This window comes from Streptomyces curacoi (genome assembly GCF_001513975.1).
Taxonomy (GTDB): Bacteria; Actinomycetota; Actinomycetes; order Streptomycetales; family Streptomycetaceae; genus Streptomyces; species Streptomyces curacoi.
The window spans coordinates 1-57,671 of record NZ_KQ947987.1; the positions used below are offsets into that span (position 1 = coordinate 1).

45 protein-coding genes, 1 tRNA gene and 2 pseudogenes (1 of these 48 running past the window's edge) are annotated in these 57,671 nt (G+C 70.4%); 29 read left to right on the forward strand and 19 right to left on the reverse strand.

The genetic code is table 11. The features are described 5' to 3' along the window. Positions 1 to 113: 113 nt before the first annotated feature. Positions 114 to 776 carry a DegT/DnrJ/EryC1/StrS family aminotransferase gene (locus tag AQI70_RS13630; protein WP_062148389.1) on the forward strand — a complete coding sequence of 221 codons (663 nt, stop codon included), beginning with the start codon at positions 114 to 116 and terminating at the stop codon, positions 774 to 776. 76 nt (positions 777 to 852) lie between these two features. Next, positions 853 to 928: transfer RNA gene (locus AQI70_RS13635), tRNA-Thr, on the forward strand. A 58-nt stretch (positions 929 to 986) separates the two neighbouring features. Here AQI70_RS13635 and AQI70_RS13640 read toward each other — a convergent pair. Continuing rightward, the gene (locus AQI70_RS13640; protein ID WP_062148392.1) at positions 987 to 3,737 is read right to left on the reverse strand and encodes a SpoIIE family protein phosphatase; all 2,751 of its coding nucleotides are present in this window, start codon (positions 3,735 to 3,737) and stop codon (positions 987 to 989) included. 374 nt (positions 3,738 to 4,111) lie between these two features. Here AQI70_RS13640 and AQI70_RS13645 point away from each other — a divergent pair, with 374 nt between their 5' ends. The 9 genes from AQI70_RS13645 to AQI70_RS40160 all read left to right on the forward strand — a co-directional run bounded on the left by AQI70_RS13645 (position 4,112) and on the right by AQI70_RS40160 (position 18,475). Next, positions 4,112 to 9,586: a HAMP domain-containing protein gene (locus tag AQI70_RS13645; RefSeq protein ID WP_107116983.1), complete on the forward strand. Its 5,475-nt coding sequence runs from the start codon at positions 4,112 to 4,114 to the stop codon at positions 9,584 to 9,586. Positions 9,587 to 9,830: 244 nt separating this feature from the next. Further along, a complete protein-coding gene (locus AQI70_RS13650; protein WP_062148398.1) occupies positions 9,831 to 10,511 on the forward strand; it encodes a response regulator in 681 nt (226 codons plus the stop codon). Positions 10,512 to 10,671: 160 nt separating this feature from the next. Further along, positions 10,672 to 13,434: a DNA translocase FtsK gene (locus AQI70_RS13655; RefSeq protein WP_244181626.1), complete on the forward strand. Its 2,763-nt coding sequence runs from the start codon at positions 10,672 to 10,674 to the stop codon at positions 13,432 to 13,434. Between the two features lie 280 nt (positions 13,435 to 13,714). After that, a complete protein-coding gene (locus tag AQI70_RS13660; protein ID WP_062148401.1) occupies positions 13,715 to 14,551 on the forward strand; it encodes a helix-turn-helix domain-containing protein in 837 nt (278 codons plus the stop codon). Between the two features lie 94 nt (positions 14,552 to 14,645). Beyond that, positions 14,646 to 16,127 carry a 30S ribosomal protein S12 methylthiotransferase RimO gene (gene rimO / locus AQI70_RS13665; protein WP_062148404.1) on the forward strand — a complete coding sequence of 494 codons (1,482 nt, stop codon included), beginning with the start codon at positions 14,646 to 14,648 and terminating at the stop codon, positions 16,125 to 16,127. Continuing rightward, a complete protein-coding gene (gene pgsA, locus AQI70_RS13670) occupies positions 16,124 to 16,888 on the forward strand; it encodes a CDP-diacylglycerol--glycerol-3-phosphate 3-phosphatidyltransferase (RefSeq protein WP_062148407.1) in 765 nt (254 codons plus the stop codon). Before rimO ends, pgsA begins: the two co-directional genes overlap by 4 nt. Beyond that, on the forward strand, positions 16,885 to 17,430 hold the full coding sequence (locus AQI70_RS13675) for a CinA family protein (protein WP_003997402.1): 546 nt from the start codon (positions 16,885 to 16,887) through the stop codon (positions 17,428 to 17,430). The genes pgsA and AQI70_RS13675 overlap by 4 nt, the downstream gene beginning before the upstream one ends. Before the next feature lie 109 nt (positions 17,431 to 17,539). Beyond that, positions 17,540 to 17,920: a helix-turn-helix domain-containing protein gene (locus tag AQI70_RS13680; RefSeq protein WP_019756312.1), complete on the forward strand. Its 381-nt coding sequence runs from the start codon at positions 17,540 to 17,542 to the stop codon at positions 17,918 to 17,920. Between the two features lie 276 nt (positions 17,921 to 18,196). Continuing rightward, positions 18,197 to 18,475, forward strand: coding sequence for a hypothetical protein (locus tag AQI70_RS40160; protein ID WP_079051286.1), 279 nt, complete (start codon positions 18,197 to 18,199; stop codon positions 18,473 to 18,475). Here the strand turns inward: AQI70_RS40160 and AQI70_RS13685 are convergent. The 3 genes and pseudogenes from AQI70_RS13685 to AQI70_RS13695 form a co-directional block, all read right to left on the reverse strand. Continuing rightward, positions 18,423 to 19,180, reverse strand: a pseudogene (locus tag AQI70_RS13685) (SDR family NAD(P)-dependent oxidoreductase). The gene AQI70_RS40160 and the pseudogene AQI70_RS13685 overlap by 53 nt on opposite strands. A 31-nt stretch (positions 19,181 to 19,211) precedes the next feature. Beyond that, a complete protein-coding gene (locus AQI70_RS13690; RefSeq protein ID WP_062148410.1) occupies positions 19,212 to 20,099 on the reverse strand; it encodes an Fpg/Nei family DNA glycosylase in 888 nt (295 codons plus the stop codon). 42 nt (positions 20,100 to 20,141) lie between these two features. Continuing rightward, on the reverse strand, positions 20,142 to 25,226 hold the full coding sequence (locus tag AQI70_RS13695; protein ID WP_062148413.1) for an ATP-dependent helicase: 5,085 nt from the start codon (positions 25,224 to 25,226) through the stop codon (positions 20,142 to 20,144). A gap of 93 nt (positions 25,227 to 25,319) precedes the next feature. Here AQI70_RS13695 and AQI70_RS13700 point away from each other — a divergent pair. From AQI70_RS13700 to AQI70_RS13710, 3 genes and pseudogenes are all read left to right on the forward strand, one after another. Further along, positions 25,320 to 26,299, forward strand: a pseudogene (locus AQI70_RS13700) (AraC family transcriptional regulator); the annotation flags it as partial. Then, entirely contained in the window at positions 26,182 to 26,913 is a 732-nt protein-coding gene (locus AQI70_RS13705) for an AzlC family ABC transporter permease (RefSeq protein WP_062148418.1), read from the forward strand. The pseudogene AQI70_RS13700 and the gene AQI70_RS13705, both read left to right, overlap by 118 nt. Next, entirely contained in the window at positions 26,910 to 27,218 is a 309-nt protein-coding gene (locus tag AQI70_RS13710) for an AzlD domain-containing protein (protein WP_062148421.1), read from the forward strand. Before AQI70_RS13705 ends, AQI70_RS13710 begins: the two co-directional genes overlap by 4 nt. Positions 27,219 to 27,224: 6 nt before the next feature. Here the strand turns inward: AQI70_RS13710 and AQI70_RS13715 are convergent, their stop codons facing one another. Beyond that, the gene (locus AQI70_RS13715; RefSeq protein WP_062148424.1) at positions 27,225 to 28,169 is read right to left on the reverse strand and encodes a hypothetical protein; all 945 of its coding nucleotides are present in this window, start codon (positions 28,167 to 28,169) and stop codon (positions 27,225 to 27,227) included. Between the two features lie 80 nt (positions 28,170 to 28,249). Between AQI70_RS13715 and AQI70_RS13720 the strand changes: the two genes are divergently transcribed. The 4 genes from AQI70_RS13720 (at position 28,250) to recX (ending at position 32,288) form a co-directional block, all read left to right on the forward strand. Then, positions 28,250 to 28,444, forward strand: a complete 195-nt coding sequence (locus AQI70_RS13720) for a DUF3046 domain-containing protein (RefSeq protein ID WP_003997390.1) — start codon at positions 28,250 to 28,252, stop codon at positions 28,442 to 28,444. Between the two features lie 60 nt (positions 28,445 to 28,504). Next, positions 28,505 to 29,773, forward strand: coding sequence for an AI-2E family transporter (locus AQI70_RS13725; RefSeq protein WP_208607360.1), 1,269 nt, complete (start codon positions 28,505 to 28,507; stop codon positions 29,771 to 29,773). A gap of 414 nt (positions 29,774 to 30,187) precedes the next feature. Beyond that, complete coding sequence (gene recA, locus AQI70_RS13730) at positions 30,188 to 31,312, forward strand: recombinase RecA (protein WP_062148430.1); 1,125 nt, start codon at positions 30,188 to 30,190, stop codon at positions 31,310 to 31,312. 4 nt (positions 31,313 to 31,316) lie between these two features. After that, positions 31,317 to 32,288: a recombination regulator RecX gene (gene recX, locus AQI70_RS37375; protein WP_079051287.1), complete on the forward strand. Its 972-nt coding sequence runs from the start codon at positions 31,317 to 31,319 to the stop codon at positions 32,286 to 32,288. Between the two features lie 358 nt (positions 32,289 to 32,646). Here the strand turns inward: recX and AQI70_RS13740 are convergent, their stop codons facing one another. The 8 genes from AQI70_RS13740 to AQI70_RS13770 all read right to left on the reverse strand — a co-directional run bounded on the left by AQI70_RS13740 (position 32,647) and on the right by AQI70_RS13770 (position 39,205). Next, positions 32,647 to 33,063 carry a rhodanese-like domain-containing protein gene (locus AQI70_RS13740; protein ID WP_062150000.1) on the reverse strand — a complete coding sequence of 139 codons (417 nt, stop codon included), beginning with the start codon at positions 33,061 to 33,063 and terminating at the stop codon, positions 32,647 to 32,649. A 110-nt stretch (positions 33,064 to 33,173) separates the two neighbouring features. Beyond that, entirely contained in the window at positions 33,174 to 33,722 is a 549-nt protein-coding gene (locus AQI70_RS13745) for a cupin domain-containing protein (RefSeq protein ID WP_062148436.1), read from the reverse strand. A gap of 86 nt (positions 33,723 to 33,808) precedes the next feature. Then, entirely contained in the window at positions 33,809 to 33,895 is an 87-nt protein-coding gene (locus AQI70_RS40905) for a putative leader peptide (protein WP_313960178.1), read from the reverse strand. A 111-nt stretch (positions 33,896 to 34,006) separates the two neighbouring features. Continuing rightward, complete coding sequence (locus AQI70_RS13750) at positions 34,007 to 35,650, reverse strand: FAD-dependent monooxygenase (RefSeq protein ID WP_062148439.1); 1,644 nt, start codon at positions 35,648 to 35,650, stop codon at positions 34,007 to 34,009. A gap of 176 nt (positions 35,651 to 35,826) precedes the next feature. Then, positions 35,827 to 36,735, reverse strand: a complete 909-nt coding sequence (locus tag AQI70_RS13755) for an amino acid ABC transporter permease (RefSeq protein WP_062148442.1) — start codon at positions 36,733 to 36,735, stop codon at positions 35,827 to 35,829. Then, positions 36,732 to 37,406: an amino acid ABC transporter permease gene (locus AQI70_RS13760; protein WP_062148445.1), complete on the reverse strand. Its 675-nt coding sequence runs from the start codon at positions 37,404 to 37,406 to the stop codon at positions 36,732 to 36,734. Before AQI70_RS13760 ends, AQI70_RS13755 begins: the two co-directional genes overlap by 4 nt. Before the next feature lie 96 nt (positions 37,407 to 37,502). Continuing rightward, positions 37,503 to 38,348: a glutamate ABC transporter substrate-binding protein gene (locus tag AQI70_RS13765; protein ID WP_063801587.1), complete on the reverse strand. Its 846-nt coding sequence runs from the start codon at positions 38,346 to 38,348 to the stop codon at positions 37,503 to 37,505. Between the two features lie 80 nt (positions 38,349 to 38,428). Then, positions 38,429 to 39,205, reverse strand: a complete 777-nt coding sequence (locus AQI70_RS13770) for an amino acid ABC transporter ATP-binding protein (RefSeq protein ID WP_062148453.1) — start codon at positions 39,203 to 39,205, stop codon at positions 38,429 to 38,431. Positions 39,206 to 39,493: 288 nt separating this feature from the next. On the opposite strand from AQI70_RS13770, the gene AQI70_RS13775 reads away from it, so the two are divergent. Continuing rightward, positions 39,494 to 40,180, forward strand: coding sequence for a response regulator transcription factor (locus AQI70_RS13775; protein WP_062148455.1), 687 nt, complete (start codon positions 39,494 to 39,496; stop codon positions 40,178 to 40,180). Positions 40,181 to 40,189: 9 nt separating this feature from the next. Then, positions 40,190 to 41,581: a sensor histidine kinase gene (locus AQI70_RS13780; RefSeq protein ID WP_062148459.1), complete on the forward strand. Its 1,392-nt coding sequence runs from the start codon at positions 40,190 to 40,192 to the stop codon at positions 41,579 to 41,581. 32 nt (positions 41,582 to 41,613) lie between these two features. On the opposite strand, the gene AQI70_RS13785 is transcribed toward AQI70_RS13780, so the two are convergent. Next, entirely contained in the window at positions 41,614 to 42,609 is a 996-nt protein-coding gene (locus AQI70_RS13785; protein WP_062148462.1) for a TAXI family TRAP transporter solute-binding subunit, read from the reverse strand. Between the two features lie 169 nt (positions 42,610 to 42,778). Here AQI70_RS13785 and AQI70_RS13790 point away from each other — a divergent pair, with 169 nt between their 5' ends. Next, the gene (locus tag AQI70_RS13790) at positions 42,779 to 43,180 is read left to right on the forward strand and encodes a pyrophosphohydrolase domain-containing protein (RefSeq protein WP_003997376.1); all 402 of its coding nucleotides are present in this window, start codon (positions 42,779 to 42,781) and stop codon (positions 43,178 to 43,180) included. A 61-nt stretch (positions 43,181 to 43,241) separates the two neighbouring features. On the opposite strand, the gene AQI70_RS13795 is transcribed toward AQI70_RS13790, so the two are convergent. Beyond that, entirely contained in the window at positions 43,242 to 43,904 is a 663-nt protein-coding gene (locus tag AQI70_RS13795) for a protein-L-isoaspartate O-methyltransferase family protein (RefSeq protein ID WP_062150003.1), read from the reverse strand. A 109-nt stretch (positions 43,905 to 44,013) separates the two neighbouring features. On the opposite strand from AQI70_RS13795, the gene miaB reads away from it, so the two are divergent. Together miaB and AQI70_RS13805 are read left to right on the forward strand one after the other, a co-directional pair. Continuing rightward, on the forward strand, positions 44,014 to 45,531 hold the full coding sequence (miaB, locus tag AQI70_RS13800; RefSeq protein WP_208607361.1) for a tRNA (N6-isopentenyl adenosine(37)-C2)-methylthiotransferase MiaB: 1,518 nt from the start codon (positions 44,014 to 44,016) through the stop codon (positions 45,529 to 45,531). A gap of 162 nt (positions 45,532 to 45,693) precedes the next feature. Continuing rightward, positions 45,694 to 46,407 carry a class III extradiol dioxygenase subunit B-like domain-containing protein gene (locus AQI70_RS13805; RefSeq protein ID WP_079051288.1) on the forward strand — a complete coding sequence of 238 codons (714 nt, stop codon included), beginning with the start codon at positions 45,694 to 45,696 and terminating at the stop codon, positions 46,405 to 46,407. A 142-nt stretch (positions 46,408 to 46,549) separates the two neighbouring features. Here AQI70_RS13805 and AQI70_RS13810 read toward each other — a convergent pair whose 3' ends face one another. Next, positions 46,550 to 46,819: an antitoxin gene (locus AQI70_RS13810; RefSeq protein WP_062148468.1), complete on the reverse strand. Its 270-nt coding sequence runs from the start codon at positions 46,817 to 46,819 to the stop codon at positions 46,550 to 46,552. Positions 46,820 to 46,842: 23 nt separating this feature from the next. Beyond that, positions 46,843 to 47,115, reverse strand: a complete 273-nt coding sequence (locus AQI70_RS13815) for a hypothetical protein (RefSeq protein WP_062148472.1) — start codon at positions 47,113 to 47,115, stop codon at positions 46,843 to 46,845. Between the two features lie 182 nt (positions 47,116 to 47,297). Between AQI70_RS13815 and miaA the strand changes: the two genes are divergently transcribed. The 6 genes from miaA to hflX all read left to right on the forward strand — a co-directional run bounded on the left by miaA (position 47,298) and on the right by hflX (position 56,031). After that, complete coding sequence (gene miaA, locus AQI70_RS13820) at positions 47,298 to 48,236, forward strand: tRNA (adenosine(37)-N6)-dimethylallyltransferase MiaA (protein WP_062148477.1); 939 nt, start codon at positions 47,298 to 47,300, stop codon at positions 48,234 to 48,236. Positions 48,237 to 48,344: 108 nt separating this feature from the next. After that, positions 48,345 to 48,872, forward strand: coding sequence for a hypothetical protein (locus tag AQI70_RS13825; protein ID WP_062148480.1), 528 nt, complete (start codon positions 48,345 to 48,347; stop codon positions 48,870 to 48,872). A 190-nt stretch (positions 48,873 to 49,062) separates the two neighbouring features. Next, positions 49,063 to 49,932 carry a diaminopimelate epimerase gene (gene dapF / locus AQI70_RS13830; RefSeq protein WP_062148483.1) on the forward strand — a complete coding sequence of 290 codons (870 nt, stop codon included), beginning with the start codon at positions 49,063 to 49,065 and terminating at the stop codon, positions 49,930 to 49,932. Positions 49,933 to 50,230: 298 nt separating this feature from the next. Further along, positions 50,231 to 52,507: a RelA/SpoT family protein gene (locus AQI70_RS13835; RefSeq protein ID WP_062150009.1), complete on the forward strand. Its 2,277-nt coding sequence runs from the start codon at positions 50,231 to 50,233 to the stop codon at positions 52,505 to 52,507. A 116-nt stretch (positions 52,508 to 52,623) separates the two neighbouring features. Further along, on the forward strand, positions 52,624 to 54,351 hold the full coding sequence (locus AQI70_RS13840) for a M1 family metallopeptidase (protein WP_244181628.1): 1,728 nt from the start codon (positions 52,624 to 52,626) through the stop codon (positions 54,349 to 54,351). A gap of 186 nt (positions 54,352 to 54,537) precedes the next feature. Further along, positions 54,538 to 56,031: a GTPase HflX gene (hflX, locus tag AQI70_RS13845; protein WP_062148488.1), complete on the forward strand. Its 1,494-nt coding sequence runs from the start codon at positions 54,538 to 54,540 to the stop codon at positions 56,029 to 56,031. A gap of 120 nt (positions 56,032 to 56,151) precedes the next feature. Here the strand turns inward: hflX and AQI70_RS13850 are convergent, their stop codons facing one another. Both AQI70_RS13850 and AQI70_RS13855 read right to left on the reverse strand, forming a co-directional pair. After that, positions 56,152 to 57,369, reverse strand: a complete 1,218-nt coding sequence (locus AQI70_RS13850; RefSeq protein ID WP_062148492.1) for a DcrB/PsbP domain-containing protein — start codon at positions 57,367 to 57,369, stop codon at positions 56,152 to 56,154. A 230-nt stretch (positions 57,370 to 57,599) separates the two neighbouring features. Continuing rightward, positions 57,600 to 57,671: the end of a trypsin-like serine peptidase gene (locus tag AQI70_RS13855; RefSeq protein WP_062148495.1), read on the reverse strand. 1,149 nt of this gene lie beyond the right edge of the window; 72 of the gene's 1,221 nt are visible here — the last part of the coding sequence; its start codon lies off the right edge, out of view — the gene reads right to left on this strand; its stop codon occupies positions 57,600 to 57,602.

Sequence of the window (57,671 nt, forward strand, 5' to 3'; positions counted from 1 at the left end):
TCCTTTTAACGGGTTGGACCCGGAACTTCGGTTCCGGGTCCAACCCTTTTTTGTTGTGCGTCACCTGAAGTTCACGTTGCGCAACCACCATCGCCGACATGGGTACTGCTGCAATGCTCAGGGCCGCCGGCGTCGGAGTCGGTGACGAGGTTGTCGTACCGGCCTTCGGGAACGTCGAAGTCGCCGAGGCCGTGGTCGTGACCGGGGCGCTGCCGGTGTTCGCCGACATAGACCCGGTGACGTACTGCCTGGACGCCGGCGCTGTCGAAGCGGTCGTGACCCCGCGGACGGCCGCCATCGTCGCCGTACATCGTTTTGGCCGGTCGGCCGATATCGCGCGGTTTCATGAGATCGGGCAGCGGCATGGGTTGCTCGTGTTGGAGCAGGGTGAGTCCGAGGCTCCGTACGACGAGATAGCGCAGCGCAGGCAGCGGGCCTCCTATCTGGATGCCAAGTTGAAGGGCGTGCGCACACCCGACGGCGGAGACGGGCACACCTACCAGCAGTACGTGGTGCGCGTGCCGGGGAATGGGCGGCCGGATCGCGATGCCTTCGCTCGGGCCGTGCGCGCCAGGGGAGTTGAGTGCCGGGTGCCGGTGAAGACGCCTGTGCATCGGCTGCCCGAGTTCCGGCGGTGGGTGTCTCTGCCGGAGACCGAGCTGGCCGCTGATGAAACGTTGGCGCTGCCTGTCGACGCCTCCCTGACCAAGCGGGACATGCAGCGAATAGTGTCCGCGTGCAACGCGCTCGGAGGGCTGCTCCAGCCCGCCTTCTGAGCTGTTTTGGAGCACGGGTCGGTTCGGGGTATGATCTATTCCGTTGCCGCGAGGGAAACTTCCCCAAAGGCGACAGGCCCCTATAGCTCAGTCGGCAGAGCGTCTCCATGGTAAGGAGAAGGTCAACGGTTCGATTCCGTTTGGGGGCTCCACACAGAAGGCCCCGCCCATTCGGGCGGGGCCTTTCTCATGCCCTTCTCGGTGGTCTGCTCAGTCCTTGTGGATACCCGGCACACGCATCGCCAGGATCGCCATGTCGTCGGACGGGGCGTCCGAGGCGAAGCGTTCGACCGCGCGCATGATGCGGGCCGCTACCGCGCCCGCCGTGAGGCCCGTGCAGGTGGTGAGGACGTCGGCGAGGCCGTCGTCGCCCAGCATGCGGCTGCCTTCGCGGCGTTCGGTGACGCCGTCCGTGACGCACAGGAGGACGTCGCCCGGATCGAGGGTGACCGTCTGCTCATACAGTTCCAGGTCCTCCATGACGCCGAGGAGCGGCTGGGGTTCGGCGGCCGGCTCGACCGTGCCGTCCTGGCGCAGGCGGAGGGGGAGCGGGTGGCCGGCGCAGACCACCTTCAGCTCGGCGCTGCCGTCGTCCTGGGGCCGCAGCTCGCCGTAGAGGAGCGTCAGGAAGCGGCTGCGGGCGCCTTCGTCGAGGATCGCGGAGTTCAGGCGCTCCAGCACCGCCGGGCCGCTCAGGCCCTCGCGCGCCAGGAGGCGCAGGGCGTGCCGGGCGAGGCCGGTCACCGCCGCCGCGTTCGGGCCCGTACCGCAGACGTCACCGATGGCGAAGCCGTACGCGCCGTCGCTGATCGGGAAGACGTCGTAGAAGTCGCCGCCGACCTCGTTGCCCTCGCCGGCCGCGCGGTAGATGACCTCGACCTCGACGCCGTCGATCTCGGGGAGCTCGGGCGGCAGGAGGCTGCGCTGGAGGGACTGGCTGATGGCCGTGCGCTCGGAGTAGAGGCGGGCGTTGTCCAGGGCGAGGGCGGCTCGGCGGCTCAAGTCCTCGGCGAGTTCCAGGATTTCCTGGCGGAAGTGTTCGTCCGTGGGCTTGCCGAGGGTCAGCATGCCGATGACGCGGTTGCGGGCGACCAGCGGGAGGACCACGGTCTCGCCGCCGACCGCGGACGCCGTGGCGAGGGTCGGGCCGATGCCCGCGCTGATGCGGCCGACGGGCTCGCCCAGGCCCAGGCTGCGCATGGAGGTGCGCAGGGCGGCCTGGTGGGCGGACTCGGCGGGGGCGGACCAGACGCGGGCGCCGGGGGTCGCGATCGGCTCCGGCGGGGGGATCTTCGAGAGCAACGACTTGATGCCGTCGATGAGTTCCTCGTCCTCGTGCAGGACGTATGACAGGTACGGCTCCGAGGCCTGGTCGGCGATCGTGTAGACGGCGCACCAGGTGGCGAGGGTCGGGACCGTCATCTGGGCCATCAGGGCCAAGGTCTGGTCGCGGTCCAGGGTGCCGGCGAGCAGGTCGGAGGCCTCGACGAGGAAGCTGAGCGAGCCGCGGCGCAGGCGTTCGAGTTCGCCGAGGCGGGCGGACTCCACCGCCAGCGCGATGCGGTCTGCGGCGAACTGCAGGCGCAGCGCCTCTTCGTTGGAGTATCTGCCGGGGGCCTCGGCGGCGACGCCGAGGGAGCCGGTGAGGCGGCCCTCGACCTTCAGGGGGACGGTGACGACCGACCGCATGCCGGTGCCGCGCAGCAGGGGCACGGCGCCCGGGACCATGGTGAGGTCCTCGTGGACCGCCGGCATGCGGGCCGAGCCGTAGCGGCCGGGGCCGGCTTCGACGGGCACGCGCGCGAAGCGCTGGCGGGCGGAGGGCAGGCCGGTCGAGGCGCGGACCTCCAGCTCCGTCTCGTCATCCGTGGCCAGGAGCAGGAACGCGGAGTCGCCGTCGAGCATGTCGCGGGCGCGTTCCACGGTGCGCTGAAGGAGGCCGTCGAGGTCGTCCGGGGCGGGTGAGCCGATGAACACCTCGAAGGGGTCGGTGCTCTGGGCCTCGGTGGTGGTGGAGGTGTCGGAGGCCGGGATGCGCGACGGGGTCTGCAGGACGGCGCGTTCGTGGTCGCGGACCAGGAGGCAGACCGTGGACGGTTCGCCGCCCGTGTCGCGGACGCGGAGGTGGGAGGCGTAGACCGGGGTGACGCGGCCGTTGGCGCCCCTTATGCCGTAGCTGCCCTCCCAGCGGGAGAGTTGGAGGGCCTCCGCGATGCCCGTGCTGGTTCCCGGCGTGTGGGGCCAGGCCGCGAGGTCGGTCAAGGGCTTTCCGACCACCTGCTCGGCCGCGTAGCCGAAGAGGTCCTCCGCGTCCTCGTTCCAGGACGAGATGGCGCCCGTACGGTCGATCTGGACGACCGCGACGCGGACGCGGCCGTCGGCGAGCGGGAGGAGATCGGAGGGGAGGGACGGGCCGGCGGCGCGGGCGCCCACCGGGCGTTCGGGGAGGTCGAGTTGGAACCAGACCTGCTTGTGCGTGGGCGTGTACTCGACGCCCCAGCGGCCGGCCAGGGCCGCGCACAGTTGGAGGCCGCGGCCGCCCTCGCGGTCGGGGCTGCCCATGTTGACGGCCTGACCCTGGAGGGGGATCTCGCGCTCCGGATACCGGTCGGCCACTTCGATCCGTACGCCGTCGTCACTGCGCAGGCACAGCACGTCAGCGGAGGTGCCCGCATGCACGACGGCGTTGGTCACCAACTCGCTGGTGAGGACCACGGCGTCGTCGACGATGTCGGCGAAGCCCCAGCCCTGCAGAGTGTCGCGGACGAAGGAGCGGGCGCTCGCGACCGATCGTCCGACGGGATCGAAGCTGGCGGCCGCGCGCGCGGTGATCACAGAACTCCTCGACCGGTTGTCGACGTGCAGGGCTTCCTGGCCGACCGGCTCGCGCCGCTGGTGCGGCATCTGCGTGCCCGTCGGCCGGTCCGGGGGCTGTCCCCCCGGGATCAGTCCGGTGGTCATGTCCGGCTGTCCCTCCGATGCCCGCTCGTACTCCTGCCACCGCCCAGGCCGGACGGACCGGTGCGGCTGGACAGCCGCATGCAAGGTTACTTACCTTCGCCGTCCGTGCGGATGCCGGTCTGCAGTGTTTCCGTCCGGAGGGTGTGCGGACGATGTGCGAAGCTGCCGAACTGTTATGGCCGGGTTCAGCCAGGGTGAAACACTGGGCAAGCTTCTTGTGAAGGTCCGGACAGGCTGGGTGACATTCGCGTACCGCGGGCAGCAGCGCGTGGAGCGGCCTGGTATATCCGGCAGGAATACGCAGCAGTAACGGGTACGCCGAGCAGTGGAACCCGAGCACAGCAGTAACGGTCGACCCCTGCGGGAGGGACACAGTGGAGTCTGGCGCAGCGACGCGGGGCACTAAGACGCGCGCGAAAGGCGGACAGTCCCTGAGGAACGAGCGCAACACGCGAGGCGGGACGACTGCCGTGGACACGGCGGCCCTGAACCGGCTGCTGGCGGCCCTGGTGTCGATGCGCGACGGGAACTTCCGGAAGCGGCTCACGGTGTCCGGAGACGGCGTGATGTCGGAGATCGCGGCGGTCTTCAACGAGGTGGCCGACCGCAATCTCCATCTGACGGGTGAGCTGTCCCGGGTGCGGCGCATGGTGGGACGTGAGGGAAAGCTCACAGAGCGGCTGGAGACGGGCGCCTGTGAGGGCTCCTGGGCGGCTGCCATCGACAACTCCAACGCCCTGGTGGACGACCTCGTACGGCCCGTCTCCGAGGTCGGCCGGGTGCTGTCCGCGGTGGCCGAGGGTGATCTGTCGCCGCGTATGGAGCTGCGGACGCAGGCGCCGGAAGGGCCCGGGCATCCGCTGCGGGGTGAGTTCCTCAAGGTCGGGCGGACTGTTAACAACCTTGTCGATCAGCTGTCGACGTTCACCGACGAGGTCACGCGGGTGGCCAGCGAGGTGGGCACCGAGGGCAAGCTCGGCGGGCAGGCACGCGTGCGTGGCATGTCGGGTTCGTGGAAGGACCTCACGGACTCCGTGAACACCATGGCGTACCGGTTGACCGCTCAGGTGCGGGACATCGCGCTGGTGACCACGGCGGTCGCCAAGGGTGATCTGTCCCGGAAGGTCACGGTTCACGTGGCCGGCGAGATGCTGGAGCTCAAGAACACCGTCAACACGATGGTGGACCAGCTGTCGTCCTTCTCCTCCGAGGTGACGCGAGTCGCCCGCGAGGTGGGCACCGAGGGTGAGCTCGGCGGACAGGCGCAGGTGCCCGGTGTGGCCGGTGTGTGGAAGGACCTCACCGATTCGGTGAACCTCATGGCCGGCAACCTGACCGCGCAGGTGCGAGGAATCGCACAGGTGACGACCGCGGTGGCCAGCGGTGACCTGTCGCAGAAGGTGACCGTCTCGGCGCGGGGCGAGGTCGCGCAGCTCGCCGACACGATCAACCAGATGACCGAGACGCTGCGGATCTTCGCGGACGAGGTCACGCGCGTGGCCAACGAAGTCGGCGCGGAGGGACGGCTGGGCGGCCAGGCGAATGTGCCGGGCGCGGCGGGGACGTGGAAGGACCTCACGGACTCCGTCAACACGGTGTTCCGGAATCTGACCATTCAGGTGCGGGACATCGCCGCGGTGACGACGGCGGTGGCCAACGGTGACCTGTCGCAGAAGGTCACCGTCGACGTGGCCGGCGAGATGCTCGAGCTGAAGAACACCGTCAACGGCATGGTGGACCAGCTGTCGTCGTTCGGTTCCGAAGTGACCCGTGTGGCTCGTGAGGTCGGTGTCGAGGGTGAGCTCGGCGGGCAGGCGCAGGTGCCGGGGGCCGCGGGGACGTGGAAGGACCTGACGGACTCCGTCAACACGGCGTTCCGGAACCTCACCGGGCAGGTGAGGAACATCGCCCAGGTGACGACCGCGGTGGCCAACGGTGACCTCTCGCAGAAGGTCACCGTGGACGTGTCCGGCGAGATGCTCCAGCTGAAGAACACCGTGAACACGATGGTGGACCAGCTGTCGTCCTTCGCCGACCAGGTCACGCGGATGGCCCGGGACGTGGGTACGGAGGGCCGGCTCGGCGGTCAGGCGGTCGTACCGGGTGTGTCGGGTACGTGGAAGGAGCTCACGGACTCCGTCAACTTCATGGCCGGCAACCTCACCTCGCAGGTGCGGCAGATCGCCCAGGTGACCACCGCGGTGGCCCGGGGTGACCTCTCTCAGAAGATCGACGTCGACGCGCGCGGCGAGATCCTGGAGCTGAAGAACACCATCAACACGATGGTCGACCAGCTGTCCGGCTTCGCCGAGCAGGTGACCCGGGTGGCCCGTGAGGTGGGCACCGAGGGCCGTCTCGGCGGTCAGGCGCAGGTGCCCGGCGTCGCCGGTGTGTGGCGGGACCTGACCGACTCCGTGAACGGAATGGCAGGAAACCTCACCGCCCAGGTGCGCAACATCGCGCAGGTCGCCACGGCGGTGGCCCGCGGTGACCTCTCCCAGAAGATCACCGTGGACGCGCGCGGCGAGATCCTGGAGCTCAAGAACACGCTGAACACGATGGTGGACCAGCTGTCGTCGTTCGCGGAGGAGGTCACCAGGGTCGCCCGTGAGGTGGGTACGGAGGGTCAGCTCGGCGGTCAGGCCGAGGTGCAGGGCGTCTCCGGCACCTGGAAGGACCTCACCCAGTCCGTGAACTTCATGGCGAACAACCTGACCATCCAGGTGCGCCAGATCGCCGAGGTCACCACCGCGGTCGCCAAGGGTGATCTGTCGAAGAAGATCACTGTCGACGCCAAGGGCGAGATCCTTGAGCTCGTCACCACGGTCAACACGATGGTGGACCAGCTGTCCAGCTTCGCCGAGCAGGTGACCCGGGTGGCCCGCGAGGTGGGCACCGAGGGCATCCTGGGCGGACAGGCGCATGTGCCGGGCGTCACGGGCATCTGGAAGGACCTCAGCGGCAACGTCAACCTGATGGCCAAGAACCTGACCATGCAGGTGCGGAACATCTCCCAGGTCGCGGCGGCCGTCGCCAACGGCGACCTGACGCGGACGGTGACGATCGAGGCGCGCGGTGAGGTCGCGCAGCTCGCCGACACCTTCAACACCATGGTGAAGACGCTGAGTTCGTTCGCCGACCAGGTCACCAAGGTGGCCCGCGAGGTGGGCACGGACGGCATCCTCGGCGGGCAGGCGCATGTGCCGGGTGTGGCCGGTACGTGGAAGGACCTCACCGAGTCCGTGAACCAGATGGCGTCCAACCTGACCGGTCAGGTGCGCAACATCGCCATGGTCACGACCGCCATCGCCAAGGGTGACCTGACCAAGAAGATCGACATCGACGCCCGCGGTGAGATCCTCGAACTCAAGACGACGATCAACACCATGGTCGACCAGCTGTCGTCCTTCGCCGAGGAGGTCACCCGGGTCGCCCGTGAGGTGGGCACCGAGGGACAGCTCGGCGGACAGGCACGCGTGCGTGACGTCGACGGCACCTGGCGCGACCTCACCGAGTCCGTGAACGAAATGGCAGGAAACCTTACTCGGCAGGTGCGTGCCATCGCGCGCGTGGCGACCGCGGTGACCCGAGGCGACCTGAATCTGAAGATCGACGTCGACGCGTCCGGCGAGATCCAGGAGCTCCAGGACTACATCAACAAGATGATCGCCAACCTGCGCGACACCACGATCGCCAACAAGGAGCAGGACTGGCTCAAGGGCAACCTCGCCCGGATCTCCGCTCTGATGCAGGGCCGGCGCGACCTGGAGGACGTGGCCTCGCTGATCATGAGCGAGCTGACGCCGGTCGTGTCCGCGCAGCACGGCGCGTTCTTCCTCGCCATGCCGCTCGTCGACGGCAAGGAGCTGAACGCCGAGGGCGAGGACGCGTACGAACTGCGCATGCTGGGGTCGTACGGCTACTCGATGGGCTCCATGCCGACGTCGTTCCGGCCGGGTGAGGCGCTCATCGGTACGGCCGCCCAGGAGAAGCGCACGATTCTCGTCGAGAACGCGCCCAGCGGTTACCTGAAGATCTCCTCGGGCCTGGGAGAGGCGCCGCCCGCGCAAGTGATCGTCCTTCCGGTGCTGTTCGAGGGCAAGGTGCTCGGTGTCATCGAGCTGGCCTCCTTCACCCCCTTCACGCAGATCCAGAAGGACTTCCTCAACCAGATCGCCGAGATGATCGCGACCAGCGTCAACACCATCTCCGTCAACACCAAGACGGAGGTGCTGCTGAAGCAGTCGCAGGAGCTGACCGAGCAACTGCGCGAGCGGTCGGCCGAGTTGGAGAACCGGCAGAAGGCCCTCCAGGCGTCCAACGCCGAACTGGAGGAGAAGGCCGAGCTGCTGGCCCAGCAGAACCGCGACATCGAGGTCAAGAACACCGAGATCGAGGAGGCGCGGCAGGTCCTGGAGGAGCGTGCCGAGCAGCTCGCGGTCTCCATGCGCTACAAGAGCGAGTTCCTCGCCAACATGTCGCACGAGCTGCGTACGCCGCTCAACTCGCTGCTGATCCTGGCGAAGCTGCTCGCCGACAACGCCGAGGGCAACCTCTCGCCGAAGCAGGTCGAGTTCGCGGAGACCATTCACGGCGCCGGCTCCGACCTGCTCCAGCTGATCAACGACATCCTCGACCTGTCGAAGGTCGAGGCGGGCAAGATGGACGTCTCCCCGACGCGTATCGCGCTCGTCCAGCTGGTCGACTACGTGGAGGCCACCTTCCGCCCGCTGACCGCGGAGAAGGGCCTGGACCTGTCCGTGCGGGTCTCGCCGGAGCTGCCCGCCACGCTGCACACCGACGAGCAGCGGCTGCTGCAGGTGCTGCGCAACCTGCTGTCCAACGCGGTGAAGTTCACCGACTCGGGATCGGTGGAGCTGGTCATCCGGCCGGCCGGCATGGATGTGCCGCAGTCGATCCGGGAGCAGCTGCTGGAGGCCGGTTCGCTCACCGAGGCGGACGCGCCGCTGATCGCGTTCTCCGTGACCGACACCGGTATCGGGATCGCGGCCAGCAAGATGCGGGTGATCTTCGAGGCGTTCAAGCAGGCGGACGGGACGACCAGCCGCAAGTACGGCGGCACGGGGCTGGGGCTGTCCATCTCGCGGGAGATCGCCCAGCTGCTCGGCGGGGAGATCCACGCGCAGAGCGAGCCGGGGCGCGGCTCCACGTTCACGCTGTATTTGCCGCTGCACCCGAGCGAACTGCCGCCGCACGGCTATCAGCAGCAGCTGCCGCCCCTCGCCCCCGACGACCTGGTGGCCTCGGCCGCCGATCTGTCGGAGCTGTCCGACGTGGAGATCGAGACTCCGGCCGAGGTGCGGTCGTACCGGGAGACCCAGAACGGCGCCGCCGCGCTCTTCAGGCGCCGCCGCAGGGCCGCCACGGAACTGGAGCAGCGGCCCGGTCAGCAGGAGCAGTGGTCGGCCGCGGAGCAGGACGCGGCGCCGCAGTCGCACCGGGGCATCCGGTTCGGCGGCGAGAAGGTGCTGATCGTCGACGACGACATCCGCAACGTCTTCGCGCTGACCAGTGTCCTGGAGCAGCACGGCCTGTCCGTGCTGTACGCCGAGAACGGCCGTGAGGGCATCGAGGTCCTGGAGCAGCACGACGACGTGGCCGTCGTCCTGATGGACATCATGATGCCCGAGATGGACGGGTACGCGACGACCACGGCGATCCGCAGGATGCCGCAGTTCGCCGGGCTCCCGATCATCGCGCTGACCGCCAAGGCGATGAAGGGCGACCGGGAGAAGGCGATCGAGTCGGGTGCTTCCGATTACGTGACGAAGCCGGTCGATCCCGATCACCTGCTGGCGGTGATGGATCAGTGGATGAGGGAGCAGTGACGGGAACGAACGGTGTTCACGCGGAGTTGCTGACTCAGTGTGCTCGAAGCCGTGTAGAAGTGCGGGATTCGGGGAACCTTCTGGTCTCCCGCTACGTTTCTGCTACGTGCACAGTGACATCGCGGTGACAGGGTGTGGCGACAGGCGGGGTGCGGCTACCATGACCGGCACGAGGGCGGGCGGCGTAAGGGAGTCGTCCCCTGGGGCGGAGCCCGGTGCACTGCCGGGGCGAGGAGGGCGGGCCATGGTGCAGAAGGCCAAGATCCTCCTGGTCGATGACCGGCCGGAGAATCTGCTGGCGCTGGAGGCGATCCTCTCTGCGCTCGATCAGACCCTGGTGCGGGCATCGTCCGGGGAGGAAGCGCTCAAAGCACTGCTGACGGACGACTTCGCGGTCATTCTGCTGGATGTCCAGATGCCGGGAATGGACGGTTTCGAAACCGCCGCGCACATCAAGCGGCGGGAACGGACGCGGGACATCCCGATCATCTTCCTCACGGCGATCAACCACGGCCCGCACCACACCTTCCGCGGCTACGCGGCGGGCGCGGTGGACTACATCTCCAAGCCGTTCGACCCGTGGGTGCTGCGGGCGAAGGTCTCGGTGTTCGTCGAGCTGTACATGAAGAACTGCCAGCTGCGTGAGCAGGCTGCGCTGCTGCGACTCCAGTTGGAGGGCGGCGGCAAGGCGGCGGGCGCCGACGCGAAGGAGCCGGCGGGGCTGCTGGCCGAGCTGTCGGCGCGGCTCGCCGCGGTCGAGGAGCAGGCCGAGGCGCTGTCCAAGCAGTTGGACGACGAGTCGGCGGACGCGGCGGCGGTGGCCACCGCCGCCCATCTCGAACGCAAACTCACCGGACTGCGGCGGGCACTGGACGCGCTGGAGCCGGGCACCGGGAGCACGTCCTCGGTGCCTTCCCAGAACTGAGGTCGCCGCGCCGTGTCTTGGCGCGCGACTGCGCCGAGACCTCCGGCGGGTCACCGACCTGTGAACCGGCGTCAGTTCACCGCCTCCGCAAGGGCGACACGAACGGGTGAAGCAGTGGGCACACGTGTCCACTGCCTTCTCCACCGGTAATCTCACCTCCATGGCCTCACGTCCCTCCGCAGCCAAGAAGCCGCCCGCGAAGAAGGCAGCCGCTTCCGCGAAGGCTCCGGCGAAGAAGGCCGCTGCCAAGAAAGCCCCCGCGAAGAAGGCGCCGGCCAAGAAGGCCGCGGCGAAGAAAGCCGCGCCCCCGAAACCGGCGCCCAGTCCCACCGGGGGCATCTACCGGCTCGTGCGCGCCGTCTGGCTGGGGCTGGCGCACACGGTCGGCGCGGTGTTCCGCGGTATAGGGCAGGGCGCCAAGAACCTCGACCCGGCCCATCGCAAGGACGGCGTCGCGCTGCTGCTCCTCGGCCTCGCGCTGATCGTCGCCGCCGGCACCTGGTCCAATCTGCGCGGTCCCGTCGGCGATCTCGTCGAGATGCTGGTGACCGGCGCCTTCGGCCGGCTCGACCTGCTCGTGCCGATCCTGCTCGCGGTCGTCGCCGTACGCTTCATCCGGCACCCCGAGAAGCCCGAGGCCAACGGCCGTATCGTCATCGGCCTGTCCGCGCTCGTCATCGGCGTCCTCGGCCAGGTCCACATCGCCGTCGGCTCACCCGCCCGCAGCGAGGGCATGCAGGCCATAAGGGACGCGGGCGGGCTGATCGGCTGGGGCGCGGCGACTCCGCTGACGTACACCATGGGCGACGTCCTCGCCGTACCGCTGCTCGTGCTGCTCACGATCTTCGGCCTGCTGGTCGTCACGGCCACCCCGGTCAACGCCGTCCCGCAGCGGCTGCGGCATCTGGGCGTGCGGCTCGGCATCCTGCCCGACCCCACCGAGCGCGACGAGCTCACCGACGACGACCAGCGCTACGACGACCAGTGGCGCGAGGCACTGCCCGCCTCGCGCGGCCGCAGGCGTGGCCCGGCCCCCGAGGCGTACGACCCCGACAGCGTCGAGCAGGAGGCCCTCTCGCGGCGTCGCGGCCGGCCTAGGCGCTCCGCGGTGCCGCAGCCCGAGATGAACCGTCCCATGGACGCTGTGGACGTCGCCGCGGCCGCCGCTGCCGCGCTCGACGGCGCCGTCCTGCACGGGATGCCGCCCTCGCCGATCGTCGCCGACCTCACCCAGGGTGTGAGCGTGGGCGACCGCGCCGAGACCACTCCGGTGCCGACGCCGGTCCCGGCCGCGCGGCCCAAGCAGGAGAAGCTCCCCAAGACCGAGGTCCCGGATCTCACCAAGGCCGCGGTCCCGGATCTCACCAAGTCCGAGGTACCGGACCTCACGAAGTCCGCGCCCGACGAGATCCGCGACCTGCCGCCGCGCGCCGAACAGCTCCAGCTGTCCGGTGACATCACCTACTCGCTGCCGTCGCTCGACCTGCTGGAGCGCGGTGGCCCGGGCAAGACGCGCAGCGCCGCCAACGACGCCATCGTCGAGTCGCTGACCACCGTCTTCACCGAGTTCAAGGTCGACGCCCGGGTCACCGGCTTCACGCGTGGGCCGACGGTCACGCGCTACGAGGTCGAGCTGGGCCCCGCCGTGAAGGTGGAGCGGATCACCGCGCTGACGAAGAACATCGCCTACGCGGTCGCCAGCCCGGACGTGCGGATCATCAGCCCGATCCCGGGCAAGTCCGCGGTCGGCATCGAGATCCCGAACACCGACCGCGAGATGGTCAACCTCGGTGACGTGCTGCGCCTGGCAGCCGCCGCCGAGGACGACCACCCGATGCTGGTCGCGCTCGGCAAGGACGTCGAGGGCGGCTATGTGATGGCCAACATCGCGAAGATGCCGCATGTGCTGGTTGCCGGTGCGACCGGTTCCGGTAAGTCGTCGTGCATTAACTGCTTGATCACTTCAGTGATGATGCGGGCGACCCCGGAGGACGTCCGTATGGTCCTGGTCGACCCCAAGCGCGTCGAGCTGACCGCGTACGAGGGCATCCCGCACCTGATCACGCCGATCATCACCAACCCGAAGCGGGCCGCCGAGGCGCTCCAGTGGGTCGTACGGGAGATGGACCTTCGGTACGACGACCTGGCCGCGTACGGCTACCGGCACATCGACGACTTCAACGAAGCCGTACGCAACGGCAAGGTGAAGGCGCCGGAGGGCAGCGAGCGCGAGCTCCAGCCGTATCCGTACCTGTTGGTGATCGTCGACGAGCTCGCCGACCTGATGATGGTCGCGCCGCGCGACGTCGAGGACGCGATCGTGCGTATCACGCAGCTCGCGCGCGCGGCCGGCATCCACCTGGTGCTCGCCACGCAGCGGCCCTCGGTCGACGTCGTCACCGGCCTCATCAAGGCGAACGTGCCCTCGCGGCTCGCCTTCGCCACGTCGTCGCTCGCGGACTCCCGCGTCATCCTCGACCAGCCCGGTGCCGAGAAGCTGATCGGCAAGGGGGACGGACTGTTCCTGCCGATGGGCGCGAACAAGCCGGTGCGTATGCAGGGCGCGTTCGTGACCGAGGACGAGGTCGCGGCGGTCGTCCAGCACTGCAAGGACCAGATGGCGCCCGTATTCCGGGACGACGTCGTCGTCGGGACCAAGCAGAAGAAGGAGATCGACGAGGACATCGGCGACGACCTCGACCTGCTGTGCCAGGCGGCCGAGCTGGTCGTCTCCACGCAGTTCGGGTCGACGTCCATGCTGCAGCGCAAGCTGCGCGTCGGGTTCGCCAAGGCCGGGCGGCTGATGGACCTCATGGAGTCGCGGGGCATCGTCGGGCCGAGTGAGGGTTCCAAGGCTCGTGATGTTCTTGTGAAACCTGACGAGCTGGACGGCGTGCTCGCCGTGATCCGCGGGGAGGCTTAAAGGGAGTCCGGGGCGGAGAACGGTAGGCAGTGGTCGCCGTGCGGGCGATGTGATGAGCCGATGTTGTTTGATCGTGACTCACCCGTAAGGGATCATTGAGCAACCCTTTCCCTTCGGCGTACGTCAAGTTGAGGGAAGCGTCAAACCCATACCCCGTCGTCGGCGTGTCCGGCCATTCCGATGGCGTACAAAGTCCCACCGCCCGGTTGCCCCACCCTTTCGTACCCCCCCTAGACTGAACCTCCAGCACAGGTGGCTTAAACGCTCGAAAGGCGCCCCCGTGTCCATCGGCAACTCCCCTGAAGACGAGCGTCCGTTCGAAGACGATCGTGAGGAAGCCCGCCCTTCGATCGGCCGTGCCCTGCGTCAGGCGCGCATCGATGCCGGGCTGACCATCGACGACGTCAGCAACGCCACCCGGGTCCGCATCGCCATCGTGCAGGCCATCGAGGCGGACAACTTCGCCCCCTGCGGCGGCGACGTCTACGCCCGAGGCCACATCCGGACCCTGGCCAGGGCCGTCCACCTCGATCCGGCCCCGCTCCTCGCCCAGTACGACGACTCGCACGGCGGACGACCGGAGCCGACCCCGGCCGCCCCCCTGTTCGAGGCGGAGCGCATCCGTCCCGAGCGGCGTGGACCCAACTGGACCGCGGCCATGGTCGCCGCGATCGTCGCGGTGGTCGGCTTCGTCGGGTTCACGGCGTTCAAGGGCGAGGACGGGGGCGGAAAGTCGTCGGTCGCCGATGGCGGCTCGGCGCCCACGGCCGACAAGTCCACGTCCACCCCGAAGACCGACAAGCCCAAAGACCCGAAGCCGGAGCCGTCGGACAGCGCCATCGCGGCCGTCCCGCAGGACAAGGTGACCGTCCAGGTCAGCGCCGCCGACGGCAGGAGCTGGGTCGCGGCCAAGGACCACAACGGCCGGCTGCTCTTCGACGGCCTCCTCAAGCAGGGCGACTCCAAGACCTTCCAGGACAGCGAGAAGATCAACCTCGTCCTCGGTGACGCGGGCGCGATCGACCTGTACGTCAACGGCAAGAAGATCGAGGACGACTGGCAGCCGGGCGCCGTGGAGCGCCTCACGTACACGAAGGGTGACCCGCAGGCCGGATAAGTCCGGTCGAAGGGTTGAGCTGCGGACGGGGTTGGCCAAGATCGGCCAACCCCGTCGACGTGGGCTGTCAGTGAGACAAAGTAGTCTTGAGCCCATGCCTGAACGCCGTACCGTCGCACTCGTCACTCTTGGCTGCGCCCGTAACGAGGTGGACTCGGAGGAGCTCGCAGGCCGCTTGGAGGCGGACGGCTGGGACCTCGTGGAGGACGCCGCGGACGCGGACGTCGCCGTCGTCAACACCTGTGGCTTCGTCGACGCCGCCAAGAAGGACTCCGTCGACGCGCTCCTGGAGGCAAACGACCTCAAGGGGCACGGAAGAACCCAGGCCGTCGTGGCGGTGGGCTGCATGGCCGAGCGGTACGGCAAGGAGCTCGCCGAGGCCCTGCCCGAGGCCGACGGCGTGCTCGGCTTCGACGACTACTCGAACATCTCGGACCGCCTGCAGACCATCCTCAGCGGCGGCGTCCACGCCGCGCACACCCCGCGCGACCGGCGCAAGCTGCTGCCGATCAGCCCGGCCGAGCGGCAGGAGTCCGCAGCCGGCGTCGCGCTGCCGGGACACGCGCCCGCCGATCTTCCGGAGGGGCTCGCTCCGGCGTCCGGCCCCCGTGCGCCCCTGCGCCGCCGCCTCGACGGCGCCCCGGTCGCCTCGGTGAAGCTCGCCTCCGGCTGCGACCGGCGCTGCACGTTCTGCGCGATCCCGTCCTTCCGCGGCTCCTTCATCTCGCGCCGCCCGAGCGACGTGCTGAACGAGACGCGGTGGCTCGCCGAGCAGGGCGTCAAGGAGATCATGCTGGTCTCCGAGAACAACACGTCGTACGGCAAGGACCTGGGCGACATCCGGCTGCTGGAGTCCCTGCTGCCGGAGCTCGCGGAGGTCGACGGCATCGAGCGTGTCCGCGTCAGCTACCTCCAGCCGGCCGAGATGCGTCCCGGCCTGATCGACGTGCTGACCTCGACCCCGAAGGTCGCCCCGTACTTCGACCTGTCCTTCCAGCACTCCGCCCCGGACGTGCTGCGCGCGATGCGCCGCTTCGGTGACACCGACCGCTTCCTGGAGCTGCTCGACACCATCCGCGGCAAGGCCCCCCAGGCCGGCGTGCGCTCCAACTTCATCGTCGGCTTCCCCGGCGAGACCGAGGCCGACCTGGCGGAGCTGGAGCGGTTCCTGAACGGTGCGCGGCTGGACGCCATCGGGGTCTTCGGCTACTCCGACGAGGAGGGCACGGAGGCCGCCACGTACGACAACAAGCTCGACGAGGACGTCGTCGCCGAGCGGCTGGCCCGTGTCTCCCGGCTGGCCGAGGAACTCGTCTCGCAGCGGGCCGAGGAGCGCGTCGGGGAGACCGTGCACGTGCTCGTCGAGTCGCTGGGCTCCGAGGCCTCGGCTGAGGGCGCGTACGGCCGTGGCGCGCACCAGGCGCCGGAGACGGACGGCCAGGTGCTGCTCACGAGCGGCGAGGGGCTGAGCATCGGTCGTATGGTCGAGGCGAAGGTGGTCGGCACGGAAGGTGTCGACCTGGTGGCCGAGCCGCTGCAGGGCACGCTCGCGTGTAGTGAGGAGACGGGCAGATGACCGGAGTTCCGGCGTCCGCTGCGGGTGGCTCCTCCCAGGCGGGTGCGGCGGGCAAGGCGAGTGCGGTGGGTCCGTCCCAGTCCGGCGGCTCGAAGGCGACCGGCGCCGCATCCGGTGCCCCGGGCGGCCCGAAGCCCGCGCGCGGCGGGAAGATCGCGGCCGCGGCCGTCAACCAGGCCAGCGTCTGGAACATCGCCAACCTCCTGACCATGCTCCGGCTGGTCCTCGTGCCCGCCTTCGTCGCGCTGATGCTGGCCGACGGCGGATACGACCCAGCGTGGCGCTCGCTCGCCTGGGCCGCCTTCGCCATCGCCATGATCACGGATCTGTTCGACGGCCATCTGGCACGGACCTACAACCTCGTCACCGACTTCGGAAAGATCGCCGACCCCATCGCCGACAAGGCGATCATGGGGGCGGCGTTGATCTGTCTGTCGGCGCTGGGCGATCTGCCGTGGTGGGTCACGGGTGTCATCCTCGGCCGGGAACTCGGGATCACGCTGCTGCGTTTCATCGTCATCCGGTACGGCGTCATCCCGGCGAGCCGGGGCGGCAAGCTCAAGACGCTCACCCAGGGCGTGGCCGTGGGGATGTACATCCTGGCGTTGACGGGGTGGCTGGCCACCCTGAGGTTCTGGGTGATGGCTGCGGCGGTCGTCCTGACGGTGGTGACGGGGCTCGACTATGTGAGACAGGCCATTGTGCTGCGTCGGCGTGGAATCGCCGAGCGCGAGGCCGCGTTGGAGGAGACGGAAGCGTGAATTCCCCAGCCGCCGACGTGGTGCGACTACTCACAGTGAAGGGTGAGACGCTCGCGGTCGCCGAGTCGCTCACCGGCGGGCTGGTTGCGGCGGAAGTCACAGCGGTCCCTGGGGCATCGAGAGCGTTCCGGGGGTCGGTGACCGCCTACGCCACCGGGCTGAAGCACCAGCTGCTCGGCGTCGACGCCACCTTGCTGGCGCAACACGGAGCGGTGAATCCGCAGGTCGCGGCCCAGATGGCGGTCGGCGTGCGGAAGGCGCTGGGGGCCGACTGGGGCATCGCCACGACCGGCGTCGCGGGACCCGAGGGGCAGGACGGACAGCCCGTGGGGACCGTTTTCGTGGCCGTGGACGGGCCCTTCGGCCCTGGTTCCGGTTCCGCCGGTGGCGGAAAAGTAGAGGCCCTGCGGTTGAACGGCGACCGTGCGGAAATTCGTATGGAGAGTGTACGGAGCGTACTCGCACTGCTCCTGAAGGAGCTTGCGGGCGAACACACTGGGAATGAGCGGGCACAGGATACGGAACAGAACGGGGGGTTTTGATGTTTGCAGCCCTGAGTGAACACGACATCGCTCCCCGCACGGCCGCGGCGCAAGGCGGTACGGTGGGGCGTGAAGGATGCGGCTACGCGGTCCGAGGAGGGAGCCACCGATGATTCTGCTCCGTCGCCTGTTGGGTGACGTGCTGCGTCGGCAGCGCCAACGCCAGGGCCGTACTCTGCGCGAAGTCTCCTCGTCCGCCCGAGTCTCACTCGGCTATCTCTCCGAGGTGGAGCGGGGGCAGAAGGAGGCTTCCTCCGAGCTGCTCGCCGCGATCTGCGACGCGCTGGACGTACGGATGTCCGAGCTCATGCGGGAAGTGAGCGACGAGCTCGCCCTCGCCGAGCTGGCCCAGTCTGCTGCGGCCACCCCCAGCGAGCCTGTACCCACGTCGGTCCGTCCGATGCTGGGTTCCGTGTCGGTGACTGGTGTGCCACCGGAACGGGTGACCATCAAGGCGCCTTCCGAGGCGGTGGACGTGGTCGCCGCCTGACGGTGCCGCCGGTGCGCATGGGCTGACCAAGCGCTGAGGAACTGTGTGAGGCCCCGGCCGGGCCTTCTCCAGGGACCTGGAGGAGTGCGGTCGGGGTTTCGTGCTGTCCGGGCCCTCCGGGGCCCGTTTGCCGGTCCTGGGCGTGGCGGTCATGGTGGAGGGTGTGACGGCGCCTGACGCGCTGTGACGACGTTGGCCCGCGCTGCATCCGTGTGCCGTTGGTGCGCCCTCCCGGCGGGTGAACGGGCGGCCTAGCCTCGGGCTGGAGGTGGGTGGATGGCACGGCCGATAGCGCGCTGGGGGGTGAACTTCGTACTCGGGGCGCTGTGGTGGTGGGCCGCGCTGCGGCTCGCGCTCGTGCCGGAGGCGGGGGTGGTGGAAGGGGCCGTGGCCGCCGGCGGGTGGGGGCTGAGTCTGTTGCCGGTCCACTGTGTGCCCAAGGCGCGGGCGGCGGGAGCCGTCGACCCGCGGCGGTGGGTGGCGGCCTGGCGGGCCGGGCGGGCTACCACGGCATCGCCACACCGCCGTTCGGACGCAGGATCTGACCCGTCGTGAAGGACGAGGCGTCGGACGCCAGGTGCAGCACGGCGTGGGCGACGTCCTCCGGCTCCCCGACCCGGCCCAGCGGCGACATCCGCGCCATGAACGCCTCCGTCTGGGTCTGGGACTCGCCGTGGCGGTCGGTCATCGGTGTGCGGACCCAGCCCGGTGCGACCGCGTTGACCCGGATGCCGTACCGGCCGATCTCGTTCGCCAGCGTCTTCGTCAGCTGCACGACGGCAGCCTTGGCGGCGCCGTAGCAGAGCAGGCCGGGGCCGCCGGTGTCGACGGCGCCCGAGGCCATGGTGATGATGCTGCCCTGAATGCGCTGCGCGAGCATCGCGCGGGCCGCTTCCTGGCAGGCGTACAGCACTCCCTTGAAGTTGACGTTCAGTACGCGGTCGAGGTCCTCGTCGCGGGTCTCCAGGACCGGGCTGCTGTGCATGATCCCGGCCACCGCGGCCATCACGTCGAGACGCTCGCAGGAGGCCACGGCCTGGTGAAGCCGCTCGCGGTCGGTGACGTCGAGATGGTGGGTGTGCGCGGTGCCGCCGCTCGCCTTGACCAGGGTCGCCGTGTCGTGCAGGCCCTGTGCGTCACGGTCGGCGCAGTGCACGGTGGCGCCGGCCTGAGGAGCACGGCCGACGCGCGGCCGATGCCGCTTGCGGCTCCGGTGACGAATGCGGTGCGTCCGGTGAGGTCGTACGCCTTGACGGCCATGAAGGGACGGTACGAGGGGTCTGACGGTTCGTCAATTAGTTGGGGGGTGTTGGGTGGGGGTGTGCTGGGTTGGGTGCTGGGTTCCGCGGGACGAGGCCGCGCTGGGCCGCGTGCTCGGGGCCGGGCCCGCCTGGCAGTTGGGGCACCAGTAGGTGGGGCGCTCGCGGGAGCCGTCGCCCTGGTCGGCCATGCGGATCGGGGTCGTGCAGCGCAGGCAGGGGCGGCTGGCGCGGCCGTACACGAACAGGTCCTGGCCGCGGTGGCCCGTCGTGCTGCGGATCGGGCGGTCGCGGTTGGCTTCCAGGAGCTTCTTGGCGAGTACCGGCAGGTGCGCGGTGTGCTCCGCGGGGAGTGCGCCGACGGGCAGCCAGGGCGTGGCGCGGAGCAGGAAGCAGAGCTCGCTCTTGTAGACATTGCCGATGCCGGCGAGGTTGCGCTGGTCCAGTAGGGCCTCGCCGAGGGGGCGGGTGGGGTCCGCGAGGAGGTTGGCGAGGGCGCGGTCCGGGTCCCAGTCCGGGCCCAGGAGGTCGGGGCCGAGGTGGCCGACGGCGCGGTGTTCCTCGGTGGTGCGCAGGAGATCGAGGACGGGGAGGCGGTAGCCGACGGCCGTGCGGGCGGTACGGGGGTCGGCGGCGGCGAGGACGACGCGGATCTGGTGGGCGGGGCCGCCCGTCCAGCGCTGCTGGTCGGTGTACACCTTCCAGGAGCCCTCCATCCCCAGGTGCGAGTGCACCGTCAGGCCGCCCTCGACGCGGGTGAGGAGGTGTTTGCCGCGCGGCGTGACGTCCAGGACGGTTCGGCCCGTCAGGTCGACCGTGGCGTACTTCGGCACCCGGAAGTCGCTGCGGGTCAGCACCTTGCCCGCGAGGGCGGTGTGCAGCCGTCTCGCGGTCTGCCAGACCGTGTCTCCTTCGGGCATGGGTCAAGGGTGGCACGGGGGCCGGCCGGGTGGCGGTTCGGATCAGGCGCGCAGGCGTAGGCCTCGGGGCGTCGCGATGAAGCCTGCTCCTTCCAGGAGGGTGCCTATGGGGGAGGTCAGGGCCGAGGCGCCGTTCACACGCTCGACCGTGACCGTGCCGAGGGAGCCCGCGCGGGCCGCCGCGGCCAGGGCCTCCGCCGCGGTGTGCAGGCGGGGGTCGTCGGTGGGCTCGGTGTCCGGGGCCGAGGGCCAGGCCAGCAGGGTCTTGCCGCCTCGCTCCATGTAGAGGGTCAGCTCGCCGTCGACGAGCACCACGAGGGAGCCCGCCTTGCGGCCCGGCTTGTGCCCGGCGCCGGTGGGCGGCTCGGGCCAGGCTAGGGCGGCGCCGTACGCGTTCGCCGGGTCGGCGGCGGCGAGGACGACCGCGCGGGTGTCGGCGGCGGAGCGGCTGCGGAGGGAGGCGAAGCCGGGGCCGGATCCGTACGGTGTTCCGCCGTTGCGCCACGTGGGGTTCTGTGGGGTCCGGGGGCTGCCCCGGGGGGCGCGGTCGCGCGGTGAGACGTAGTCGCCCGGTCCGAGGTGGGCGTCCAGGAAGTCGTGGTCGAGGTCGGGGATGTCGTAGGCGGGAGTGCTGCCGAGGACGTCGTGGGACGGGGTGCTGCCCTGGTCCGAGTCGCGGGCGGGGAAGCCCTCGGGGGCGCCGAAGCGGCTGCCCGTGCCGGAGCCGTCAGGGCCGGGGAGGGTGTCGGAGGTGGCCGGGTCGGTGAAGGTTCCGGAGGTGGCCGGGCCGGTGGAGGTTCCGGAGGTGGACGGGCTGGTGAAGGTGCCGGAGGTGGCCGGGTCGGTAAAGGGGCCGGAGGTGTCCGGGCCGGGCAGGCCGTCGCCGCGGTCGCGGGCGTTGGACACCGCGCGGAGGCGGTCCACCGCGCCGTCCATGGCGAACTGGGCGGCGCCGAGCCCCTCGACCACATAGCCGCGCCGCGCCTGGCCGCTCTCCTCGAAGACCGACAGGATGCGGTACGTCGCCGAGAAGCCGCCCTCGACGCCCTCCGCGGTGACCGCTCCCCGGGTCACCACGCCGTGCCGGTCGAGGAGTGTGCGGGCCAGGGCGTGGGCGCGCACGGTGGGGTCGGGTTCGTGTGCCGGGAGCAGGGACCAGCGGCCGGCGACGGTCGGGGGGCCGGTGCGGGAGGCGGGGCGCGCGGTGGACGTGAGTGCGCCGTAGCGTCCGCGTGGGACGGTGCGCTTGGCGCGGTGGGCCGTGGATCCCGCGGTGCGGCCCGAGCCCAGCAGGGAACGCATGGGTGCGAGCGTGTCGTTCGTCAGGCGGCCCGACCAGGCCAGCTCCCAGAGGGCGTCGGCGAGTTGGGGGTCGGTGGCGTCGGGGTGGGTGGTGGCGCGGACCTGGTCGGCGATCTGCCGGAAGAACAGGCCGTAGCCGCCGGACAGGGCGTCCAGGACGGACCGGTGCAGTGCCGTCAGCTCCAAGGGGTGGGGTTGCGGAAGGAGCAGGGGGGCCGCGTCCGCCATGTACAGGGAGACCCAGCCGTCCTTGCCGGGCAGCGAGCCCGCTCCGGCCCAGACGACCTCGCCGGCGGCGGTGAGCTCGTCGAGCATCGCGGGGGTGTAGTTCATGACGCGGGACGGCAGGACGAGCTTCTCCAGGGCGGACGCGGGCACGGACGCCCCCTGCAACTGCTCGATGGCGCGCACCAGCCCGTCGATGCCACGCAGTCCATGGCCCTTGCCGATGTGCTGCCACTGCGGCAGGAACTGCGCGAGCGCGGCCGGCGACACCGGCTCCAGTTCGTGCCGCAGGGCGGCGAGGGAGCGGCGGCGGAGGCGGCGCAGAACCGCCGCGTCACACCACTCCTGGCCGATGCCCGCCGGGTGGAACTCGCCCTGTACGACCCTCCCGCTCGCCGCCAGCCGCTGGAGGGCGCCGTCCGTGATCGCCACGCCGAGGCCGAAGCGGGCCGCCGCCGTCGCCGACGTGAACGGGCCGTGGGTGCGGGCATAGCGCGCGAGGAGGTCGCCGAGCGGGTCCTTGACCGGCTCGGTGAACGCTTCGGGGACGCCGACCGGCAGGGCTGTGCCGAGCGCGTCACGCAGGCGGCCCGCGTCCTCGATCGCCGCCCAGTGGTCGGTGCCGGCGATGCGGACCTTGATGGCGCGGCGGGCGGCGGCCAGCTCCTGGGCCCAGTGCGGCTCGGCGCCCCGCTCGGCCAGCTCGGCGTCCGTGAGCGGGCCGAGGAGGCGCAGGACGTCCGCGACGCCTTCGGTGTCCTTGACGCGGCGGTCCTCGGTGAGCCACTGGAGTTCCTGTTCCAGCTCGGTCAGTACCTCGGCGTCGAGCAGCTCCCGCAGCTCCGCCTGGCCGAGCAGCTCGGCCAGCAGCCGCGAGTCCAGCGACAGGGCGGCGGCGCGGCGCTCGGCGAGCGGTGAGTCTCCCTCGTACAGGAACTGGGCGACGTACCCGAAGAGGAGGGAGCGGGCGAAGGGGGACGGCTCGGGCGTGGTGACCTCGACGAGGCGTACCTTGCGGGCCTCCAGGTCGCCCATGAGCTCGACGAGCCCGGGGACGTCGAACACGTCCTGCAGGCATTCGCGGACCGCTTCCAGGACGATCGGGAACGAGCCGAACTCGCTGGCCACCTGGAGCAGTTGGGCGGCGCGCTGGCGCTGCTGCCACAAGGGGGTGCGCTTGCCGGGGTTGCGGCGCGGCAGCAGCAGCGCGCGGGCGGCGCACTCGCGGAACCGGGACGCGAACAGGGCCGAGCCGCCGACCTGGTCGGTGACGACCTGGTCGACGTCGCCCTTGTCGAAGACGACGTCCGCCGCTCCGACGGGCGCCTGGTCGGCGTCGTACTCCGTGCCGGCCTTCGCCGGTTCCTGGTCCAGGAGGTCCAGGCCCATGAGGTCGGCGTCGGGCAGGCGCAGCACGATGCCGTCGTCGGCGTGCATGACCTGCGCGTCCATGCCGTACCGCTCGGAGAGCTTCGCGCCGAGGGCAAGAGCCCAGGGGGCGTGCACCTGGGCGCCGAAGGGGGAGTGCACGACGACCCGCCAGTCGCCGAGTTCGTCGCGGAAGCGCTCGACGACGATCGTGCGGTCGTCCGGGACATGGCCGCAGGCCTCGCGCTGTTCGTCCAGGTAGGAGAGGACGTTGTCGGCCGCCCAGGCGTCCAGGCCCGCGGCGAGGAGGCGCAGACGGGCGTCCTCCTTGGGCAGGGAGCCGACCTCGCGCAGGAACGCGCCCACCGCCCGGCCGAGTTCGAGGGGGCGGCCGAGCTGGTCGCCCTTCCAGAAGGGCAGGCGGCCGGGGACGCCCGGGGCGGGGGAGACCAGGACGCGGTCGCGGGTGATGTCCTCGATGCGCCAGGAGCTGGTGCCGAGCGTGAAGACGTCCCCGACGCGGGACTCGTAGACCATCTCCTCGTCGAGCTCGCCGACCCTGCCGCCGCCCTTCTTGGGGTCCGCACCGGCGAGGAAGACTCCGAAGAGCCCGCGGTCGGGGATCGTGCCGCCGGAGGTGACGGCCAGGCGCTGTGCGCCGGGGCGGCCGGTGATCGTGCCGGCGACTCGGTCCCAGACCACGCGTGGGCGAAGCTCGGCGAAGGCGTCGGACGGGTAGCGGCCGGCGAGCATGTCGAGGACCGCGGTGAAGGCGGACTCGGGGAGCGAGGCGAAGGGGGCGGCTCGGCGGACGGTGGTGAGGAGGTCGTCGAGCTGCCAGGTGTCCATCGCCGTCATCGCGACGATCTGCTGGGCCAGCACGTCCAAGGGGTTGGCGGGGACCTTGAGGGACTCGATCGCGCCGGTGCGCATGCGCTCGGTGACCACCGCTGCCTGGACGAGGTCGCCACGGTACTTCGGGAAGACCACGCCGGTGGAGACGGCGCCGACCTGGTGTCCCGCGCGGCCGACGCGTTGGAGGCCGGAGGCGACCGAGGGTGGGGACTCGACCTGGACCACCAGGTCCACCGCGCCCATGTCGATGCCCAGTTCGAGGCTGGACGTGGCCACCACCGCGGGCAGGCGGCCCGCCTTGAGGTCCTCCTCGACCAGGGCGCGCTGTTCCTTGGAGACGGAGCCGTGGTGGGCGCGGGCGATGACCGGGGGTGCGCCCTGGGCGGCGCCCGAGCCGCCCATGAGCTGGGCCGGGGCATGATGCTCGTCCAGGGTTTCGCCGGTGGCCCGTTCGTAGGCGATCTCGTTGAGACGGTTGCAGAGGCGCTCCGCGAGGCGGCGGGAGTTGGCGAAGACGATGGTGGAGCGGTGCGCCTGAACGAGGTCGGTGATCCGCTCCTCGACGTGCGGCCAGATCGAGGGACGTTCCGCGCCCTCGCTGCCGTCGGCCACCGGGGAGCCACCGAGCTCGCCGAGGTCTTCGACAGGAACCACGACCGAGAGGTCGAACTCCTTGCCCGACTTCGGCTGGACGATCTCCACCTTGCGGCGGGGGGAGAGATAGCGGGCCACCTCGTCGACCGGGCGGACGGTCGCGGAGAGGCCGATGCGGCGGGCCGGCTTCGGCAGGAGCTCGTCCAGGCGCTCCAGGGAGAGGGCGAGATGGGCGCCGCGCTTGGTGCCCGCCACCGCGTGGACCTCGTCGAGGATCACCGTCTCGATGCCGGTCAGGGCGTCGCGGGTGGCCGACGTCAGCATCAGGAAGAGGGACTCGGGAGTGGTGATCAGGATGTCCGGGGGACGGGTCGACAGGGCGCGGCGCTCGGCGGCGGGGGTGTCGCCCGAGCGGATGCCCACCTTTACTTCTGGTTCGGGCAGGCCGAGGCGTACGGCTTCCTGGCGGATGCCGGTCAGGGGGCTGCGGAGGTTGCGCTCCACGTCGACGGCCAGGGCCTTGAGGGGGGAGACGTAGAGGACGCGGCAGCGCTTCTTGGGGTCGGCCGGGGGTGGTGTGGAGGCGAGCTGGTCCAGGGCGGCGAGGAAGGCGGCCAGGGTTTTGCCGGAGCCGGTCGGGGCGACCACCAGCACGTCCGAGCCCTCGTGGATGGCCTGCCACGCGCCGGCCTGGGCTGCGGTGGGCGCGGAGAACGCGCCCGCGAACCAGCCGCGGGTTGCGGGGGAGAAGCCGTTGAGGGCTCGGTGTGCGTCGCTGACCATGCGTCCATCCTGCACCCGGGGACTGACAATGGGGCTGAGCTGGGCAAACGTCTTCACGGTTGGGGTTGGTTCGGTGTCGCGGAGAATGGGCTCATGGCAGGTTCGGGCGAGCGGGCGCGGCACTGGCGGTACGCCGAGTTGCCCGGAGTTGATCTGCTGCGGGCCCGGTACATACGGAAGACGTTCGTACGCCATACCCATGAGCACTTTGTGATCGCCGCCATCGCTGATGGTGTGGAGGTCTTTCACCACCGGGGTGCTGATCAGTACGCGGGGGCCGGTGCCCTTGCGCTGGTCAATCCGGATACGTCGCACACCGGGCGGGCGGGGGTGCCCGAGGGGTGGCGGTACGGGGCCGTTTATCCGTCGCCGGAGGTGGTGGCCGGGATCGCGGCCGAGACCACGGCGATTCGGGGGACGCCGGGATTCGTGAGTCCCGTACTCGATGATCCGTATGCGGTGGGGCTGGTGCATCAGGTGCTGCGGGCCGCGGACGAGGGCAACGCGCTGGCTGCCGACACGATGCTCCGGGTTGCCGTGACCCGGCTGCTGCGGTTGAACGGTGGGGCTCTGCCGCAGCGGCAGGTGCGGACGGCGGGGGCTCGGGTCGCGGTACGCGCGCGTGAGGTGCTGGAAGAGCGGATGGCCGAGCCGCCGAGTCTGGAGAAGCTGGCTTCCGATCTCGGTCCGGGTCCGTTCGCCCTGCTGCGGGCGTTTCGTGATCTGTACGGGATGCCGCCGCATGCCTGGTTGACCGATGCGCGGGTACGGCGGGCCCGGCGGCTGCTGGACGAGGGTGTCTCGCCGGCGGAGGCGGCGGTTGTCGTGGGGTTCACCGATCAGCCGCATCTGCATCGGCACTTCACGCGGATCGTCGGCGTTCCTCCGGGGGCCTATCAGCGGGAGCGCAAGAACGTACAAGACGCGCGCGAGTGGCTCTCCTAGCGTCACCGGCGTGGCAGAACAGAGAGCTCTCGCAGAACTCCGTGCCGACGGAGACAAGCCCGACGCGGTTGTCGTACGAGACGCCCTGGGAGTCGGAGTCGTCGTCGGGCTGTCCGGGTTCGCCTTCGGGGTGACTTCGGCAGGCAGTGGGCTCACGCTCGGGCAGACCTGTGCGCTCAGTCTGCTGGTGTTCACGGGGGCGTCCCAGTTCGCGCTCGTGGGGGCGCTGGCGGCCGGCGGAAGCCCGTTGACGGCTGCCGCGGGTGCCTTCTTCCTGGGGGTACGCAACGCCTTCTACGGGCTGCGGCTGTCGCAGTTGCTGAGCCTCACGCGCGCGGTGCGGCCGTTCGCCGCCCAGTGGGTGATCGATGAGACAGCGGCCATCGCGCTGGCGCAGCCGACGCGGCGCAGCGCGCGGATCGGGTTCCTGGTGACTGGGCTCAGTCTGTATGTGCTGTGGAATCTCACCACCCTGCTCGGCGCGCTGGGGGCCGAGGCCATCGGTGACACCGATGCCTGGGGGCTGGACGCTGCTGGGCCCGCGGTGTTCCTGGCGTTGCTCGCGCCGATGCTGCGGTCCACGACCGAGCGTGCTGCCGCCGCTCTCGCCGTGCTGCTGGGAGTGGGGCTGTTGCCGGCGCTGCCGGCCGGTGTGCCGGTTCTCGTGGCCGCCCTCGCGGCGCCGGTCGTGCTGTGGGCGGAAGGTCGGCGTGGGGGAGACGCGAGGGAGGGGGAGCAGTGAGCATTTGGATCGCTGTCGGCGTCACCGCTCTCGGCTGTTACGCCGTCAAGCTCGTCGGGCTGCTCGTGCCCGCGGGGGCTCTGGAGAGGCCTCTTGTCCGGCGTCTCGCCGCCCTGCTGCCCGTCGCCCTGCTTGCCGCCCTCACAGCTCAGCAGACGTTCGGTGACGGGCGTGCGCTCATGCTGGACGCGAGGGTGGCCGGGCTGGCTGCGGCTGGTGTGGCGCTGGTGCTGCGGGCCCCGTTCCTGCTCGTCGTCGCGGCGGCCGTGGTGGTGACGGCGGGGGTGCGGGCCCTGGGCGGGTGAGGCGGGTCAGCCGATGCGGCGGCCGTATGCCCGGAGGGTGCGCAGCGCCTCGATCGTCACCATGGGGCGTGCTTCCAGGGCGACGCCCGGCGCCCACTGGCGCCACCGGATCGGCCAGCCGCCGTCCTCCTGCTGCTCGCCCGCGAGGTGGTCCAGGGAGCGGCTCATCTCGTCGTCGGTGAACCACGCGCGCGCGAGGGAGCGCGGTGTCCTCGCGTAGTCGTGCGGGAAGTGGTGCTCGCCGGGGGCATAACCGGGGGAGACCGCGTACGCGTCGAGGTTGTCCGGCTCGAGTGCCGCCAAGCCGTGTTCCCGGACCAGACGGCCGAGGTGGTCGGCGGCCGCTTCCGCGCGCGGGCGGTCGGGAGCGGAGTCCAGGAAGGCCACGGCGGCCTCGATCTCGTACGGATGGGACTTCTCCAGGGACTCGACCGCCTGCCAGCAGAAGTCCGTGGCCCGGAACAGCCAGGCGTGCCACACCTCGTTGCGGTGCAGCAGACCGACCACCGGCCCAGTGGCCAGGAGTGCGCTGGGCGGGTCGTCCACGATCGGGATGAAGGGGGCAGCGGGGTAGCCGCGCTGGCTGGGGTGGATCGCCGGGAGAGCACCGTCCGGAGTGGAGACCGACGTGAGGTAGCGGCATACGCGATCCACTCGCTGTCCGGCGACGCGTTCGATGGCGTCGAGGATGCGGAGTGCGTGACCGGTGTGCAGCGGCTGGCTGACCGGGCCGCGCAGATCTGGCTCCAGGGCGTGGCCGTATCCGCCGTCCTCGTTGCGGTAGGCGTCCAGCGCGGTCTCCACCGGATCGGCGGCGCCGTTCAGGAAGTGGTACGCGAAGAGGCGCTGTTCGAGCACGCGCGCGGTGAGCCAGACGAACTGCTCCGCGCGGAAGAGCGGCGAGTGCGCCGGGGGCGTCGGGGGGAGTGGGGAAGCTCCTGTTTCGGCCATGCGTCAGACCGTAGGACGGAAAGCGGTCTCGGCAAGCGGTCCCGGCCCAGGCCCACCCTCAGGGGCGGGATACTGGACGCATGCGGTTGACGGTCTTCTGGCAGCGGATGGCGGACCACTTCGGTCCGGGATACGCCGACACCTTCGCGCGCGACCACGTGATGTCGGAGCTCGGCGAGCGCACGGTGCACCAGGCGCTGGACGCCGGCTGGGACGCCAAGGACGTGTGGCGTGTGGTCTGCGCCGTCATGAACGTTCCGGGGGAGAAGCGCTGACCGATCACGAAGACCGCAGGACGGCAGCCGACTGTCGGTGGCGTGGGCGAGACTTGCACCGTGGCACGCACTGATGACACCGGGCAGCACGCCCGGCACGGATCCCCGTTCGGCACGACGCCGCCCGACCCGCCGCCGAGTGAGGGCGCCGCCGGGTCGGACGCCCGCATGCCGCGCTGGCTGCCGCGCGCCATGGTCCTCGCGCTGGCGCTCGTCGGTGTCTTCCAGCTGGGCAGCTGGGCCTTTCACCAGCTCACCGGGCTGTTGATCAACATCCTCATCGCGTTCTTCCTGGCCCTGGCCATCGAGCCCGCGGTGAGCTGGATGGCCTCGCGCGGCATGCGCCGGGGTCTGGCCACGGCCGTCGTCTTCCTCGCCGTGATCATCGTGTCCGCCGGGTTCGTGACGCTGATGGGGTCCATGCTCGCGGGCCAGATCATCAAGATCGTCGAGGAATTCCCGAACTATCTCGACTCCGTCATCAACTGGATCAACACGCACTTCAACACCGAACTGCGACGCGTGGACGTCCAGGAGGGCCTGCTACGCAGCGACTGGCTGCGCAACTACGTGCAGAACAGCGCCACCGGCGTCCTGGCCGTGTCCGCCCAGGTCCTCGGCGGTCTCTTCCAGTTGCTGACGATCACCCTGTTCTCGTTCTACTTCGCCGCGGACGGCCCACGACTGCGCCGCGCGCTGTGCTCCGTACTGCCGCCCGCCAAGCAGGCCGAAGTGCTGCGCGCGTGGGAGATCGCCGTCATCAAGACCGGCGGCTACCTGTACTCGCGCGGCCTGATGGCGCTCATCTCCGGCATAGCCCACTACATCCTGCTGGAGAGCCTGGACGTGCCGTACGCGCCCGTCCTCGCCGTGTGGGTCGGCCTGGTCTCGCAGTTCATCCCCACGATCGGCACGTATCTCGCCGGCGCCCTGCCCATGCTGATCGCCTTCACGGTCGACCCCTGGTTCACGCTGTGGGTGCTGATCTTCGTCGTGGTCTACCAGCAGTTCGAGAACTATGTGCTGCAGCCCAAGCTGACCTCGAAGACCGTCGACATCCACCCCGCGGTCGCCTTCGGTTCGGTCGTCGCGGGCACCGCCCTGCTCGGTGCGGTGGGCGCGCTGATCGCCATCCCGGCGGTCGCCACGCTGCAGGCGTTCCTGGGGGCCTATGTGAAGCGGTACGACGTCACGGACGACCCCCGCGTCCACGGGCACCGGGGCCGGCGACCGGGGGCCGGTCTGTTCGCCCGCGCGCGTGAGCTGTGGGCGCGACGGCCGGCGCAGCACCCGGCAGACACGCGGAGTTCCGGGGAGAACTCCACCTGAGCCGAGCTGCGCGGATCGCGCGTCGCGCCGGCCCGCCGCCGTCCGGCCCGTGCCGCCATCACAGGGACCGGGCGGGAATCCGGAGCGCTGCCGGGCCGCGAACATAGCCTCGGAGGTGTCGAGCGGTGGGCCCCGGAGGTGTGGAGTCGGAGGGCCTCGGAGGTGTCGAGTCGGGTCCTGGGCGCCGTTGAGTCGGCGGCCCTCGGAGGTGTCGGGCTGCGCGCTTGACACGAAAATCGAACATCCATTCTTATGGAGGCTCCGGCGAGGCGCTCGGCGGTCATTTCACCCCGGTTTCGATGGAGAAGTGCCCGAGTTATCCACAGGCCGGACAGGCGTCGGGGCGCATTGTCAGTGGCAGGCGTTAGCGTCTTTGACGTGAAGCGATCGACTCAAGCAAACCGGGTGGAACCCATGGCAGGAACCGACCGCGAGAAGGCGCTCGACGCCGCGCTCGCACAGATTGAACGGCAGTTCGGCAAGGGCGCGGTCATGCGCATGGGCGAGCGGTCGAAGGAGCCCATCGAGGTCATCTCGACCGGCTCGACCGCTCTCGACGTGGCCCTGGGCGTGGGCGGTCTGCCGCGCGGCCGTGTCGTGGAGATCTACGGCCCGGAGTCCTCCGGTAAGACGACCCTGACCCTGCACGCGGTGGCGAACGCCCAGAAGGCGGGCGGCCAGGTCGCCTTCGTGGACGCGGAGCACGCCCTCGACCCCGAGTACGCGAAGAAGCTCGGCGTCGACATCGACAACCTGATCCTGTCCCAGCCCGACAACGGCGAGCAGGCCCTGGAGATCGTGGACATGCTGGTCCGCTCCGGGGCTCTCGACCTCATCGTCATCGACTCCGTCGCGGCGCTCGTCCCGCGCGCGGAGATCGAGGGCGAGATGGGCGACAGCCACGTCGGTCTGCAGGCGCGTCTGATGAGCCAGGCCCTGCGGAAGATCACCAGCGCGCTCAACCAGTCCAAGACCACCGCGATCTTCATCAACCAGCTCCGCGAGAAGATCGGCGTGATGTTCGGTTCGCCGGAGACCACGACCGGTGGCCGGGCGCTGAAGTTCTACGCCTCGGTGCGTATCGACATCCGTCGTATCGAGACCCTGAAGGACGGCACCGAGGCGGTCGGCAACCGCACCCGCTGCAAGGTCGTCAAGAACAAGGTCGCGCCGCCCTTCAAGCAGGCCGAGTTCGACATCCTCTACGGCCAGGGCATCAGCCGCGAGGGCGGCCTGATCGACATGGGCGTGGAGCACGGCTTCGTCCGCAAGGCCGGCGCCTGGTACACGTACGAGGGCGACCAGCTGGGTCAGGGCAAGGAGAACGCGCGCAACTTCCTGAAGGACAACCCCGACCTGGCCAACGAGATCGAGAAGAAGATCAAGGAGAAGCTGGGCGTCGGCGTGCGGCCGGAAGAGCCGGCTGCCGAGCCGGGCGCGGACGCCGCGGTCTCCGCCACCCCGGACGACGCCGCGAAGACGGCGCCTGCTCCGGCGGCGAAGGCTGCCAAGACCAAGGCCGCGGCAGCCAAGAGCTGAATCCGTGACACGGCGAACGGACTGGGCCGAGTACGCCGCCTACCCGGACGCTCCGCGTGAGCGGGCGAGAGGCGGCGACGGGGGCTCCTCCGGGACGGGCGGATACGCCTGTGCGGGGGGCACGGCCCATGACAGGGACGGGGGGAACGACAGCACGGTGCCGTACGGCACGAACGAGCCGTACGGGATGTACGGCTACGGGGGCCTGGCGGACGGCAGCGAGTCGGGCCGGGCGTACGGCGGTGAGCCGGGCGAAGGCGCGGTGGATGGCGAGGCGTGGCCGGAGGGCGGCTCGGCGCATGGCGCCGGTGCGCCCGGCGGCGGCTCCCGTCGCAGCCGCGGCGGGGCTCGGGGCTCGGACGACTCTGGCGGCTCGCGCGGCTCGCGTGGGCGTCGTCGGCGCAGCCGCGCAGGGTCGTCCGGTGAGGACGGAGGTGCCTCTTCCTCGTCGAGGGCCGAGACGGGGGCGCCCCCAGGGGACCCGGTGGAGCAGGCACGGGCGATCTGTCTGCGCCTGCTCACCGGGACCCCGCGCACGCGGAAGCAACTCGCGGACGCCCTGCGCAAGCGGGAGATCCCGGACGACGCCGCCGAGGAGGTTCTGTCGCGGTTCGAGGAGGTCGGCCTCATCAACGACAGTGCGTTCGCGGACGCCTGGGTGGAGTCCCGGCACCATGGCCGGGGGCTGGCCCGACGTGCGCTTGCCCAGGAACTGCGGACCAAGGGCGTCGACTCCACGCTGATCGACGCGGCCGTCGGCCAGCTCGACTCCGAGCAGGAAGAGGCGACCGCCCGCGAGCTCGTCGCCCGCAAGCTGCGCTCCACACGCGGCCTCGACCGCGACAAACGCCTGCGCCGCCTCGCGGGCATGCTCGCCCGCAAGGGCTATCCCGAGGGGATGGCGCTGCGGGTGGTTCGACAGGCCTTGGAGGAGGAGGGGGAGGACACGGAGTTCCTCGGGGACGAGGGGGTCTGATCTCGGTGGACGGGGGTCTGGTCCCGGTGGACGGGGGGGCTGGTCCCGGGAGAGGGCCTGGGGCGGCCGAATTGGGATGGGCTTGGGAACGGCCGAGTGAGGGTGGCCTGGGAGCGGTAAGCCAAGGTCCGCGATCGCGGGTTCCGGCTCCGGGCACGGTGGACGCGCGGGGGCGCCCATCGCGTCGGGGCCGGGATCGTGCGGCACAGGGCTGGATCGTGTGACACAGTGCCGGGATCGTGCGGCACAGGGCTGGGACCGTGTGGCACAGGGCCGGGATCGCATGGCCCAGGGCAGGACACCGTCCCGCCCTCCTCCCCTCACGCCAGCCTCTGAGCCTCCGTCCGCCCCCGCGCTGTCACTCGGATGCCACCGGAAGCCCCGCCGCCCGCCACGCCTGGAACCCCCCGGCGAGGTCGGTCGCCCGGCGCAGCCCCAGCCGCCGTAGGGACTCGACCGCCAGGCTCGACGCGTATCCCTCGTTGCAGATCACCACGACCCGCAGGTCATGGCTGGTGGCCTCGGGGGAGCGATGGCTGCCCTGCGGATCGAGCCGCCACTCGAGTTCGTTGCGTTCGACGACGAGGGCGCCGGGGATCAGACCGTCCCGCTCGCGCAAAGCCGCGTACCGGATGTCCACCAGCAGGGCGTCGCCGGCCCGGGCGGCCTCGTACGCCTCCCGCGGCTCTACCCGCTCGTAGCCCGCACGCACCCGCTCCAGCAGCTCATCTATGCCGACGGGCCGTTTCGCCACGCCACCCACGCCCTTCTTCAGCCCGCCCCTGCCCGCCGCCGGCGCGCTCACACCGCCGCTCGTCTTCAACTCACCCTTGATGACCGGCGGTTCACCCAAGCCATGCCCCGCAGGCCCGCTTGCAGCCCCACTCACTGCCAGTCCTCCGGGCGCTCCACCTGCTCCAGGCGCAGGACCGGGCCGCTACGGCTGAAGCGGCGGATCTGCGGCAGGGGCGGGTAGTAGGCGTGAACGGAGATCGCATGCCGGTCGGGCGACTCGTTGAGGACCTCGTGCACATGGTGACGGCCGAAGGAGCGGCCTCTTCCGGCCGGAAGGCGGCGTTCCCGGTCCACGTCGTCCGTCAGTTCCAGCGTCTTCCAGCCGTCGCTGGGCAGCCGGACGGCGAGCGAGTTCTCCTTGAGCTCACCGGCCGCCGTCACGAAGGCCCCGACCGAGTCGGCGTGGTCGTGCCAGCCGGTGCCCGTCCCGGGCGGCCAGCCGATCAACCAGGCCTCGCTGCCCCCGGGCCCCTCGAGCCGTACCCAGGTACGGCCCTCCGGGTCGAGCGGAAGCGAGGCGATCAACTCCGCGTCGGCGGCCGTACGCCGTACGAAGTCGAGGAGGTCCGCCTGCGTAGGCGTGGAAGCCGGTGCAGCGACCGGCTGAGAAGCGGCAACGGCGGCAGGGGATACAGACACGTGCACCGTCCTGTAAGAGAGTTCGCAAGAGCGCGCGATGCCACAGACGACCGAGTGGCGCGCGGGGAGGAAAAAGGGATGCGAGTTCAGCAGGACGGGCGACACACGCAGCCCGCATAGCGGACGAGGTCCATATGGACCCTCCGCCACAGGCGCACACAGGTGTCGGTCACGATCCGGAGTACACCACGCCGGTGCGGACCGGTCAACTCACCGTCATGATGCGGACCACACGGTGACGGTGAGTACTACTCCCAGGCGAGTGCCACTTCCGTACGGCGGCATCAGCGCGACCCGGCCGCAGCCCCTGCCTCTGCCGCCGCCCCGGCCGCCGCCTTGACCGGCCCGCCCAACGCCGCCTCCGCCGCCGTGTACAGATCGGCGGGCCGCACCCCGCTCAACGCCGTCACCAGGTGACCGTCGGGCCGCACCAGCAGGACCGAATGCGCCGCCGCCCCCGGATAGCTCTCCGCGACCAGCAGTTCGGCCGGATACGGCAGCGCCGTCACCGCGGCCGCCAGCCGGGGCATGATCCCGGCGGTCGCCCAGTGCTTGCGGTCCCACACGCCCGTGCCCGGCGCGATCAGTACGACCAGCAGCGCGCCGCGCCCGAGCCGGTCCCGCAGCTGTACGAACGAGCCGTCCTCCGCCGTGACCCGCACATCGATGACCGGCGCACCCCGGGGCGTGTCCACCGGGACCTCGCCCTCCAGATGGGGGGGCGCGAGCGGCGAGTCGGCGTACGCCCCCGGCGCACCGATCACTCCGTGCCCCAAGTGGCCGTCCGTCAGCAGCGCGTCATGGCCCCGGGCGGAGCCGGGGACGACCGCGCGCAGCCCTCCGCCGCCGCGCAGCAGCGGCAGCGCCTGGTCGGCGGCGCGCAGCCGCGCGGCGACGGCCGCGCGCCGCTCCGTCTGGTAGCTGTCGAGCAGCGCATCGCGTGGCCCGTGGTGCCAGGCGGCCGCCAGCTTCCAGGCGAGGTTGTCGGCGTCCCGCAGGCCCTCGTCGAGCCCGTGCGTGCCGAGCGCGCCGAGGCAGTGCGCCGCGTCCCCGGCGAGAAGGACGCGGCCCACCCGCCAGCGGCGGGCCAGCCGGTGGTGGACCGTGTGGACCCCGGTGTCCAGGAGTTCGTACGGCGGCGTCGCCCCGCCGGTCCAGCCGGCGAGGGTCTCCCGGACGCGAGCCACCAGCATCTCGGGCGTGACCAGGTCCTTGCCCGGAGGCAGCAGCCAGTCGAGGCGCCACACCCCCTCCGGGAGCGGACGCGCCGTGACCTCCCCGCCCGAAGGTCCGGACGTCCGCCACGGCGGCATCCGATGGAGCAACGCCTTGCCGTCCAACGGAAGTTCCGCCCGCAGCGCGGCCACGGCGTGTCGCTCCACCGCCGTACGGCCCGGGAAGCGGATGTCCTGGAGCTTGCGCACGGTCGAGCGCGGGCCGTCGCAGCCGACCAGGTAACTGCCGCGCCACCAGGTGCCCTTAGAGCCCCGGGTGTGCGCGGTGACGCCCGAGGGCTCCTGCTCGATGGCGTCCAGGCGGCTGTCCACGGCGACCTTGACGAGCGGTTTGTCGGCGAGGGCCGTGCGCAGGGCGTTGGTCAGTACGTGCTGGGCGATGTGCAGGGGGGAGGGGTTCCTGACGCCTTCGGGCCCTTCGGCGGCGTCGCCGAATGTGACCTCGCGCATCACCTGCTTGCGCCGCATGGACCGCCATCCGGCCCAACGGGCCCCCGCCTCGGCGAGCGGCACACCCGTCAGTCGTTCCATGAGGGCGGTGGTGTCCTCGCGCAGAACGACGGTGCGCGCGAGGCGGGGTTCGTCCTTGCCGGGTCCCTCGTCGAGGACGACGCACGGCACCTCCTGACGGGCCAGCGCCAGGGCGAGCGTAAGCCCGACGGGCCCCGCTCCGACGATGATCACCGGGTCCACGGCGCGGCGCCCCCTGCCCGCAGTGGTGTCCCGAGGGACGCAAGTGAACAGAAAGTTGGAGCAGGGTGCACGATCACAGAATGTATGCAACCCATTGCCGGTGCTTGCGTCAAGTGACGGAGGGCAGTGGCGATCATGCCACTGCCCTCCCTCGGCTCAAGCGATGTGACCAGTGGTCAGATCGTTCCTCCGGCACCGGTCCCGTAGGTGCCACCCGTCGCCGCCGGGTTCAGCTCCTCCATGTCCTCGGCGCTGAGAACCGCACCCGTGCTCCTCTTGCTGCGCCGCAGCCTCTTCTCCAGCCAGCTCGCGAAGCTGGTGAGGATGAAGTTCAGCACGATGAAGAGGATCGCCACCACGACGAAGCTGGGGACGGGGTTGGCGTAGTTGGCCGCCAGGGTGCCACGCGAGTTGAGCAGCTCGGTGAACCCGATCATCACGCCGCCCAGCGCGGTGTCCTTCACGATGACCACCAGCTGGCTGACGATGGCCGGCAGCATCGCGGTGACGGCCTGCGGCAGCAGGATGCTGGACATCGTCTGGCCCTTGCGCAGGCCGATCGCCTTGGCGGCCTCCGTCTGCCCCTTGGGCAGGGCGAGGATGCCGGCCCGTACGACCTCGGCCAGGACGGAGGCGTTGTAGAGCACCAGTCCGGTGACAACCGCGTAGAGGGGCCGCTGTTCACTGCTGACGTTCGTCCAGCGGTCGTAGAACTCGTTGGCGAACAGCATCAGCAGCAGGACCGGGATCGCCCTGAAGAACTCGACCACCCAGGCAGCCGGAAGCCGTACCCACACGTGGTCGGACAGGCGCGAGATACCGAAGAAAGCGCCCAGCGGAAGGGCGATCACCATCGCCAGTGCTGCGGCCGTCAGCGTGTCGCCGAGACCTGGCAGCAGATACGTCGTCCAGGCATCCGACTCGGTGAACGGTTTCCACAGGGCCCACTCCAGCTGGCCCTTTTCGTCCATGGCGTCCCAGACGAACCATGCGAGCAGAGCGAGCAGGGCGAAGAAGACCACCGAGATGAGCACATTGCGCCGCTTGGCGCGGGGCCCCGGAGCGTCGTAGAGAACGGAGGTCATCGCTTCACCGCCAGTCGCTTGCTCAGCCAGCCGAGGATGAGGCCGGTGGGCAGGGTCAGTACCACGAAACCGAAGGCGAAGACCGCGCCGATGAGCAGCGTCTGAGCCTCGTTCTCGATCATTTCCTTCATCAGGTAGGCGGCCTCGGCCACGCCGATCGCGGCCGCCACCGTGGTGTTCTTGGTCAGGGCGATCAACACGTTGGCCAGCGGGCCGATGACCGAGCGGAAGGCCTGCGGCAGGATGATGAGCCGGAGGGTCTGAGTGAACGTCAGCCCGATGGCACGGGCTGCCTCGGCCTGGCCCATCGGCACGGTGTTGATGCCGGAACGGATCGCCTCGCAGACGAAGGCCGCGGTGTAGGCGACGAAACCGAGGATCGCCAGGCGGAAGCCCTGGACCTTGAAGTCAGTGGCGCCCATCGTCACGCCGAAGATGTCGGCGAGGCCGAGCGACGTGAAGATGATGATGACCGTCAGGGGGATGTTCCGGACGATATTCACATAGGCCGTGCCGAATCCACGCATGAGCGGGACCGGGCTGACCCGCATCGCGGCCAGGAGGGTGCCCCAGATCAGGGAGCCGAGGCCGGAGACGACGGTGAGTTTCACCGTCATCCAGAAGGCACCCCACAGTGTGGGGTTGTCATAGTCTGAAATGAAGTCGAACACGATCTCCCGCGCTTCCGGGTGGGTGGCGTACGTGGATAGCGCGACGCGCCGCCGCCCTGATCGCGGTGGACGGCGGCGCGCCGGTGGATCCTTGCGCTACTTGACGATGACGCCGATCTTCGGCGCGGGCTCGTTCTTGTAGTTGGCCGGACCGAAGTTGTCCTGGACGGCCTTGTCCCAGGCCTTCTCCTTGACCATCTTCTCGAGGGCGGCGTTGATCTTGTTGAGGGTCTCCGTGTCGCCCTTCTGTACACCGATGCCGTAGTTCTCGTTGCTCAGCTTGAGGCCGGCGAGCTTGAACTTGCCCTTGTACTGCTCCTGCGCGGCGTAGCCGGCCAGGATCGAGTCGTCCGTGGTCAGGGCATCCACAGTGCCGTTCTGCAGAGCGGCGAGGCACTCCGAGTAGCCACTCTTCTCCGCCAGGTTGGCCTTCGGAGCGAAGTCGTCCCTGACGTTCTGGGCCGAGGTGGAGCCGGTCACCGAGCACAGGTTCTTGCCGTTGAGGTCGGTGGCCTCGGTGATGTCCGAGTCCGTCGTGACCAGCAGGTCCTGGTGGGCCAGCAGGTAGGGACCGGCGAAGTCGACCGACTTCTTGCGCTCGTCGGTGATCGAGTAGGTGGCGGCGATGAACTTCACGTCGCCGCGCTTCAGCGCGTTCTCACGGTCCGGGGTCTTGGTCTCGACGAACTCGATCTGGTCGGCGTCGTAGCCGAGCTCCTTCGCCACGTACGTCGCCACGTCCACGTCGAAGCCGGAGAAGGAACCGTCGGGCTCCTTCAGGCCCAGACCAGGCTGGTCGTACTTGATACCGATCTTGATCTTGTCACCGCCACCGGAACCCGAACCACCCTCGTTGTCACCGTTCCCGCCACCACACGCGGTGGCAGTGATGGAGAGAACGAGTGCAGCGGCGGCCGCGGCGGAGACCTTGCGGAGCTTCATGGTGAACATCCTTTGCTGATGAAGAGATGCGTGCCGTCAGGGGCGGGTGACGCAGGTCGTCGGGTGTGTGAAGCAGTCCGTCAGTGGTGCAGGATCTTGGACAGGAAGTCCTTCGCGCGGTCGCTGCGCGGGTTGCTGAAGAACTGGTCCGGCACAGCTTCTTCGACGATCTTGCCGTCCGCCATGAACACCACCCGGTTGGCGGCCGAACGGGCGAAGCCCATCTCGTGGGTGACGACGATCATGGTCATGCCGTCGCGGGCGAGCTGCTGCATGACCTCCAGGACCTCGTTGATCATCTCCGGGTCGAGAGCCGACGTCGGCTCGTCGAAGAGCATGACCTTGGGGTCCATGGCCAACGCCCGGGCGATGGCCACACGCTGCTGCTGGCCACCGGAGAGCTGTGCGGGGTACTTGTCCGCCTGGCTGGCCACGCCCACCCGGTCGAGCAGGGCGCGGGCCTTCTCCTCGGCCTTCTTCTTGTCCGCCTTACGGACCTTGATCTGGCCCAGCATCACGTTCTCGAGCACGGTCTTGTGCGCGAAAAGGTTGAAGGACTGGAAGACCATCCCGACGTCGGCGCGCAGCCGGGCCAGTTCCTTGCCTTCCTGGGGCAGCGGCTTGCCGTCGATGGCGATCGTGCCGGAGTCGATCGTCTCGAGGCGGTTGATGGTGCGGCACAGGGTGGACTTCCCGGACCCGGAGGGTCCGATGACCACGACGACCTCGCCGCGGGCGATCGTCAGATCGATGTCCTGGAGTACGTGCAACGCGCCGAAGTGCTTGTTGACATTCTTCAGGACGACCAGCTCACCGGTCGCGGCCCTGTCTTCCTTGGCCACCGATACTTCGGTCATCGCTCTCAGGCTCCGTCCTCCTCGGTTTCGGAGGACAGTAGTAACCGTATCCGACCTGCGTCATTAGTTCTGAGGGGAATCTGAGCATCACGATCCGATAGCAATCGGACACGTGTCGTAGCACTTGTGACCTGGACGCGTACCGGCTGCATAACGGAAGCCCCGAGCAACCGGAACCCCCTTGACGGCGTCCTCGTCCATCAGCGTGACTGCCATGGTGCACGCGCGCGCGTGCACGCACTGTCTACCTACCTGAATCGTACGGCCGATGAACCGAAGGAGGCCGGGGTGAGACTGCTCCTCGTCGAGGACGACAACCATGTCGCCGCCGCGCTGTCCGCGGTCCTGGCGCGACACGGTTTCGACGTCACGCACGCGCGCAGCGGCGAGGAGGCCCTCCAGGCGCTCGTCCCCGAGGGCAACGGCTTCGGCGTCGTCCTCCTCGACCTGGGCCTGCCCGACCAGGACGGCTACGAGGTCTGCGGCAAGATCCGCAAGCGCACCAGCACCCCGGTGATCATGGTCACCGCGCGCTCCGACGTCCGCTCCCGCATCCACGGCCTCAACCTCGGGGCCGACGACTATGTGGTGAAGCCGTACGACACCGGAGAACTGCTCGCCCGGATCCACGCGGTCAGCCGGCGCACCGTGCAGGAGGACGCCGGGACCGGCGGCGACGGCGCGCTGCGCCTGGGGCCGGTGCACATCGAACTGGCCACCCGCCAGGTCAGTGTGGACGGTTCGGTGATCCAGCTGACCCGCAAGGAGTTCGATCTCCTGGCCCTGCTCGCGCAGCGCCCCGGGGTGGTCTTCCGCCGGGAGCAGATCATCAGCGAGGTGTGGCGCACGAGTTGGGAGGGGACCGGGCGCACGCTTGAGGTGCATGTGGCGTCCCTGCGCGCCAAGCTGCGGATGCCGGCGCTGATCGAGACCGTACGCGGAGTCGGCTACCGGCTCGTCGCCCCGGCCGCGTAGCGAGCAAGGGTGCGCACTCGTCTCCTCCCGCTGCTCATCGTTCTGATGGCGGCCGTGCTGCTCGCACTCGGTGTACCGCTCGCCGTCAGCCTCGCCGCGGCCCAGCAGCAGAAGGTGGTCGTCGACCGGATCGACGACACGGCGTACTTCGCGGCCATCGCGCAGTTCGCCGCCAACGACCCCGACGGCACCCGCGACGAAGAGCGCACCCTGAACCGGGAGTTCGCGACCTACTACGACGTCTACGGCATTCGGGCCGGTGTCTTCCTCCCCGGCGGCACGCCCATGGCCAACGCGCCGGCGACCTGGTTCCTGCCCCAGCAGGGCGAGGTGCGCGAGGCCTTCGAGGAGTCGCTGCTCAGCCGGCGCAGCCACGACCCCAAGCAGGTGTGGCCCTGGCAGCGCAACCGCCTCGTCATCGCCTCGCCGGTCATCCGGGACGGTGATGTCGTCGCGGTCGTGGTCACCGACTCGCCCACCGGGCAGATGCGCTCGCGGATCCTCCACGGCTGGCTGATCATCGGCGCGGGTCTGACCGCCGCGATGCTGGTGGCTGTCGGGGCGGCGCTGCGGCTGACGGGCTGGGTGCTCAGACCGGTGCGGGTGCTGGACGCCTCGACCCACGACATTGCCACCGGCCGGCTGAAGTCCCGGGTCGCGGTGGCCAGCGGTCCGCCGGAACTCAGGCGGTTGGCCCGGTCGTTCAACGAGATGGCGGACAACGTCGAGGACGTCCTGGAACAGCAGCGCGCCTTCGTCGCCGACGCCTCCCATCAACTGCGCAATCCCCTGGCGGCACTGCTGCTGCGCATCGAACTGCTCGCCTTCGAGCTCCCCGAGGGCAACGAGGAGATCGCCTCGGTGCAGGCCGAGGGCAAGCGCCTGGCGCAGGTCCTCGACGACCTGCTCGACCTGGCCCTGGCCGAGCACACCGAGGCCGACCTCCGGCTCACCGACATCGGCGCGCTGGCCGCCGAACGCGTCGCGGCCTGGTCGCCGACCGCCGAGGCCAAGGGCGTACGGCTGGTGGGGGACTGCCCGCCCACCACCGCCTGGGCCGACCCGGTCGCACTGTCCAGCGCGCTGGACGCGGTGATCGACAACGCGGTCAAGTTCACACCGCAGGACGAGCGCGTCGAGGTCACCGTCACATCCAACGGCAGTACGTCGACGATCGTGGTGACCGACCACGGTCCCGGCCTCACCGACGAGGAACTCGCGCGCATCGGCGACCGCTTCTGGCGCAGCGGACGGCACCAGAACATCAAGGGCTCGGGCCTGGGGCTGTCGATCTCACGGGCGCTGCTCGCGGCGGGCGGGGGCTCCATCTCCTACGGCCATCATGAGCCGCATGGCCTGCGGGTGACGGTGACGGTGCCGAGGTCCGGGCCGGAGGCGTAGCGGTCCTCTCCCACGGCCGCGCCGAGCCGTGGTCAGGGCTTGACCGACTGGTAGTAGCGCTGGGCGCCCTGGTGCAGGGCCAGGGGATCGGTGTAGATCGCCGTGCGCAGGTCGACGAACTGGGCGGAGTGGACATGGCGGCCGATGCCGTCGCGGCTCTTGATCACCGTGCGGGTGATCCATTCGGTGAGTCTGGGGTCCATGTTCTCGCGGGTGATCAGCAGGTTGGACACGGCGATCGTCGGCACGGTGTCCCCGTTCTGCACGGAGGGGTAGGCCGACTCCGGCATGTTCGTCGCCCGGTAGAAATGAGCCGCGTCGCTCTGGGCGTGCACGGCGGCGACAAGGCGGGCGTCGATCGGCACGAACCGGAAGGAGGACGTCTCGGCGATGTCGTCCAGACCGTCCGTCGGCACCCCGCTCGACCAGAAGAACGCGTCGAGCTCCTTGCCGAGCCGCTTCGGACCGGTGTCGATGCCGTCCGACCGGGGCGTGATGTCCTTCTCCGGGTCGATGCCGGCGGCCTCCAGCACCCGGGTGGCGATCAACCGCACACCCGAGTTGGGCCGCCCTATGGCCACCCGTTTGCCCTTCAGGTCCGCGACGGAGCGGATGTCCGAGTCCGGCGGGACGACGAGCTGCACATAGTCGTCGTACAGGCGGGCGACACCGCGCAGCCGGTCGGTGACGGTCCTGCCGTCGATCTTGAACGTGTCCACCGCGTCGGCGGCGGCGATCGTGAAGTCGGCCTGGCCGGTCGCCACGCGCTCGACGTTCTCCTGGGAACCGTCGCTCGTCAGCAGCTTCACCTTCAGGTTCGGCATGTCCTTGGCGAGTTCGTCGCGCAGGAGCTTGCCGTACTCCTGATAGACCCCCGCGCGCGTGCCCGTGCTGAACGTGATCGTCCCGCTCGGCGGCTCCTCACCCAGGGGCAGCAGCCACCACAGCAGCAACCCGAAGGCGACGAACCCGGCGGCCCCGCCCTGCAGGGCCCGGCGTCGGCTGATGCGGGTGAGTGCCTTGGACATGGCCGAGATCCTGCCAGCCGGTACGCGGTGCTGACCAGGGCAGAGGTCACAGTGACCAGGGCAGAGGGCAGAGGGCAGAGGGCAGAGGGCGTAGGGCACAGGGGAGTGGGGCAGGAGGCGGGGCCGGCGGGCCCGGAGGACTGTCGGACCCGGCCGTTACAGTCGGCGCATGAGTTCTTCGCCCGCCGACCTGGTCCGTGAATTCCACCGCGCCTTCGGGCTCGACGCCCGCAGTACACCGACCGAGGTCTCGCCGGAACTCGCCGCCCACCGTGGAGAACTGCTCGCCGAGGAGGCCGCGGAGGTCGCCGAGGTGTCCGTCAGCGGTCCGCTGGACCGGCTCGCGCACGAGCTGGCGGACGTCGTCTACGTCGCGTACGGCACGGCCCTGGTGCACGGCATCGACCTCGACGCCGTACTGGCCGAGATCCACCGCTCCAACATGACCAAGCTGGGCCCCGACGGCGAGGTCGCCCGCCGCGAGGACGGCAAGGTCCTCAAGGGCGAGCACTACGAGGCACCGGACGTGACCGGTGTACTGCGGCGCCAGGGATGGGCCGGCCGGGGATAACAGCCGCACCCGCGGTGACAGCGGCACAGGGGCGGCAACAGCGGCAGAGGGCAGCTGCGGCTCAGGAAGTGTCCGCCTCCGCCCACGGGAAGCCGTACCGCCCCTGCAGCCGGACGAAGCGGGCCGAGGTCAGCACCCGTACCCGCTTCAGCCCCGACGCGGTGCGCTCGAAGCACACGACCTGCTCGTCCCCGCCCGGCCCGATCGGCTGCACCAGGCGGCCCGCCGGGCGCAGCTGTGCGACCAGTGGCGCGGGCACCTCGAGGAACGCGGCCGACACCACGACCGCGTCGTACGGGGCACGGTCGGGCACGCCGCCGCTGCCGTCGCCGACGCGCAGGTCCACGTTCCGTACGCCCTGCCGGGCGAGATGGTCGCGGGCCCGCGCGGCGAGGTCCGGCCGCAGCTCGATGCTGACCACGTCGGCTGCCATGCGGGCGAGCAGCGCGGTCTGGAAGCCGAGACCGGTCCCGACCTCGAGGACGTGCTCACTGCCTTGCAGACCGAGACTTTCGATCATCGCGGCCGACAGGGACGGCTGTGTGGTGACCTGCCCCTGTCCGATGGCGAAGGGCACGTCGAGGTAGGCGGCGTACGCCTGCTCGGCCGGGACGAATCGCGCCCGGGGCGTCGTCCGCACGGCGTCGAGCAGCCGTTCGTCCCGGATCCCGGCGGTCCTGAGCGTCCGTACGAGATCCTCGGGTCCCACGGGCTTCGACTTCATGGCGGTCACCCCACACCGCCAGGCTAGGCGCCGCGGCCGTCACGAGCCGCCCGGGCGGACCCGTCGTCCGAGTGCGGGGGCTTCCCGGACGCTGCCTTAGGCTTACAGGGTGACCAGCATCAGCGACCGGAGCCAGGCAGTGGGCGTCAAGACCTACGAAGTACGCACCTACGGGTGCCAGATGAACGTCCACGACTCCGAACGCTTGTCCGGCCTCCTCGAAGAGGCCGGTTACGTCCGCGCCCCCGAGGGCTCCGACGGTGACGCGGACGTCGTCGTCTTCAACACCTGCGCGGTCCGGGAGAACGCCGACAACAAGCTGTACGGCAACCTCGGCCACCTCGCCCCGAAGAAGGCCAGGCGGCCCGGGATGCAGATCGCGGTCGGCGGCTGCCTCGCGCAGAAGGACCGCGACACCATCGTGAAGCGGGCGCCCTGGGTGGACGTCGTCTTCGGCACGCACAACATCGGCAAGCTGCCCGTCCTGCTGGAACGCGCGCGCGTGCAGGAAGAGGCGCAGGTCGAGATCGCCGAGTCGCTGGAGGCGTTCCCCTCGACGCTGCCGACCCGCCGTGAGAGCGCCTACGCGGCCTGGGTGTCGATCTCCGTCGGCTGCAACAACACCTGCACCTTCTGTATCGTCCCGGCCCTGCGCGGCAAGGAGAAGGACCGCCGCCCCGGCGACATCCTCGCCGAGGTCGAGGCCCTCGTCGCCGAGGGCGTCTCCGAGATCACGCTGCTCGGCCAGAACGTCAACGCGTACGGCTCCGACATCGGCGACCGCGAGGCGTTCAGCAAGCTGCTGCGCGCCTGCGGAAAGATCGAGGGTCTGGAGCGCGTCCGCTTCACCTCGCCGCACCCCCGCGACTTCACGGACGACGTGATCGCGGCCATGGCCGAGACGCCGAACGTGATGCCGCAGCTGCACATGCCGCTCCAGTCCGGCTCGGACACGGTCCTGAAGGCGATGCGCCGCTCCTACCGCCAGGAGCGCTACCTCCGGATCATCGAGAAGGTCCGGGCCGCCATCCCGCACGCCGCGATCACCACGGACATCATCGTGGGCTTCCCCGGCGAGACCGAGGAGGACTTCGAGCAGACCCTGCACGTCGTCCGCGAGGCCCGTTTCGCCCAGGCCTTCACCTTCCAGTACTCCAAGCGCCCCGGCACCCCCGCCGCGACCATGGAGAACCAGATCCCCAAGGAGGTCGTCCAGGCGCGCTACGAGCGTCTCGTCGCCCTTCAGGAGGAGATCTCCTGGGAGGAGAACAAGAAGCAGGTCGGCCGCACGCTTGAGCTGATGGTCGCCGAGGGCGAGGGCCGCAAGGACGACGCCACGCACCGTCTCTCCGGCCGCGCCCCCGACAACCGCCTGGTCCACTTCACCAAGCCGGAGCAGGAGGTCCGTCCCGGCGACGTGGTGACCGTCGAGGTCACGTACGCCGCCCCGCACCACCTCCTCGCCGAGGGCCCCGTCCTGAACGTGCGCCGCACGCGCGCGGGGGACGCCTGGGAGAAGCGCAACGCCGCGGAGCAGGCCAAGCCGGCGGGCGTCCTGCTCGGCCTGCCCAAGGTGGGCGTGCCCGAGCCGCTGCCGGTGGTCACCGGGGGCTGTGCCGTCGACTGACCGAACCGTGAGGGGCACGTACCGCCTGCGGTACTCGCTCGCGTAGCGAGTGGGGAGCAGCGGAACGCGTGTGGAGCAGCGGAACGCGTGTGGAGCACGGACGCCCCGTGACCCGAGGAAGCCGTCCCGGCCCGTCCGGGGCGCCGCAGTAGGCTGCCGATCATGCTTGTCGCCGCCGCAGTCTGCCCCTGCCCGCCCCTCCTGGTGCCCCAGGTCGCTGCGGGCGCCGCACCCGAGCTGGACGCCGCGCGTGCCGCCTGCACGGACGCGCTCGGCGTCCTCGCCGCCGCCCGGCCCGACCTTCTGGTGATCGTCGGCCCCGCCGAGGAGAGCGGGCGCGGGACGTACGCGGAAGGCACGCCGGGCTCGTTCCGGGGGTTCGGCGTGGACATCGACGTACGACTGGGCGCGGAGCGGGGCGCCCGGCCGCAGCGCGCGCTTCCCTCCTCGCTCGCCGTGGCCGCATGGCTGCTGGAGCGGACCGGGTGGTCGGACGCTCCGATCGAGGGACTCGGAGTGGGGGAACCTCTGGAGCCCGAGCGGTGTATCCAAGCAGGGAGGGACATCGCAGCCCGGGCCGAGCGGGTGGCGCTGCTGGTGATGGGCGACGCCAGCGCCTGCCGCACGCTCAAGGCTCCCGGCTACCTCGACGCGCGGGCGGCACCCTTCGACGCGTCCGTCGCGCGTGCGCTGGGCGCGGCTGACGTGGCGGCCCTCAAGACGCTGGACGTCGAGCTCGCGCGCGACCTGAAGGCCTCGGGTCGAGCGCCCTGGCAGGTCCTCGCGGGCGCCGCCGAGGACGCGACCCTCTCGGGCGCCCTGCTGTACGAGGACGCGCCGTACGGGGTGGGGTACATGGTCGCGACCTGGTCGTGAAACCGGCGGCCGCGCGGTTGCTGCACGGCCCGCGACCGCCAGCCCGGGGATCGCTCTGCCGACCGGCGCCTTGCACACCGACCCCGAAACGGCGGACGGCCGGGGAGCCGTCAAGCCCCGCGGCCGTCCGTCGATGTGCCGTTCAGGTGGTCGGCGGAGGTGAGTCCGGCGGCGGCGTGCTACTGCCGGTCGCCGTGTCGTCGCCCTTGTGCGCGAGTCGGTCCATGGCGCCCTTGGCCTTGCCGGTGCCCGTCTGGATCTTGTCGCTGTACCTGCCCTTGGTCCTCTCGTCGACGACCTTCGCGGCCTTGTCGAGGCCGTGCTGGACCTGCTCCTCGTGCCGCTGAGCGAAGTCGGAGACCTTGTCCTTGGCCGGGGCGAGTTTGGCTTTCAAATTATCCAGGAGACCCATCGTTCACCTTCCCGCGCGGGCAGTCATGTGCGGGCGCCCTCGCCGGCCTCGCTGTCGGCCGCCTCGTCGGCGGACTGCTGCTTGGGAATGTCGACGCCCTCGTCGGCGTCGGCCTCGACGGGCTCCGCCGCCGACGGGCCTGCGTCCTCGGCCTCGGCCTTGGCCTCGGCCGGCCCCTTGGCCTCCGCCGCCTCTTCCGCCGCGGGCTCGGCCGATGGTGTGTCGGCCTGTGCCTCGGCGGTTGACGCCTCCTCCGTAGCCTTCGACCTCCGGAGAAGTCGTGCGAAAACGCCCATATCCACTCCATACGTTACTCGTGCGGGCGAAATCCCGCGTCGTCCGGTGCGTCCGTTTGCGCCGCCCGGTCGCCGCCTCCGCAAAACCGGCGGCGAAAACCTCGCAACTGGCAACGACCCCGCGCGTGTGCCGTCACGTAACTCGTTCGAGTCCACCCCGTGAGGTTTGCGAGACTGGGGCGGTGAGCAGCACACCCCCCGCCCCCCGCGTCATCGCCGTCGTCGGACCCACCGCGGCCGGAAAGTCAGATCTGGGCGTCTTTCTGGCCCGGCAACTCGGCGGCGAAGTCGTCAACGCCGACTCCATGCAGCTCTACCGAGGGATGGACATCGGCACCGCCAAGCTGACGCCCGAGGAGCGCGCGGGTGTCCCGCACCACCTCCTGGACATCTGGGACGTGACGGTCACGGCGTCCGTCGCCGAGTACCAGCGGCTCGCGCGGGAGCGGATCGACGCGCTGCTCGCCGAGGGGCGCTGGCCGATTCTGGTCGGCGGCTCGGGCCTGTACGTCCGCGGGGCCGTCGACAACCTCGAATTCCCCGGCACGGACCCCGAGGTGAGGGCCCGGCTGGAGGAGGAGCTCGCGCTGCGCGGCTCCGGGGCGCTGCACGCCCGCCTGGCCGCCGCCGACCCCGAGGCCGCGCAGGCGATCCTGCCCAGCAACGGCCGCCGTATCGTCCGGGCTCTCGAAGTGATCGAGATCACCGGGAAGCCCTTCACCGCCAACCTCCCCGGCCACGACTCGGTCTACGACACCATCCAGATCGGCGTCGACGTGGCCCGCCCCGAACTAGACGAGCGCATCGCGCGCCGGGTCGACCGGATGTGGGACGCCGGGCTTGTGGACGAGGTCCGCGTGCTGGAGGCGCAGGGGCTGCGCGAGGGGCGTACGGCCTCGCGCGCGCTCGGCTACCAGCAGGTGCTCACGGCGCTCGCCGGGGAGTGCACCCTCGAAGAAGCGCGGGCCGAGACCGTACGCGCCACCAAGCGCTTCGCGCGCCGCCAGGATTCATGGTTCAGGCGCGACCCTCGGGTGCACTGGCTCAGTGGGGCTGCGGCAGATCTCACAGAACTTCCGCATCTCGCCCTGGCGTTGGTCGAACGACCGGTTACAGCCTGATCACGTGATGGCATCGGGACGCTCCGGCCGTCATCCCGGCCTCTGACGCCGTGCCATCATCGAGCTTCGATCGACCAAGTGGAGTCCGAGTTGGGAGGGCGCGTGGCGATGGAGGCCGGCCCTCGCGACACCGCACAAGGCACCGAGAACGTCACCACCGACAGGGGTGAGAACGTCACCGCCGACAGGCGTGAACCGGAACCGGACGGCGACCGTCTGAGCCCCGACCTGCCCGACGAGACGGAGGGCGGCGTCACCGACGACGGCCCCGAGCCCGAGGAGATGTACGCGAGCGGCCCCGAGGTCGAGGTCGAGCTGCGCCCGCAGCGTCGGCTGCGGATCTGGCAGCTCGCGCCCATCGTGTCCCTGGCGGCGGTCGGCTCCCTGATGTTCGCGTTCCCGCTGGCCTTCGACTTCGGCGACAGCGGAGCCGTGATCGCCATGCTGGGGCTGCTGATCTGCTCCTGCGCGGCCGGCTGGGGCATGATGGCCGCCCGCCGGGTGGGCTACACCTGGCCCGGGCTGCCGCAGCGGGGCTCCGGGCGCAGACCGGACTGGCGGGTCGTGCTGGCCTACGTCCTGGTCGTAGCCGCGGTGGTCGTGCTCGCCGTGTGGCGCGTGGCCCGGCTGCGCTGACCGCCACGCGCGCGTGGGCCGCCGTACGAGGCCATACGCGCGTGGACTGTCGTACAAGGTCACATAAGCGTGGACTGTCGGGTACGAGGTCACATGCGCGTGGGCCGTCGTAAGAAGGCCACGCGCGTGTGGACTGTCGTCCCGCCCCGTGCGCGTACGGCTTGTCATACCGACCCCTTACGATCGAGGAATGAGCACGCGGATCGCCTTCCTCAAGGGTCACGGCACCGAGAACGACTTCGTGATCGTCCCGGACCCCGAGAACGCCATCGACCTGCCCCCGGCCGCCGTCGCCGTCCTGTGCGACCGCCGCGCGGGCATTGGCGGTGACGGAGTGCTGCACGTGGTGCGGTCCGCGGCGCATCCCGAGGCCAAGGACATGGCGGGCGAGGCCGAGTGGTTCATGGACTACCGCAACGGCGACGGCTCGGTCGCGGAGATGTGCGGCAATGGCGTGCGCGTCTTCGCGCGCTACCTCCAGCGTGCCGGCCACGTCACCGAGGGCGATCTCGCGGTCGCCACGCGCGGGGGCGTGAAGACCGTGCACCTCGCCAAGGACGGTGATGTCACGGTCGGCATGGGCAAGGCGCTGCTCCCCGAAGGGAAGGTCACTGTCAGCGTCGGGGAGCGTAGCTGGCCCGCGCGCAACGTGAACATGGGCAACCCGCACGCGGTCGCCTTCGTGGACGACCTCGCGCACGCCGGTGATCTGCTCTCCCCGCCGCCGTTCAGCCCGGCCGCGGCCTACCCGGACGGGGTCAACGTCGAGTTCGTCGTGGACCGAGGGCCCCGGCACGTCGCCCTGCGTGTGCATGAGCGCGGTGCCGGTGAGACCCGTTCGTGCGGCACGGGCGCGTGCGCCGTCGCCGTGGCCGCCGCACGCCGGGACGGTGCCGACCCGGCGGTCACCGGCGCCCCGGTCACGTACACCGTGGACCTGCCCGGCGGCACCCTGGTGATCACCGAGCGGCCCGACGGCGAGATCGAGATGACCGGCCCCGCGGTGATCGTCGCCGAGGGCGAGATCGATGCGGAGTGGCTGGAAACGCTCGCCCGCTGAGCCGTTCCTCGGCTTGGCAACAGAGTCTTGGGCGGCCGGAGGCCTGAAAGCAGGGGGCTTGACACCCCGGGCGCGTTCGAAATCCCGAACGGTGGCTGGGTGCTTGGCTCAAAACCGTAAACCTGCGCACCCTCGCTCGAATGGGTGATCCGTTTCACGCTCGGCGAGAGGCGGTCAGCCGCACGTGATGGGCTCGGTAGCATCAAGCACCGGCCCGGACGGGGGAGAAGTCGCCATCCCCTGAGCCGTGTCCGCCATGGGGCACCCCGTCCGCCGGTCCACGCAGCCGGAGGTGCCCATGAGTGCGGAGGCAACGAACCCCGCGACGCCAGGCCCGGTAGCAGGCCCTGTGACGCCGGTGGTGTCCCGCAGGAAGGCCCGCGCCCGGATCGATCTGCGACGCCTCGGCCGGGCCGCGCTGCTCGGCCCCGCCTCGCGCGACCGGCTGCCCGACGCGATCGGCCATGTCGTCGACGCCCACCGGGCGCACCACCCTGACGCCGACCTCGAACCGCTGCGCCGCGCCTATGTGCTGGCCGAGTCCTCGCACCGCGGCCAGATGCGCAAGAGCGGCGAGCCGTACATCACGCACCCGCTCGCCGTGACCTTGATCCTCGCCGAACTCGGCGCGGAGACCACGACCTTGACGGCCTCTCTGCTCCACGACACCGTGGAGGACACCGATGTGACGCTCGACCAGGTCGGCGAGCAGTTCGGCGAGGAGGTCCGTTTCCTCGTCGACGGCGTGACCAAGCTGGAGAAGGTCGACTACGGCGCCGCCGCCGAGCCCGAGACCTTCCGCAAGATGCTCGTCGCCACCGGCAACGACGTCCGCGTGATGTCGATCAAACTCGCCGACCGGCTGCACAACATGCGCACCCTCGGCGTGATGCGCCCGGAGAAACAGGCCCGTATCGCCAAGGTGACCCGCGACGTCCTGATCCCGCTCGCCGAACGACTCGGCGTCCAGGCGCTCAAGACAGAGCTGGAAGACCTGGTCTTCGCGATCCTGCACCCCGAGGAGTACGAGCACACACGGGAGTTGATCGTCGACAACGCCTCGCGCGCCGACGATCCGCTCGCCGAGATGGCCGTGGAGATGCGCAAGGTCCTGCGTGAGGCCGGCATCCCGGCCGAAGTCCTCATCCGGCCCCGGCACTTCGTCTCGGTGCACCGCGTGGCCCGCAAGCGCGGGCGGCTGCGCGGCGCCGACTTCGGGCGGCTGCTGGTGCTGGTGAACGAGGACGCGGACTGTTACGGCGTCCTGGGCGAACTGCACACCTGCATGACGCCCGTCGTCTCGGAGTTCAAGGACTTCATCGCCGTCCCCAAGTTCAACCTGTACCAGTCGCTGCACACGGCCGTGGCCCGCGAGGACGGCCAGGTCGCCGAAGTCCTCATCCGCACCCACCAGATGCACAAGGTCGCGGAGGCCGGCGTCGTCGCGCTCGGCAATCCCTACGCTCCTCCTTCGGAGGAGCAGTCGGCCTCAAGTGACGGCGAGCGCGTCGACCCCACACGTCCGGGCTGGCTGTCCCGACTCCTCGACTGGCAGGAGGCCGCACCCGACCCGGACACCTTCTGGTCCACCCTGCGTGAGGACCTCGCCCAGGACCGTGAGATCACCGTCTTCCGGCCCGACGGCGGCACCCTGGGCCTGCCCGAGGGCGCGACCTGTGTGGACGCCGCGTACGCGCAGTACGGGGAGGACGCGCACGCGTGTATCGGCGCCCGCGTCAACGGCCGCCTGGCGACCCTCAGCACGGTTCTGCGGGACGGCGACACCGTTCAGCTCCTCATGGGCCAGGACCCCGCCTCGGAGCCCTCCAGGGAGTGGCTGGAGCACGCCCACACACCCGCCGCCCGCATCGCCATCCAGCGGTGGCTGGCCACCCACCCCCCGCAGGGCGAGACCACCGCGGCCGAGCAGCCCGGCGTGGCCTTCCGGCCGGGCACGGGCGGACCGGCGAGCCAGGACGCCGCCACGGGAGGACCGGCCGTCCGCCGGACTGCCGAGGCACCGGCCGTCCGCCCGGCTGCCGAGGGCCCGGCCGTCCGCCTGGGTGCCGAGGGCCCGGCCGGCCGCCTGGGTGCCGAGGGCCCGGCCGGCCGCTCCGCCGCCGCCAACGTCCTCGTCGACCGGCCCGGCGCGACCGTACGCCTCGCCGGCTGCTGCACCCCCGTACCGCCCGACGAGGTCACCGGATTCTCCGTGCGCGGGGGAGCGGTGACCGTCCACCGCGTCGAGTGCGCCGCGGTGGCCCGCATGAAGAGCGCGGGGCGCGCGGAGGTCGGCGTGCGCTGGGGCGACACCACCGAGTGCCGGGTCACCTTGGTCGCCGAATCGTTCGTTCGCCCCCACCTTCTGGCGGACCTCACGGAGGCGATGGCCCTGGAGGGCGCCGAAATCGTCTCGGCGACGGTCGAACCCCCGAGCCAGCAGCGCGTACGCCACACCTACACCGTCCAGCTCCCGGACGCGGCCCTGCTCCCGGGGCTCATGCGGGCCATGCGCAATGTCGCGGGCGTGTACGACGTGAGCAGAGCGCAGCCGCAGACCACCCAGGGTGCGTAGAGGGAAGCGCGAGGGTGCTGCGCTGCACCCGCTCGGCACTCAGCCGACAGACCCGTTCGAGTGTGCCGGTCGCGCGTCGTCGACGCCCCGCACGCGCGCGCTGATAGCCGTGGTGCATGCTGCTCACTCCCCGCACCGAGGCTCAGCGACCAGCCCCTGGCGCTCCTCGCCCCCGTCCCCGAACGCGCCGGCGCCTCAACACGCCCGCGCTGCTCGCCCTCGCCGTGTCCGTCTGTCTCACCGCGGCGAGCCCTCCCGTCACCCCCCTGGGCGTCGGTGACCGTCTCTTCCCGCACCTGGGCAATCCGGGCTACGACGTGCAGTCGTACGACCTCTCCTTCACCTATTCCGGCACCAATAGCAAGCCCCTCCAGGCCGTCACGACGATCAACGCCTGGACGACCGCTGACCTCGACCGCGTCAACCTCGACTTCGCCCACGGGAAGGTGAAGTCCGTCGAGGTCGACGGGGAGCCCGCGGCGTTCAGCAGCGCCGGTGAGGACCTGGTCGTCACCCCCGAGGACCCGTTGCCGGACGGCAGCTGGACGCGGATCACCGTGCGGCACACCAGCGATCCCGTCTACGGCAAGAACCGGGAGGGCGGCTGGGTACGGACCTCGGACGGCCTCGCCATGGCCAACCAGGCCGACGCCGCCCACGTCGTGTTCCCCTGCAACGACCACCCCTCCGACAAGGCGATGTTCACCATCCGGGTCACCGCGCCCAACGGCTACACCGCCGTGGCCAACGGTCTGCCGACCGACGTGGAGCGCGCGGGCAAGGCGACGACATGGACGTACCGCACCCGGCACCCCATGGCCACCGAACTCGCCCAGGTGTCCATCGGCCGCTCCACGGTGGTGCACCGCACCGGCCCGCACGGACTGCCCGTTCGGGACGTCGTGCCCTCCGGGCACCGCAAGGAGCTCGAACCGTGGCTGAAGAAGACCCCCGCCCAGATCTCCTGGATGGAGGGCAAGGTCGGCCGGTACCCCTTCGAGACGTACGGCCTGCTCATGGCCGACGCCTCCACCGGCTTCGAACTCGAGACCCAGACCCTGTCTCTCTTCGAGAGGGGCCTCTTCACCGGGACCGGGCTCCCGAAGTGGTACATCGAGTCGATCATGGTGCACGAGCTGGCACACCAGTGGTTCGGCGACAGCGTCAGCCCCCGCAGCTGGTCCGACCTGTGGCTCAGCGAGGGACACGCCACCTGGTACGAGGCCCTGTACGCGGCGGAGAAGTCGGGCAGGCCGCTGGAGGCACGGATGAAGGCGGCGTACGTCGCCTCCGATCGCTGGCGTGCGGCCGGCGGACCACCCGCGGCTCCCAAGGTGCCCACGCCCGGCAAGAAGAACGGCATCTTCCGGCCGAACGTCTATGACGGCGCGGCCCTGGTCCTGTACGCCCTCCGCCAGGAGATCGGCAGCGCGGCCTTCGAGCGTCTGGAACGCGCCTGGGTGAGCCGCCACCAGGACGGTTCCGCCGGCACCGCGGACTTCGTCGCGCTCGCCGAGGAGATCTCCGGGCGGCACCTGGACGGGTTCCTGCGGGCCTGGCTGTACGGCGAGAAGACGCCGCCGATGCCCGGTCAGCCGGAGTGGAAGTCCGTCGACCCGGAGAAGGCGGCCACCGGGAAGGCCGGCGGGAAGGGGGCGACCGGGAAGGGGGCTACCGGGAAGGCGGCTCCTGGGAAGGCGGCTCCTGGGAAGGCCGGGGGCAAGGGAGCCATCGGGAAGGGGGCCACCGGGAAGGCAGCTTCCGGGAAGGCGGCTCCTGGCAAGGCGGCTTCCGGGAAGGCGGCTCCTGGCAAGACGGCTTCTGGGAAGGCGGCCGCGAAATAAGACGGTGACGAGACGTCCCGTGCCGTGCGACCATCTTCGAGTCGGCGCGGCACGGGACGCGGGAATCTCCCGGGGTACTCGTGCGTTGTAGCAGTGACGGATCAGTTTCCAGGCGCTACGGACTCGTTCCGAAGGGCCCACTGCCACCGTCGTCGCAAACGGATTCCCCATCGACGTAAGGACCCAATGACCTCCTCTTCTTCCTTTTCCCAGGACACTCAGCGCCTCGCGCACAGCTATCCCGAAGGTCTTCGGGCCGATGCCCTGATGGAAGAGGACGTCGCCTGGAGCCACGAGATCGACGGAGAGCGGGACGGCGACCAGTTCGACCGCTCCGACCGCGCGGCTCTGCGCCGTGTGCAGGGCCTCTCCACCGAACTGGAGGACGTCACCGAGGTCGAGTACCGCCAGCTCCGTCTGGAGCGGGTCGTGCTCGTCGGTGTCTGGACCTCGGGGACCGTGCAGGACGCGGAGAACTCGCTGGCCGAGCTCGCCGCCCTCGCGGAGACCGCGGGCGCGCTCGTGCTCGACGGCGTGATCCAGCGCCGCGACAAGCCCGACGCGGCCACCTACATCGGCTCCGGCAAGGCCGACGAGCTGCGGGACATCGTGCTGGAAACCGGCGCCGACACCGTCGTCTGCGACGGTGAGCTCAGCCCGGGCCAGCTCATCCACCTCGAAGACGTCGTCAAGGTCAAGGTCATCGACCGTACGGCCCTGATCCTCGACATCTTCGCCCAGCACGCCAAGTCCCGAGAGGGCAAGGCGCAGGTCGCGCTCGCGCAGATGCAGTACATGCTGCCGAGGCTGCGAGGCTGGGGTCAGTCGCTGTCCCGGCAGATGGGCGGCGGCAAGGGCGGCGGCCTCGCCACCCGTGGTCCCGGTGAGACCAAGATCGAGACGGACCGGCGACGGATCCGCGAGAAGATGGCGAAGATGCGCCGGGAGATCGCGGAGATGAAGACCGGCCGCGAGATCAAGCGCCAGGAGCGCAAGCGCCACAAGGTGCCCTCGGTCGCCATCGCGGGCTACACCAACGCCGGCAAGTCGTCCCTGCTCAACCGCCTCACGGGCGCGGGTGTGCTGGTCGAGAACGCCCTGTTCGCGACCCTCGACCCGACCGTGCGCCGGGCCGAGACCCCGGGCGGACGGCTGTACACCCTGGCCGACACCGTCGGTTTCGTACGGCACCTGCCGCACCACCTGGTCGAGGCGTTCCGCTCCACCATGGAGGAGGTCGGCGAGTCCAACCTGATCCTGCACGTGGTGGACGGCGCGCACCCGAACCCGGAGGAGCAGCTGGCCGCCGTGCGCGAGGTGTTCAGGGACGTCGGCGCCAACGACGTGCCGGAGATCGTCGTGATCAACAAGGCGGACGCGGCCGATCCGCTGACGCTGCAGCGCCTGCTGCGGATCGAGAAGCGCTCCATCGCGGTCTCGGCCCGCACCGGCCAGGGCATCGACCAGCTGCTCGCGCTGATCGACAACGAGCTGCCGCGCCCGTCGGTCGAGATCGAGGCGCTCGTGCCGTACACCCACGGCAAGCTGGTCGCCCGCGCCCACACCGAGGGCGAGGTGATCTCCGAGGAGCACACCCCGGAGGGCACGCTGCTCAAGGTTCGGGTGTACGAGGAACTGGCGGCGGATCTCGCGCCGTACCTTCCGGCGCCGACCGCCTGAGCCGTCGCGAAGCAACGGCCCGAGGCGGCGTAGAACAGCCGCCCGAGTCGCCGCGGAACAGCGCAAGGCCCGCTCCCCATCACAGGGAGCGGGCCTTCCGTATGTGTCACCGCGGGCCGGTCACCGACCGCCGTACGTCGTGCTCATGTTCTGGTACATCGCCTCGGCTTTCGGTCCCAGCTGTGGGCCCGCGAGCCAGGTGTTGTCCTCCGGGCCGATCGACGTGTTCGACACCAGCCTGGTCTCGCCGTCCACCACCCGGAACCAGCCGCCGCCCGACGAACCGCCGGTCATGGTGCAGCCGATGCGGTACATCGTCGGCAGGGTCGTGCTGAGCGAGAGCCGGCCCGGCCGGTCGATGCACTTGAACATCTTCAGCCCGTTGTACGGCGGTGCCGCCGGGTAGCCCCAGGCGCCCATCTTCCCGGACTCGGCCGCCGACGGGGCGGAGAAGTCCACGTCGAGCGCGGCGCCGACCGTTTCCTCAAGCGACTTGGAGCCCTGCTCCGGCTTCACATGCAGCACGGCGTAGTCGTACGCGGCCCCCGCGCCGCCGGTCTCCGAGCCGCCCTGAATCCACTCGTTCGAGGTCGAGACCCAGTCCGCCCACCAGTTGCCGTACGGGGCGATCTCGGTGGCGCCCGCGTCGCTCAGCTGCGCCGCGGACTTGCCGAGGTCGTTGTAGGCCGGGACGAAGACGATGTTGCGGTACCAGCCGCCGCTGCCGCCGGCGTGCACACAGTGGCCGGCCGTCCAGACGAGGTTGGACCTGCCGGGGTGGTTGACGTCCTTGATGACCGTGCCGGAGCAGACGGCCGGGCCGTCGGGGGAGTCGAAGAAGACCTTGCCGACGGGGGCCGCGTTGTCGTGGTACGGCGTCTTCTCGGCCGTGGCCTCGGCGGGCGCCGGTTCGGGGTCGCTGACGCCCTGGTCGGCCGAGGCGTCCTGCGTGGTGACCGTTTTGTTGGCCTCCTTCGCGGACTGCATCCGGTCAGGCTTCCAGAGGCCCTCGATCACCGGATTGACGAAGTCCTTGGCCGCACTGAGCCACTTGTCCTTGTCCCAGTCCTGCCAGCCACCGTTGGTCCACTTGTCGACATCGATGCCGTGCTCCTTGAGCTTGTCCGCGATGTCGGCCGGGATCTGGATCTTACCGTCGACGCTGTCGACGCCGTCGGCTGCCTGGGACGCGGGCGCCTGGGCCCGGTCGCTCGCTGTGTCCTCCGCCGAGCCGTCACAGGCGGTCGCGGTCAGTGCCAGGGCGGCAACGAGTCCGGTGGCGGCGAGGACGGTGCGTCGCCCGCGGCGTGACGCTGCGGGCACACGTGTGGAACGCATGGTGCTTCAACCCCCGTTGGAACGTGCTGTGCTGTCGTGCTGGATGTCATGCGCTTGTCAGGCGACGGCCTCGCGCACCGCGCGTCCGCGCTGTCGTACGAACCCTTGATCGCGACACCTCACTATGCCCGTGGAGTTGAGGGCGAACGGCGGCGAGGCGGTGAAGGTTTCTCCCCACCACCTCGCCACCGGCGCCTACGGCGCCGTCAATGACCGGCGCACGGCCCCGCTCACTGACCGGCGAACTTCTCACTCACCGAGTCGAAGACGCCCTTGGCCTCCTTGCCCAGCCGCGGACCCGC

Excerpts from the sequence above, each read along its gene's own strand:
- AQI70_RS13630 (WP_062148389.1), top strand. The coding sequence starts at position 114 with ATGCTCAGGGCCGCCGGCGTCGGAGTCGGTGACGAGGTTGTCGTACCG.
- AQI70_RS13640 (WP_062148392.1), bottom strand. The coding sequence starts at position 3,737 with ATGACCACCGGACTGATCCCGGGGGGACAGCCCCCGGACCGGCCGACG.
- AQI70_RS13650 (WP_062148398.1), top strand. The coding sequence starts at position 9,831 with ATGGTGCAGAAGGCCAAGATCCTCCTGGTCGATGACCGGCCGGAGAAT.
- AQI70_RS13655 (WP_244181626.1), top strand. The coding sequence starts at position 10,672 with ATGGCCTCACGTCCCTCCGCAGCCAAGAAGCCGCCCGCGAAGAAGGCA.
- rimO (WP_062148404.1), top strand. The coding sequence starts at position 14,646 with ATGCCTGAACGCCGTACCGTCGCACTCGTCACTCTTGGCTGCGCCCGT.
- pgsA (WP_062148407.1), top strand. The coding sequence starts at position 16,124 with ATGACCGGAGTTCCGGCGTCCGCTGCGGGTGGCTCCTCCCAGGCGGGT.
- AQI70_RS13680 (WP_019756312.1), top strand. The coding sequence starts at position 17,540 with ATGATTCTGCTCCGTCGCCTGTTGGGTGACGTGCTGCGTCGGCAGCGC.
- AQI70_RS40160 (WP_079051286.1), top strand. The coding sequence starts at position 18,197 with ATGGCACGGCCGATAGCGCGCTGGGGGGTGAACTTCGTACTCGGGGCG.
- AQI70_RS13690 (WP_062148410.1), bottom strand. The coding sequence starts at position 20,099 with ATGCCCGAAGGAGACACGGTCTGGCAGACCGCGAGACGGCTGCACACC.
- AQI70_RS13695 (WP_062148413.1), bottom strand. The coding sequence starts at position 25,226 with ATGGTCAGCGACGCACACCGAGCCCTCAACGGCTTCTCCCCCGCAACC.
- AQI70_RS13715 (WP_062148424.1), bottom strand. The coding sequence starts at position 28,169 with ATGGCCGAAACAGGAGCTTCCCCACTCCCCCCGACGCCCCCGGCGCAC.
- AQI70_RS13720 (WP_003997390.1), top strand. The coding sequence starts at position 28,250 with ATGCGGTTGACGGTCTTCTGGCAGCGGATGGCGGACCACTTCGGTCCG.
- recA (WP_062148430.1), top strand. The coding sequence starts at position 30,188 with ATGGCAGGAACCGACCGCGAGAAGGCGCTCGACGCCGCGCTCGCACAG.
- AQI70_RS13755 (WP_062148442.1), bottom strand. The coding sequence starts at position 36,735 with ATGACCTCCGTTCTCTACGACGCTCCGGGGCCCCGCGCCAAGCGGCGC.
- AQI70_RS13765 (WP_063801587.1), bottom strand. The coding sequence starts at position 38,348 with ATGAAGCTCCGCAAGGTCTCCGCCGCGGCCGCCGCTGCACTCGTTCTC.
- AQI70_RS13770 (WP_062148453.1), bottom strand. The coding sequence starts at position 39,205 with ATGACCGAAGTATCGGTGGCCAAGGAAGACAGGGCCGCGACCGGTGAG.
- AQI70_RS13785 (WP_062148462.1), bottom strand. The coding sequence starts at position 42,609 with ATGTCCAAGGCACTCACCCGCATCAGCCGACGCCGGGCCCTGCAGGGC.
- AQI70_RS13790 (WP_003997376.1), top strand. The coding sequence starts at position 42,779 with ATGAGTTCTTCGCCCGCCGACCTGGTCCGTGAATTCCACCGCGCCTTC.
- AQI70_RS13795 (WP_062150003.1), bottom strand. The coding sequence starts at position 43,904 with ATGAAGTCGAAGCCCGTGGGACCCGAGGATCTCGTACGGACGCTCAGG.
- AQI70_RS13805 (WP_079051288.1), top strand. The coding sequence starts at position 45,694 with ATGCTTGTCGCCGCCGCAGTCTGCCCCTGCCCGCCCCTCCTGGTGCCC.
- AQI70_RS13810 (WP_062148468.1), bottom strand. The coding sequence starts at position 46,819 with ATGGGTCTCCTGGATAATTTGAAAGCCAAACTCGCCCCGGCCAAGGAC.
- AQI70_RS13815 (WP_062148472.1), bottom strand. The coding sequence starts at position 47,115 with ATGGGCGTTTTCGCACGACTTCTCCGGAGGTCGAAGGCTACGGAGGAG.
- AQI70_RS13825 (WP_062148480.1), top strand. The coding sequence starts at position 48,345 with ATGGAGGCCGGCCCTCGCGACACCGCACAAGGCACCGAGAACGTCACC.
- dapF (WP_062148483.1), top strand. The coding sequence starts at position 49,063 with ATGAGCACGCGGATCGCCTTCCTCAAGGGTCACGGCACCGAGAACGAC.
- AQI70_RS13835 (WP_062150009.1), top strand. The coding sequence starts at position 50,231 with ATGAGTGCGGAGGCAACGAACCCCGCGACGCCAGGCCCGGTAGCAGGC.
- AQI70_RS13840 (WP_244181628.1), top strand. The coding sequence starts at position 52,624 with ATGCTGCTCACTCCCCGCACCGAGGCTCAGCGACCAGCCCCTGGCGCT.
- hflX (WP_062148488.1), top strand. The coding sequence starts at position 54,538 with ATGACCTCCTCTTCTTCCTTTTCCCAGGACACTCAGCGCCTCGCGCAC.
- AQI70_RS13850 (WP_062148492.1), bottom strand. The coding sequence starts at position 57,369 with ATGCGTTCCACACGTGTGCCCGCAGCGTCACGCCGCGGGCGACGCACC.